The 57,671-nt window shown below is 73.4% G+C and carries 45 protein-coding genes (2 of these 45 cut by a window edge); 21 read left to right on the plus strand and 24 right to left on the minus strand.

The features are described 5' to 3' along the window. On the minus strand, nt 1-1,941 hold the 5' portion of the coding sequence (locus tag ACN27G_RS21300; protein ID WP_421494534.1) for a hypothetical protein. The gene continues 219 nt to the left of window position 1, outside the view; 1,941 of the gene's 2,160 nt are visible here — the first part of the coding sequence; the start codon lies at nt 1,939-1,941; its stop codon lies off the left edge, out of view. Between the two features lie 294 nt (nt 1,942-2,235). Here ACN27G_RS21300 and ACN27G_RS21305 point away from each other — a divergent pair, with 294 nt between their 5' ends. Then, nucleotides 2,236-2,913, plus strand: a complete 678-nt coding sequence (locus ACN27G_RS21305; RefSeq protein ID WP_421494535.1) for a BON domain-containing protein — start codon at nt 2,236-2,238, stop codon at nt 2,911-2,913. A 37-nt stretch (nt 2,914-2,950) separates the two neighbouring features. Here ACN27G_RS21305 and ACN27G_RS21310 read toward each other — a convergent pair whose 3' ends face one another. Together ACN27G_RS21310 and ACN27G_RS21315 are read right to left on the minus strand one after the other, a co-directional pair. After that, complete coding sequence (locus tag ACN27G_RS21310; RefSeq protein ID WP_421494536.1) at nt 2,951-5,812, minus strand: LuxR C-terminal-related transcriptional regulator; 2,862 nt, start codon at nt 5,810-5,812, stop codon at nt 2,951-2,953. A 170-nt stretch (nt 5,813-5,982) separates the two neighbouring features. Continuing rightward, the gene (locus ACN27G_RS21315) at nt 5,983-6,369 is read right to left on the minus strand and encodes a peptidase inhibitor family I36 protein (RefSeq protein ID WP_421494537.1); all 387 of its coding nucleotides are present in this window, start codon (nt 6,367-6,369) and stop codon (nt 5,983-5,985) included. Nucleotides 6,370-6,973: 604 nt separating this feature from the next. Here ACN27G_RS21315 and ACN27G_RS21320 point away from each other — a divergent pair. Continuing rightward, complete coding sequence (locus ACN27G_RS21320) at nt 6,974-8,248, plus strand: MerR family transcriptional regulator (protein WP_421494538.1); 1,275 nt, start codon at nt 6,974-6,976, stop codon at nt 8,246-8,248. A gap of 58 nt (nt 8,249-8,306) precedes the next feature. On the opposite strand, the gene ACN27G_RS21325 is transcribed toward ACN27G_RS21320, so the two are convergent. After that, on the minus strand, nt 8,307-8,738 hold the full coding sequence (locus ACN27G_RS21325) for a VOC family protein (RefSeq protein WP_421494539.1): 432 nt from the start codon (nt 8,736-8,738) through the stop codon (nt 8,307-8,309). A gap of 92 nt (nt 8,739-8,830) precedes the next feature. On the opposite strand from ACN27G_RS21325, the gene ACN27G_RS21330 reads away from it, so the two are divergent. After that, a complete protein-coding gene (locus ACN27G_RS21330; RefSeq protein WP_421494540.1) occupies nt 8,831-9,793 on the plus strand; it encodes a L,D-transpeptidase in 963 nt (320 codons plus the stop codon). A gap of 14 nt (nt 9,794-9,807) precedes the next feature. Here ACN27G_RS21330 and ACN27G_RS21335 read toward each other — a convergent pair whose 3' ends face one another. Together ACN27G_RS21335 and ACN27G_RS21340 are read right to left on the minus strand one after the other, a co-directional pair. Then, a complete protein-coding gene (locus ACN27G_RS21335) occupies nt 9,808-10,314 on the minus strand; it encodes a GNAT family N-acetyltransferase (protein WP_421494541.1) in 507 nt (168 codons plus the stop codon). 4 nt (nt 10,315-10,318) lie between these two features. Next, nucleotides 10,319-10,954, minus strand: coding sequence for a dihydrofolate reductase family protein (locus tag ACN27G_RS21340; RefSeq protein WP_421494542.1), 636 nt, complete (start codon nt 10,952-10,954; stop codon nt 10,319-10,321). Between ACN27G_RS21340 and ACN27G_RS21345 the strand changes: the two genes are divergently transcribed. Then, nucleotides 10,861-11,229, plus strand: a complete 369-nt coding sequence (locus tag ACN27G_RS21345; RefSeq protein ID WP_421494543.1) for a VOC family protein — start codon at nt 10,861-10,863, stop codon at nt 11,227-11,229. The two genes, ACN27G_RS21340 and ACN27G_RS21345, sit on opposite strands and share 94 nt — an antisense overlap. A 78-nt stretch (nt 11,230-11,307) precedes the next feature. Here the strand turns inward: ACN27G_RS21345 and ACN27G_RS21350 are convergent, their stop codons facing one another. Both ACN27G_RS21350 and ACN27G_RS21355 read right to left on the minus strand, forming a co-directional pair. Beyond that, nucleotides 11,308-12,021 (minus strand): G5 domain-containing protein, encoded by a 714-nt coding sequence (locus ACN27G_RS21350; RefSeq protein ID WP_421494544.1) that lies wholly within the window; start codon nt 12,019-12,021, stop codon nt 11,308-11,310. A 280-nt stretch (nt 12,022-12,301) separates the two neighbouring features. Next, complete coding sequence (locus ACN27G_RS21355) at nt 12,302-13,039, minus strand: DUF998 domain-containing protein (protein WP_421494545.1); 738 nt, start codon at nt 13,037-13,039, stop codon at nt 12,302-12,304. Nucleotides 13,040-13,284: 245 nt separating this feature from the next. Here ACN27G_RS21355 and ACN27G_RS21360 point away from each other — a divergent pair, with 245 nt between their 5' ends. After that, on the plus strand, nt 13,285-14,382 hold the full coding sequence (locus ACN27G_RS21360) for a BTAD domain-containing putative transcriptional regulator (protein ID WP_421494546.1): 1,098 nt from the start codon (nt 13,285-13,287) through the stop codon (nt 14,380-14,382). On the opposite strand, the gene ACN27G_RS21365 is transcribed toward ACN27G_RS21360, so the two are convergent. Beyond that, a complete protein-coding gene (locus ACN27G_RS21365; protein WP_421494547.1) occupies nt 14,301-14,648 on the minus strand; it encodes a hypothetical protein in 348 nt (115 codons plus the stop codon). The two genes, ACN27G_RS21360 and ACN27G_RS21365, sit on opposite strands and share 82 nt — an antisense overlap. A 377-nt stretch (nt 14,649-15,025) precedes the next feature. On the opposite strand from ACN27G_RS21365, the gene ACN27G_RS21370 reads away from it, so the two are divergent. The 3 genes from ACN27G_RS21370 (at nt 15,026) to ACN27G_RS21380 (ending at nt 16,825) form a co-directional block, all read left to right on the plus strand. Beyond that, a complete protein-coding gene (locus tag ACN27G_RS21370) occupies nt 15,026-15,568 on the plus strand; it encodes a hypothetical protein (protein ID WP_421494548.1) in 543 nt (180 codons plus the stop codon). A gap of 131 nt (nt 15,569-15,699) precedes the next feature. Continuing rightward, on the plus strand, nt 15,700-16,683 hold the full coding sequence (locus tag ACN27G_RS21375) for a TIGR04222 domain-containing membrane protein (protein WP_421494549.1): 984 nt from the start codon (nt 15,700-15,702) through the stop codon (nt 16,681-16,683). Further along, on the plus strand, nt 16,646-16,825 hold the full coding sequence (locus tag ACN27G_RS21380) for a hypothetical protein (RefSeq protein WP_421494550.1): 180 nt from the start codon (nt 16,646-16,648) through the stop codon (nt 16,823-16,825). Before ACN27G_RS21375 ends, ACN27G_RS21380 begins: the two co-directional genes overlap by 38 nt. A 42-nt stretch (nt 16,826-16,867) precedes the next feature. Here ACN27G_RS21380 and ACN27G_RS21385 read toward each other — a convergent pair whose 3' ends face one another. Continuing rightward, a complete protein-coding gene (locus ACN27G_RS21385; protein WP_421494551.1) occupies nt 16,868-18,895 on the minus strand; it encodes a prolyl oligopeptidase family serine peptidase in 2,028 nt (675 codons plus the stop codon). Between the two features lie 90 nt (nt 18,896-18,985). On the opposite strand from ACN27G_RS21385, the gene ACN27G_RS21390 reads away from it, so the two are divergent. Then, entirely contained in the window at nt 18,986-20,812 is a 1,827-nt protein-coding gene (locus ACN27G_RS21390) for a copper resistance CopC/CopD family protein (RefSeq protein WP_421494552.1), read from the plus strand. 60 nt (nt 20,813-20,872) lie between these two features. On the opposite strand, the gene ACN27G_RS21395 is transcribed toward ACN27G_RS21390, so the two are convergent. Together ACN27G_RS21395 and ACN27G_RS21400 are read right to left on the minus strand one after the other, a co-directional pair. Then, nucleotides 20,873-21,502: an MBL fold metallo-hydrolase gene (locus tag ACN27G_RS21395; RefSeq protein WP_421494553.1), complete on the minus strand. Its 630-nt coding sequence runs from the start codon at nt 21,500-21,502 to the stop codon at nt 20,873-20,875. After that, entirely contained in the window at nt 21,502-22,590 is a 1,089-nt protein-coding gene (locus ACN27G_RS21400) for an S-(hydroxymethyl)mycothiol dehydrogenase (protein ID WP_421494554.1), read from the minus strand. The genes ACN27G_RS21395 and ACN27G_RS21400 overlap by 1 nt, the downstream gene beginning before the upstream one ends. Nucleotides 22,591-23,026: 436 nt before the next feature. Here ACN27G_RS21400 and ACN27G_RS21405 point away from each other — a divergent pair, with 436 nt between their 5' ends. Next, complete coding sequence (locus tag ACN27G_RS21405; RefSeq protein ID WP_421494555.1) at nt 23,027-23,740, plus strand: C39 family peptidase; 714 nt, start codon at nt 23,027-23,029, stop codon at nt 23,738-23,740. Nucleotides 23,741-23,931: 191 nt separating this feature from the next. Here the strand turns inward: ACN27G_RS21405 and ACN27G_RS21410 are convergent, their stop codons facing one another. Then, complete coding sequence (locus ACN27G_RS21410; RefSeq protein WP_421494556.1) at nt 23,932-24,405, minus strand: hypothetical protein; 474 nt, start codon at nt 24,403-24,405, stop codon at nt 23,932-23,934. A gap of 170 nt (nt 24,406-24,575) precedes the next feature. On the opposite strand from ACN27G_RS21410, the gene ACN27G_RS21415 reads away from it, so the two are divergent. Next, the gene (locus ACN27G_RS21415; RefSeq protein WP_421494557.1) at nt 24,576-24,935 is read left to right on the plus strand and encodes a hypothetical protein; all 360 of its coding nucleotides are present in this window, start codon (nt 24,576-24,578) and stop codon (nt 24,933-24,935) included. On the opposite strand, the gene ACN27G_RS21420 is transcribed toward ACN27G_RS21415, so the two are convergent. The 7 genes from ACN27G_RS21420 to ACN27G_RS21450 form a co-directional block, all read right to left on the minus strand. After that, the gene (locus ACN27G_RS21420) at nt 24,821-26,101 is read right to left on the minus strand and encodes a glycosyltransferase 87 family protein (protein WP_421494558.1); all 1,281 of its coding nucleotides are present in this window, start codon (nt 26,099-26,101) and stop codon (nt 24,821-24,823) included. The two genes, ACN27G_RS21415 and ACN27G_RS21420, sit on opposite strands and share 115 nt — an antisense overlap. After that, complete coding sequence (gene mptB / locus ACN27G_RS21425) at nt 26,098-27,546, minus strand: polyprenol phosphomannose-dependent alpha 1,6 mannosyltransferase MptB (protein WP_421494559.1); 1,449 nt, start codon at nt 27,544-27,546, stop codon at nt 26,098-26,100. Before mptB ends, ACN27G_RS21420 begins: the two co-directional genes overlap by 4 nt. Before the next feature lie 264 nt (nt 27,547-27,810). Continuing rightward, the gene (locus ACN27G_RS21430; protein WP_421494560.1) at nt 27,811-30,432 is read right to left on the minus strand and encodes a hypothetical protein; all 2,622 of its coding nucleotides are present in this window, start codon (nt 30,430-30,432) and stop codon (nt 27,811-27,813) included. Nucleotides 30,433-30,649: 217 nt separating this feature from the next. Then, nucleotides 30,650-32,938 carry a hypothetical protein gene (locus tag ACN27G_RS21435; protein ID WP_421494561.1) on the minus strand — a complete coding sequence of 763 codons (2,289 nt, stop codon included), beginning with the start codon at nt 32,936-32,938 and terminating at the stop codon, nt 30,650-30,652. Nucleotides 32,939-33,067: 129 nt separating this feature from the next. After that, nucleotides 33,068-33,574 carry a hypothetical protein gene (locus ACN27G_RS21440; RefSeq protein ID WP_421494562.1) on the minus strand — a complete coding sequence of 169 codons (507 nt, stop codon included), beginning with the start codon at nt 33,572-33,574 and terminating at the stop codon, nt 33,068-33,070. Next, a complete protein-coding gene (locus tag ACN27G_RS21445) occupies nt 33,574-43,398 on the minus strand; it encodes a LamG-like jellyroll fold domain-containing protein (RefSeq protein WP_421494563.1) in 9,825 nt (3,274 codons plus the stop codon). The genes ACN27G_RS21440 and ACN27G_RS21445 overlap by 1 nt, the downstream gene beginning before the upstream one ends. Nucleotides 43,399-43,741: 343 nt before the next feature. Next, complete coding sequence (locus tag ACN27G_RS21450) at nt 43,742-44,509, minus strand: MBL fold metallo-hydrolase (RefSeq protein WP_421494564.1); 768 nt, start codon at nt 44,507-44,509, stop codon at nt 43,742-43,744. 67 nt (nt 44,510-44,576) lie between these two features. On the opposite strand from ACN27G_RS21450, the gene ACN27G_RS21455 reads away from it, so the two are divergent. Then, nucleotides 44,577-45,518 (plus strand): threonine/serine dehydratase, encoded by a 942-nt coding sequence (locus ACN27G_RS21455; protein WP_421494565.1) that lies wholly within the window; start codon nt 44,577-44,579, stop codon nt 45,516-45,518. Nucleotides 45,519-45,583: 65 nt separating this feature from the next. Here the strand turns inward: ACN27G_RS21455 and ACN27G_RS21460 are convergent, their stop codons facing one another. Further along, complete coding sequence (locus tag ACN27G_RS21460) at nt 45,584-46,513, minus strand: DUF72 domain-containing protein (RefSeq protein WP_421494566.1); 930 nt, start codon at nt 46,511-46,513, stop codon at nt 45,584-45,586. 134 nt (nt 46,514-46,647) lie between these two features. Here ACN27G_RS21460 and ACN27G_RS21465 point away from each other — a divergent pair, with 134 nt between their 5' ends. After that, complete coding sequence (locus ACN27G_RS21465) at nt 46,648-47,247, plus strand: TetR/AcrR family transcriptional regulator (protein WP_421494567.1); 600 nt, start codon at nt 46,648-46,650, stop codon at nt 47,245-47,247. Nucleotides 47,248-47,408: 161 nt separating this feature from the next. Next, nucleotides 47,409-48,866 (plus strand): YibE/F family protein, encoded by a 1,458-nt coding sequence (locus ACN27G_RS21470; RefSeq protein WP_421494568.1) that lies wholly within the window; start codon nt 47,409-47,411, stop codon nt 48,864-48,866. Nucleotides 48,867-48,896: 30 nt separating this feature from the next. Here ACN27G_RS21470 and ACN27G_RS21475 read toward each other — a convergent pair whose 3' ends face one another. The 3 genes from ACN27G_RS21475 to ACN27G_RS21485 form a co-directional block, all read right to left on the minus strand. After that, nucleotides 48,897-49,448: a hypothetical protein gene (locus ACN27G_RS21475; protein ID WP_421494569.1), complete on the minus strand. Its 552-nt coding sequence runs from the start codon at nt 49,446-49,448 to the stop codon at nt 48,897-48,899. Next, the gene (locus ACN27G_RS21480) at nt 49,445-49,627 is read right to left on the minus strand and encodes a hypothetical protein (RefSeq protein ID WP_421494570.1); all 183 of its coding nucleotides are present in this window, start codon (nt 49,625-49,627) and stop codon (nt 49,445-49,447) included. Before ACN27G_RS21480 ends, ACN27G_RS21475 begins: the two co-directional genes overlap by 4 nt. 193 nt (nt 49,628-49,820) lie before the next feature. Then, nucleotides 49,821-51,008, minus strand: a complete 1,188-nt coding sequence (locus ACN27G_RS21485; protein ID WP_421494571.1) for a helix-turn-helix domain-containing protein — start codon at nt 51,006-51,008, stop codon at nt 49,821-49,823. A 225-nt stretch (nt 51,009-51,233) separates the two neighbouring features. Between ACN27G_RS21485 and ACN27G_RS21490 the strand changes: the two genes are divergently transcribed. From ACN27G_RS21490 to ACN27G_RS21520, 7 genes are all read left to right on the plus strand, one after another. Then, complete coding sequence (locus tag ACN27G_RS21490) at nt 51,234-53,189, plus strand: family 43 glycosylhydrolase (protein WP_421494572.1); 1,956 nt, start codon at nt 51,234-51,236, stop codon at nt 53,187-53,189. 94 nt (nt 53,190-53,283) lie between these two features. Then, a complete protein-coding gene (locus ACN27G_RS21495; protein WP_421494573.1) occupies nt 53,284-53,694 on the plus strand; it encodes a VOC family protein in 411 nt (136 codons plus the stop codon). A gap of 99 nt (nt 53,695-53,793) precedes the next feature. Next, entirely contained in the window at nt 53,794-54,711 is a 918-nt protein-coding gene (locus ACN27G_RS21500; protein ID WP_421494574.1) for a hypothetical protein, read from the plus strand. A 300-nt stretch (nt 54,712-55,011) separates the two neighbouring features. Beyond that, nucleotides 55,012-56,445: a hypothetical protein gene (locus ACN27G_RS21505; protein ID WP_421494575.1), complete on the plus strand. Its 1,434-nt coding sequence runs from the start codon at nt 55,012-55,014 to the stop codon at nt 56,443-56,445. A gap of 329 nt (nt 56,446-56,774) precedes the next feature. Continuing rightward, nucleotides 56,775-56,924, plus strand: a complete 150-nt coding sequence (locus ACN27G_RS21510; protein WP_421494576.1) for a hypothetical protein — start codon at nt 56,775-56,777, stop codon at nt 56,922-56,924. Between the two features lie 75 nt (nt 56,925-56,999). Then, nucleotides 57,000-57,608, plus strand: a complete 609-nt coding sequence (locus tag ACN27G_RS21515) for a rhodanese-like domain-containing protein (RefSeq protein WP_421494577.1) — start codon at nt 57,000-57,002, stop codon at nt 57,606-57,608. Then, nucleotides 57,605-57,671: the beginning of a sulfite exporter TauE/SafE family protein gene (locus ACN27G_RS21520; protein WP_421494578.1), read on the plus strand. It continues 824 nt past the right edge of the window; the window shows 67 of its 891 coding nt (coding positions 1-67); it begins with the start codon at nt 57,605-57,607; its stop codon lies off the right edge, out of view. The genes ACN27G_RS21515 and ACN27G_RS21520 overlap by 4 nt, the downstream gene beginning before the upstream one ends.

A 57,671-nucleotide genomic window follows, 5' to 3' on the forward strand; every position in this document is an offset into this window, starting at 1 on the left:
GGAGGCCAGCCCGTTCACGATCTTGGGAAAGCCGTCGGTGGACCAGAGCATCACGCTGAACTCCAGCGTGCCGCTGCTCGGCAGCACGAGCAGCGGACCCTCGGCCCCGCGCAACGCGGCCGGCTGGGGCAGCACCGGGGCGTGCGGGGTGGTGTTGACCCCCTCCAGCACGACCAGCGCGAGCGGGATCAGCGCGACCAGCCGGACGAGCAGCTTCCGGGGTCGGGCGTCCCGCCGCCGCCCGGCCGCCCGCCCCTGCGCCTCCTCGACGCCCTGCGGTGCCCGGTACGCGGCCGGCCGCAGGACGACCGGCCCGCCACCGGCACCCCCCGGCCCACTCACCTGGACACCAGAGGCGTCATCCGCGACCGTTGACGCCTCTGGTGTCCAGGTCGACACCGACCCTGCCGGCTCTTGCCCGGCAGGCGGCGCGGCTCCCTGCCCGACCGGCCGCGCGGGGTCGTCGACGTCCGGCCGTCCGGCGTCCTCGGCGTCCGGCCGCGCGCCGCCGTCCGGCGGGGCGGCGTCGGGCGCCTCCTCGGGCAGTCGGGTCAGCGCCGTGAGCAGACCGGCGGCCAGGATGCCGAGCAGCAGCGTCGTCCAGAGAACCAGCCGGCCGGAGGTGCGGATCGCGTCGAAGCCGGGCGCGTAGGTCACCAGGGTGGCGTATCCCGGGCTGCCGTCGCCGAAGAGCGTGGTGCCGCTGGCCAGCCCGACGCTGACCAGCACACCGGCCGCGAGCAGCACCCGGTGCCGGACCCGCCACACCGAGAAGAAGAGCCCGGCGAAGGCGAGTCCGATCAGCACCACCCCGGGCAGCAGGGTCATCTCTCCGGCGAAGCTGAGGCTCTCCCGGGCGACGGCGTGCCGCTCGCCCCAGAGCCAGTTCTCCGGCGGGGCGGTGAGGAAGCCCCGCCACGGCGGCGAGAACATCTGCACGTGCTCCAGGGTCCGCCGACCCGCCGGATGCCGGGCCACCACCTCCAGGTACGGCAACGCCATGAAGATGCTGACCCCGCCGAAGACGGCTCCGCCGGCCAGGTCGGCGACGAACAGCCGGCGCCCGAACGGCGGTCGGGACCGCCGACGCCACCACGCCCAGCCGTAGCCGGCGGCGGCCACCAGGCAGACCAGCGCCAGCACGTACCCGAACGGCAGGCCGATACCGAAACCGAGGGTCATCTGCCAGGCCGCCACCGCCCAGCCGGCGAACGCCCAGCCGGGACGGCACCGGTCCGGTCGGTAACCGTGCCGCAGCGACCAGCCGTGTCCGCGCGCGAGCATCGCCAGGGCCAACGCGATGCCGCCGATGGAGAGCACGTGCAGGTGCCCGGCCTGGGCCAGCTTCCACGGGGCGTATCCGAAGGCCACCCCGGCCGCCGCGGCGCCGATCCGGCCCGCGCCGAGCTGCCGGACCAGGGCGTACGCCCCGACGAAGGCGAGCGCGTGCACCAGCACGTAGAGGATGTTGTACCGCACCACGGCGGCCACCGGCCCCTCGCCGAGCATCCCCGCCGGAGCGTAGCCGAGCAGGGTGTCGGAGTAGGCGTAGGTGTAGGGCTCCGGATAGAAGGCGTTGGAGTGCCACAACTGGGTGGGATCGTGCAGCACCGCGTGCCCGCCCCAGGCGATCTGCCACGCCTGCAGGGTCGGGTCGCCGATGTCCTGCGGGATCGTGGTGGTGATGTCGCGCAGGGTCGGCCAGGTCAGCACGACGGCCAGCAGCAGCCCGCCGAGCACCGCGACCGTCCACTCGTGCCTGAGCAGGCGTACGACGGCGCGGGCACCCGCTCCCCCGCCGGCCCGTCCCTCCGGCTCGCCCCCGGCCCGTTCGTCCGGTCGCGTGCCGGCGTCCCGTTCGTCCGGTCGCCTGCCGTCGTCCCGTTCGTCGCCGGCCTGCCCGTCCCCACCGGCCGGTACCGCCTGCCGCTCGATCCTCATCTGCCAAATCCTTCCGGCCCCGGCCCTGCTTCCCGCACCACGGCGGCCTCCCGCAGCACGTCGGCATCGATGATCCATGATGCTTATCGGACTGTCACGTCCCCGCGCTCCCCTCACCCGCGCCGGGTGAGGGGCACTCACCCGACGGCGAGCCAGAGTCGAGGAGCGGAGCCGACCGGTGCGCCAGCGGAGCCGACCGGCGGGCCGCAGCCTACCGGTCGCCGGTACGCCCATGGGGTCGGCGACCGGCGGCGGTGAGCGTGCCGAGGCAGAACCCGACCGTCGGAGGAGAGCATGGCCGGCCGTGCGACGAGCCGCAGCGACGACGAGATCCAACGGGACGTACTGGCGGAGTTGGCCCGGGAGCCCCGGGTCCAGCCGAACGAGATCGGCGTCGCGGTGCAGGACGGCGTCGTGACGTTGCGCGGCTGGGTGGAGAACTACGCGAGGAAGTGGGCGGCGGAGCGGGCCGCGCAGCGGGTGCGGCCGGTCCGGGCCGTCGCCAACGATCTCGAGGTACGGCTCCCGTCCTCGGCCGAACGCGACGACCCGGAGATCGCGGCGGCGGTCACCCGGACCCTGGAGTGGGACGCCTTCGTCCCTGCCTCGCAGGTCGACGTGACGGTCTCCACCGGCTGGGTCGTGCTCCGTGGCGAGGTCGAGTGGGAGTACCAGCGACGCGCCGCCGAGCAGGCGGTACGCCGGCTGGCCGGGGTCCGTGGCCTCACCAACGGGATATCGGTGCGGCCGCACGAGGTGCCCGAGCCGGACGAGATCTCCGAACGGATCCGGAGTGCGCTCGTCCGCAGCGTCGAGACCGACGCGGCCGGGATCGAGCTGCGGATCGAGGGCGACTCGGTGGTGCTGACCGGCGACGTCCGGTCCTGGCTCGAACGCGAGGAGGCCGAACGCGTGGCCTGGTCGGCGCCGGGTGTCGCCAACGTCGACAACCACATCACCGTACGGCGGTGAGGCCGGCCCCGGCCGGACAGCTCCTGCGTGGCCCCGCCTACAGGAGGTGCAGCTCGCGGGCGCGGCGTACCGCGTCCCGGCGGCGGGTGGCGTCGAGCTTGCGATAGATGTTCCGGACGTGCGTCTTGACGGTGTTGACCGAGAGGGAGAGTTCGGCGGCGATCTCGACGTTGGAGAGGATGCTCTGCAGGTAGCGGAGCACGGTCATCTCCCGCTCGGTCAGCGGCTCGCTCGGCGGCGCACCCGCCGGGGTCGTCGGTCCGCCGCCCGCGCCGTCGGCGGCGCCGAGCAGGTCGTCCACCATCGGCCAGAACGCCGTACCCGAGTCGAGGTGGGCGGCGAGCAGGTCCCGTACCGGCGGGTCGGCCCGGGTGAAGACCTGCCGGAAGCCCTCCGGTTCCGCCAGCCGCAGCACCCGTTCGAGAATCCGGGCGGCACGGCGGTGGTCCCCGGCGAGCCGGGACGCGCTCGCGTCGAGTATGCCGGCCGCCAGCCGCAACGGCAATGGCAACGGAAGCGGTGGTGGTGAAGGAGGAGGAGGCAGCGGAGGTGACGGCGGCGGTTTCCCACCGGCCGGCCCGTCCCAGTCGGGCAGCGCGCGCACCGCCGCCTGCGGATCCCTGGCCCGCAGGTGTGCCCGGGCCAGCGCGATCGCCACCGGCTCGGCCGGGACCACCTCCCGGTCGAGTGCGGAGGTCAGCATCTCCCGGGCCAGCTCGACATCGCCGTGCGCCATCCACACCTCGGCCTCGGCCGCCAGCAGCCAGTGCGCCAGCGGCTGCGCCTCCGCCCGGTCGCCGAGCCGCCTGCGGCGGGCCGCCAGTGCCTGGTGCGCGCCGGTCAGGTCTCCCCGGTCGCGCAGCAACTGCGCCTCGATCACACCGAGCACGCCGTGCACCAGTGGCTCGTCGACGTGCCCGGCGGCCCGGACGGCGAGCGCCAGGTGGGACTCGGCGTCGTCCTGCCGGTCCCGGTACAGCGCGACGAGCGCCTGCGCCAGATGGGCGTGTACGCCGTCCGCGGGCCGGACCAGGCCGCCCAGCGGCGCCGTCCCCAGCACCGAGCGGGCGGCCTCGTCGGCGGCGGTCAACTCGCCCCGGATCGCCCGGGCCAGCGCCAACCGCCCCAGACAGAGCCGCCCGGTCCGGGGCAGCCCCGCCCGTACCGCCGCTGCCAACCCGTCGGCGAGCTGCGGCTCGGCGGCGGCCACCTCACCCGTCCCGAAGCGCATCGTGGCCGGCACGATCCTGGCCACCGCTCCCGCCCGAAGTCCAGAATCGTCCGCATCGGCAGCGCCGTCGGCGATCGGGCCGGGGTTCGTGTCGAGGTTCGTGCCGGGCGCGTCGGGGTGGAGCAGTTCACCGGCGGTGGCCCGGACCGCCGCTTCGTCTCCCTCCAGGTGGGCCACGGCGAGCCGCAGTGCGGCGCCGATCCGCCGGACCCGCTGCCGGGCTGCGGTGTCGAGCGGGTGGCTGTGCTCGTCGGCCAGCCCGAGGTACCCGGCGGCGGCAACCGGCTCGCCGCCGTCCAGCCTGTCGGCGGCGTAGGCCAGGCCGAGTTCGGGGTCGGCCCGGACCACCTCGGGCGCCGGCGCCGGCGGCGCCGGCCGCGCCGGACCGCGCTGACCGTACGGGACGAGGTCCGGCCAGTGCCGCCGCAGCACGTCGGTCGCGTACGCCCGGTCGGCGGCCGCGAGCGCGTGCCGGAGCGCCTCCGCCGGCAGTCCGTTCGCGGTGAACCAGGAGGCGGCCCGGCGGTGCAGCTCGGCAACCTGCTCGAGCGGGCGACGGGCCAGATCGGCGCGGAGAAGGTCACCGAGCATCGGATGGCAGCGGTACCCGGCCGGCCGGCCGCCGAGCGGGATCACGAACCCGCCGAGACGGCCCACTTCGGAGAGGATCCGGGCCCCGTCGGTCCGGCCGGTCAGCGCGCCGAGCAGCTCCGCCGAGAAGCCCGCGACCAGCGACGCCCGGCACAGCGCCTCGCGGGCGTCCCCGGAGAGTCCGGTGAGCAGTTCCTCGGTCAGATAGTCGGCGACGTCCGGGTGTTCGCCGGTGAACTCGTCGACGAAGCGCGCCGGGTCCGGGTGACCGGGCAGGGCGAGCGCGGCAAAGCGCAGGCCGGCGGGCCAGCCCTCGGTGCGACTCACCAACCCGTGGGTCTGCTCGGGCGGCAACGGCTCCCCGTACGCGGAGAAGAGGTCGGCGACCTCGTCGGGCCGGAACGCCAGGTCGGCGGCGCGGATCTCGGTCAACTCGCCGCTGAGCCGCCAGCGGTGCAGGGCCAGCCCGGGATCGGCACGGCAGCCGATCACCAGCCGCAACCGTCCCGCCGTGTGCCGGAGCAGGAACTCCAGCCCGCTGGAGACCTCCGGGTCGTCGACCTGGTGCAGGTCGTCGAGGATGAGCGTCGCCGGCCGGGGACGGCGGGCCAGTTGGTCGGCGAAGGACTCCAGTCCGTACCCCGGATCCGGTTCGGCGCGGGCGTCCGGTTCCGGACCGTCGACGGCCGGACGCAGCGCGGCGTACAGATATGACCAGAGCCGCGCTCCGCCGTCGCCCGGCTCCAGCGAGAGCCAGGCCACCGGTCCCGGACCCGAGCCGTTCCCGGCCCGGCCGTCCGACGCGTTGCGGGCCCGGCACCACGAACTGAGCAGCACGGTCTTGCCCCAGCCGGCCGAGGCCGAGACCAGGGTGAGCGGGCCGGCGGTTCCGCGGTCGAGCAGGTCGAACAACCGGGGCCGGGGCAGCAGCACCGCCCCGGATCGCGGTGTGGCGGTCAGCTTCGCCGTGAGCAACGGAGGCTCCGGACGCCCGCCGTCGGGGCCCGGCCGGGCGAGCACCGTGCCACCGGCCGGGGCGACCGTCCCGGCCAACTCCTCGATCCGCTCGATCGACAACGCCCACCTCCTCCGGTCCGTCCGAATCGACGGCCCGAGGCGGATACCCGGCCCGCCGCGGTTCACCCCTTGCGGAGGAGAGGGGTTCACCCGATGCGGCCGGCCGGGGCGCGCCGCCGCGCCCGGCCGGCCGCCGTGCTGGTGGAGGCGTGGTCGTCAGCGACCGGTCATCAGTAGACGAACACGCTCCTGCTCGGGAAGGTGAAGGCCGGGTTGCTGCCGCTGAGCAGCATCGGCCGCCCGGTGCAGTCGTCGTTGACATAGAGCAGGGCGGCCCGGCTGTTGGTGTTGATCCACGAGTGGGCCCGCTCGCCCCACCCGTGCTCGACCAGGTCGACACAGGCGCCGACGACCGGATCCAGCGCCGAGACGGTGAACCGCGCACCCGTGTACGAGGTCCCCTCGAACAGGCACAACGCCCGGGAGAACTCGCAGGTGCCGGTCGTCGTCGGAGCGGCGGCGGCCGGTCCGGCGTACGCGGCGCCGAGAACGGCCACGGCGGTCAGCGACACCAGTACCCGAGATATTCTCCGGATGTCGATGCGCAATCCAGGCATGATTTCCCCTTTTCCTGACCGATTGGAAATGCGGTGACGTTAGGCCGGAAACGGCCCTGTCCACAGAACGGATACGGGGGCTACGGGTATCGCGTCGACATCGACAGGCGCCCGGTCGGCATGCACGGTGGAAAGGTGCCGTTCCCCCACGCGCTGGTGGCGACGCAGGACGGAACGGCAGCCGGACAACCCGGTCGCCAGCAGCATGACCGGGAGCGGCGACGCGGGCGGAGCGGCGACGCGGGCGGAACAGCGGTGGCCACGGCCCGCGTGATGTCAGCGAATCATCGATCGAGTTCTTCGGCGGCACCTCGTCGTGCGGCTTCGAACGGCGACATTCTCACACTCACGCTACGCCCCCGTACGCGGTCTTCAATGGAGAAACAGGAAACGCTCCCGAGCCAAGCCATCCAATGACGTCGATACCATAACACGCCACCATGACCGTCACAACGACCCGTAAACGCATTTGCTGTTTACCGCAACCGTTCGAAACCGCCCAAGGCCGGCGTACGGACACGGCAATACCTTTCCGGCCCGTTACGTCACTTCTCGGTGCATCGGGTTGACCCTCGACCTGGTCGAGGGGGCAGAATGCCTGGACGTGGATGGGGCTGGCCGGCTTATCGGCATCGGCGAGATGGCCCGGGCGAGCGGCCTGAGCATCAGTGCGCTGCGCTTCTACGACGGTGCCGGCGTGCTGACGCCCGCACTGGTGGACCCGGCCACCGGTTACCGCCGCTACGCGCAGCGGCAGCTACCCGCCGCCCGCCTGGTGGCCGGGCTGCGCCGGACCGGCATGCCACTGGCCGAGATCACCCGGGTGGTGGAACTGCACGGCTCGGATCCGGCCGCCGTGCCGGGGCTGCTCGATGCGCACCTGCGCCGGCTCGAGGACGGCCTCGCCGACGCCCGTCGGGAGGTGGTCCGGCTGCGCGCGCTCTGCGGCCCGTCAGGTTCGGTCGCCGGATCGGTCGCCGGAGTGGCGATCCGGCTGACCGTACCCGGGCCGGAGCTGGCCGCGGCGGTCGACGCCGTCCGGTTCGCCGTCGGCGCCGACCCCGGCATGCCGATGCTCGGCGGCGTCCGCTTCGAGGTCGACCGGGGCCTGCTCCGGCTGGTCGCCACCGACCGCTACCGGATGGCCGTCTCCGAGGTCGACACCACCGAGCGGTGTGGGACGGCCGTCGCCGAGATCTGTGCCGCGCGGGCCGGCACGGATCCGGACACCGGCACCGCCCGGGAGACCGGCACAGACCCGGAGACCGGCACAGACCCGGAGACCGGCACAGACCCGGAGACCGGCACAGACCCGGAGACCGGCACGGACTTGGAGACCGGCGCCTCCGGGGCGACCGCGCCGGTCGCGTTCGTGGACGCGGCCCGTGCGCTGTTGACCGGCGGCTGGCCGGCGACGCTGACCCTCGGACCGTCCACGATCGCCCTGCGTGTCCGGGACCGACAGGTGAGCGGCACTCCGCTGACGTACGAGTTCCCGGACTACCGCCGGCTGCTGCGGACCGCGATGGGCGGGCCGGACCGCCGCCGGGTGACCGCCGACGCGGCCGGCCTGCGCGAGCGGCTCGCGACCGGCGAGACCCGGACCGTGGTACGCCCGGACGACGGCGCCCGCTGCACGGTCAGCGTGCTCGCGGTCGACACCGCGAACCGGCTCAGCGTCTCCACCGCCGGCACGCCGGCCGGCTCGACCGATTCGGCGGTACGGGTCGGGGTGAACCGGGAATTCCTGCTCGACGCCCTGGACGCCGTCGGGCCGGGCCAACTCCTCCTCGAACTGGACGGGCCGATCCGCCCCCTGGCGGTACGCCGGCTCGACGACGACCGCGCCTACTCGATCCTGATGCCGGTCCAGCTCTGACGGAGACCGACCGCCGGCCGTGACCGGAGACCGGCCGCCGACACCGCGCCCGGTCGAGTCAGGCGTCGCCACCCGCCTCGCGCCGGCGCTCGTCCAACTCGGTGAAGAGGGTCAGCTGCAGGTGACCGGGCGCCCGCAACCGCGAGTTCAGCGAGTTCCACGGAGTACGGGTCGGCTCGGCGATCACCGTCGCTCCCGCCTCGGCCAGGGCGGCGGTGACCGTCGGCGAGTCGTCGACCTCGAAGGCGACCCGGATGTGTCCGGCGACCCGGCGACCGACCTCGACCTCGTCGATGTACTCGGCGTGCCCCGGGTCGGTGATCTCCAGCGTGGCGCGGCCGGCGTCGAGGATCGCGACCCGGCCGTCCGGCGAGGAGAACGCCGCCCGCTCCGGCAGCCCGAGCACGTCCCGATAGAAGCGGAGCGCCTGCTCGTAGTCGTCGGCGGTGACCACCAGTCGAAGTTGCCGGACCGGAGACGGCTGCGTCATCGGCCCAGTCTGGCACCGTCAGCGGCCCAGTCTGACACGCGGGCCGACCCGAATGGGGCTGCCGGAGGCGACCGACCACTTACAGTAGTCTGATGGCTTTTGTCCGCTTCAACCCGTTCACCCCGGGACGGGCGCGACGGCGGGCCGGTGCCGCGCTCGGCGTACTCTGTGCCGCGCTGGTGCTCACCATGGTGGTGGTCGACGACGCGCCCGGCCCACGACGGAGCGCCGACCCGTCGGCGGCCGAGCCCGCGCCGGCCCCGGTCGCCCCACCCACGACGCCGACCGCCGAGCCGACCCTGCCGGCGGCGCCGCCTCCGGCGGACCTGCCGGTGGTCGACTACGGGCCGGCTCCCCGCGGCTTCCCGCGGGATCCGGCTCCGATGTCGACGGTCCGGCTCGGCGAGGGCCTCCGGCCGATCCGCCGGATCGCCGCGTACGACGCGCCCGGCGGCCGACCGCGAGCCTTCCTCGCGCCCACCATCTCCGGCGTGCCGGTGACCATGCCGATCGTGACCCGCCGGGCGGGCTGGACCGCCGTGCTCCTGCCGTCGGCGAACCGGACCATCGCCTGGGTGCCACCCGGGCCATGGAGCAGCTCGGAGCTGCGCGACCTGCTCGTCGTGGCCCGGCGGAGCCACCGGCTGCACTGGTACCGGGACGACCGACTGGTCCGGTCCTGGCCGGTCGGCCTCGGCATGCCGGCCCAGCCCACCCCACTGGGCCGGACGTTCATCCTCGGCCGCTCCACCCTGCCCGGCCGGGTGTACGCGGACACCGAGGTCTTCGCGCTGGGCGCCGTACCCGACGATCCGGCGGCGGTGCCGGCGGGGTTGCGTGGCGCGCACATCGGGTTGCACGCCTGGTACAACCCGCGGGACATCGGCCGGAACACCAGCAACGGCTGCATCCAGCTCAGCCGGAAGGCTCAGGAACTGCTGCTCTCCGAGCTCGCACCCGGCACCGAGCTGGTGGTGGTCGACCAGTTCTCCGCGCCCGACATGCTTCCCTCGCCCGGGCCGCCTCCCGCTCCCGGGCCGCTGTCCGCGCCGTAGCGGGACGACCGCACTCAGAGGTCTCGACGCATAGAGACCCGCCGCCACCGGTCCAGGCCGTGCGCCGCCTCACGGGCCCGGATCACCCCCAGTCCCGGAGTGAGGTCACTCTCGTCGAGGACGACGAACCCGCACCGGGTGTAGTACGGGGCGTTCCACGGCACGTCGGCGAAGGTGGTCAGGGTCAGTGCCGGTACGCCGGTCGCCGCCGCGTGTCCGGCGAGGTGGTCGAGCAGTCGCCGGCCCACGCCCCGACGCGCGGCCCGGGGATGCACCGAGACCTGTTCGACGTGGAGGTTGCCGTCGACGGGCTGGGCGACCAGATAGCCGAGCGGCACGTCGTCGGGGCCGGCCGCCACCCAGGCCAGGTTGGCGCGCTGGTAGCGGCTCAACTCCTCGATCGACGGCGGCTCGTCGTCGGCGACCTCCGGCATGCCGACGTCCCGGAAGGACCGCCCGGCGGCCCGCTCGATCTCCCGCAGCCCCGGCAGGTCCGGCTGTCGGGCCGGTCGGATCCGCATGGGGTCATCCTGGCCGCCGAGCCACCGGCCCGGCCACCGATATTCCGGTCCCGGCCCACGCCGGGGTGTAGGTGACGACGGCCGCGCCCGAGTCGAAGGTCCGGCTGCCCGTGAGCGCGAGCGGGACCGGCCGGAAGACCCCGGCGAAGAGCGGGATGCCCGCGCCGATCGCCACCGGACAACGCTTGACGATCAGTTCGTCGATCTCCGGCAGCAGCGCCCCGGCCAGGCGACCGCCGCCGCAGAGCCAGATGTCCTGGCCCTCGGCCCGCTTCAGGGTACGGACGAACTCCACCGGGTCGGTGTCGACGATCTCGACCTCGGGGTCGGTGCCGGTCAGGGTGCCGGAGAAGACGATCTGCCGGAGGTGGGCGTACGGGCTGGTGACGCCCTCCCGCAGGGCCGGCCGCTCGAACTGCGTCTGGAGGCCACCCGGCGCCCCGAACTCCAGGCCGCGCTCACCGGGTCGAGCGGCTCCTGCCGCAACAGCAGCGTGGGTAGGAAATCCGATCGCGTGGCGCCGGCCGGGAGGATTAGCGTGAGCCGGTGCGTGTGAACCACCTCGGCCTGCCGGTGTGCGACCCGCGGCGCAGCCTCCGCTTCTACCACGCCTACTTCGGCTTCGATCCGACCAGCGCACAGCGATATCCCGACGGCACGGTCATCGTCCGCGACGCGGACGGCTTCGACCTCGCCCTGCACGCCGTGGAGGCCGTCGAGGAGCCGCCGCCGTTCCTGCACTTCGGTTTCCGGCTGCCGGACCCCGATGCCGTCCGCGCGCTGCTGCGCCGGCTGGAGACCGACGGCGTCCCGATCGTCGAAAGCTACGACCAGCCTTCGTACACCGCCTTCAAGTGCCTCGACCCCGACGGGCACCGGGTGGAGGCATACTGGGAGCCGTCCGCGTCCGGGTGACGGCGACCGTCCCAACGTGGTCCAGGTCCCACCGTCGCGACGGCCACCGCCTCTCCGACGGTGATCAACCCGCCGACCTCAGTCCTCGCATCCGTAACCGTCGCCGTCACGGTCCAGGTCGTAGATGTCGCTGCCGATGACCTTGACCGGGCCGCTGACGTACGCTGGGCCGTTGCCGCCGCCACCCGCACAGTCGACGTCACTGGCGATCGGCACACAGCCGCTGTAGTTCGGATCGCACTTCCGGGTCTCCTTGGTGCCGACCGCGACAACCCGGGTCACCGGCCTTTTCGTCACCACCTCGTCGACGAGCTTCTTGCTGGTCGGCACACCGTTCACGTACGTCACCTCGTAGGTGAGCGTCTTCGAGCCCTCGACTCCCGCGGTCCGGACCTTGCGCTTGCCCTTCGCCAGGGACGAGTCCTGCACGGTCCGCTCGCCAAACGGAATGCTCCGAGTTTCGGTGACCCGCCGCTTCTCGACCGTCGGGCTCGCCGAGGGCGGTGCCGGAACCGCGGCCTCCGGGACTTCGCCTGCCGGCGCGCTCGGCGACGACGTGGGCGCCGCGGCAGCGGGCGGCGACCCTGCCGCCGAGGAGTTGGTCGCCGATGTGCCCTCGGGATCGGCGACGTTCCCGATCGCCGTCAGACCTCCGCAGCAGAGCAGGAGCGACAGCACCGGCCCACCGACAAACAGCGCCGCCTTCTGCCCCGGTCCGAGTCCGCCGAGCAGCCCGGTTCGCGATCGATTCGCGACCGCCGGCTGTGGCACTCCAATCGCCGAATGACGCATCGGCCGCTGCGCTCCCAGCGGATACCCGGATGGTTCCTGCGCTCGATAGGTCACCGCAGCAGTCTCGACTCAGCACGAGATCATCCACAGCGGTCGGGTGGCGACACTTCGTGACACCGGTCAGCCGGCATCGCCCCACCAATGGGTCCCGCAGACAGCCTCGCGGTCGGCCGGCGTCGACTTCCGGCAGGCGTACGAACGCTGATCATTGGATTTGGCCGGTGAGACGGACCTTCACGGCAACCCGTCAGGACGGCCCTGGAGAGACCCCACGGCAGGGTCATCGGCCTTGTCGCGGCATATGACGCAGGCCGATCGCCGCCGTGCCGAGCCAGAGGGCGTACGACCAGAGCAGCACCCGCTCGGCGAGCCCGGCCACCGACTCGTATCCTCCGACGGTCAGCGACGGTCCGCCGGCCATCACGTCGCCGCCGATCACCACGAAGCCGAGGAACGCGAGGACGGTCAGCGCCGCCGCACCGGTCAGGACGGCGGCGAACGGGCGCCGGCGGATGTCCCGCCGCCACACCCGGGTGAGCAGCACCGCCGCCACCGGCAGCACGGCGAAGGCGGTCAGCGCAGCCACCCCGTGCACCGCCCCGGCGACCGACGGCGGCCGGTCCCACTGGCCGTACGGGTCGGTCGGGAAGAGCCCGCCGGCCAGCAATCCGGCGCACCAGACGCCGAGCAGCCAGAGCCCGGTCCGGCCGCCCCGGGTGCGGGGCGCGGCCAGCCGCAGCAGCCCGGTCGACGCGGCGGCGAGCACCAGTGCGCCGGCAGGGATCAGCCAGCCGGCCCGGGGCGCATGCACGTAGTAGCTCACCATCCGCTCGACCGGGCTCCATCCCGGATTGACGAGGTCGGCCACGCCGAAGCCGGCGAGCGGCAGGGCGAGCCCGGCGAGTACCGCGGCGGCGGCAACCCGTCGCCGCGCCCGGCCGATGGTCGAAGTGGCCGGGGCGGTCGCGCGGGCCGGCCGGGCCGAGCGGGTCGGGTCGTTGGTGTCGGTGCGGGACATCGGAGCCTCCTCGCTGGTGTCGCGTCGCCACGTTATGACCGCCCGCGACGACACCGCGTCGTTCGGGCGGGGACACCTGGCTCGACACCACCGGACTACCGCCTACACCGGTCGGAGTAGCCGGCCGGCGCTGGCCGGCATCCGGGGCGCGACGTGGATCCGGTCCAGGTCACGGATTCCGTCCGGGTCGTGGATCCAGTCCGGTTCCAGTGGCGGTTCAGTCCCTTCTGGAACTCTCGGTGCCGGTGAGCGAGGAATCGGGCACGTTCGGCGAGCTGCTGTCTGCGTACCGGGCGGAGGCCGGGTTGACCCAGGCAGCCCTGGCCGGCCGCGCCGGGATCGGCGTGCGGACCGTGCGCGACCTGGAGCACGACCGGGTGGCGGCGCCGCAGCACCGGGTGATGAGTCGGCTCAGCGCCGCCCTCGGCCTCTCGCCGCTGGAGCGTGCCCGGCTCCGCTCCACCGTTGCGGGCCGGCAGTCCGGCCGGAGGCGAGGGCTCCGGGTCGACGTGCTGGGACCGTTGCGGATCCGTCGTGGCGACCAGCCGGTCGACGTGGGGCCGCCGAAGCAGCGGTTGCTGCTCGGCCTGCTCGCCATCCAGCCGGACCAGGCGGTCCCGGTCTCCGAGATCGTCGACGTGCTGTGGCAGGACCGGCCGCCGCGCAGCGCCTCCGGACTGGTCCACACCTATCTGACCAGGCTCCGACGTCACCTCGGCGGTGGCCGTCCGGAGGCGGGACCGGAAGCCGGCCCGCCGGTCGTCGTGCGGGACTCTTCCGGCTACCGGCTGGCGTTACCGGCCGACCAGGTCGATGCGGCCCGTTTCCGGATGTTCGCCGAGCGCGCCGCCGGGGCGCGCGACCGGGGCGACCCGCATCGGGCGGTCGATCTGCTCGCCGCCGGGCTGACCTGCTGGCGGGGGCCGCTGCTGGCCGGTCTTCCCGGGCTGCTCCGGCATCCGGTGGCGACGGCGCTGGCCCGGCAGCGGCTGGACTGCGTCCTGACCCTGGCCGGCCTCGCCTTCGCCACCGGTACGACCGCCCGGGTCACCACGCTGCTCGCGCAGGTCGCCGAGGCGGAGCCGCTGCACGAGCGGCTGCACGCCCGGTTGATGCTCGCCCTGGCGAGCGCCGGGCAGCAGGCCACCGCGCTGCGACTCTTCGCCGAGATCCGTGACCGGCTCGCCGAGGAGCTGGGCGTGGTGCCCGGGCCCGAACTCCGGGCGGCACACCTGCGGGTGCTCCGCCAGCAGATACCCGGTCAGGAGTTGGAGATGATGTACGCGTTCGGCGACGAACTGCCCCAGTTGACGACGCAGCTGCCCACGTGCACGGGGCCGTAGACGACCCGCCACCCCGCCGGGATGGACGAGAACTGGCACACGGTGAGCGAGGAGCCGGCGGGCATCCCCTCGGCCTGCTGGATGAAGAGGTAACTGGCCCGGGTCGTCGGATTGCAGATGCCGGCGTACGCCAGCACCACCCAGCCGGACGGCACGCTGCCGCAGGACCACTGTTGGTCGCCCGGCGCGGCCTGGGCCGGAGCCGGTGACCCGAGCAACGCGACCGATGTGACGACTGCGGCCAGCAGGGCGGATATCCGACGCATTCTCCAGCTCCCATCATTCGGCTCTTCGATATCTGTCGATGTTATGGCCGGCGGCGGGCGTCTCTCGGGTAGCGTTCCGCGACCGGGTTCCGGCCGGCGCACCCGTGCTGGGCTGCGCCGAATTCGACCGACCGGCCGAGGCACCGGCAGAACCGGCAGGACACGCGGCGGCGCCGGAACTGCCGGCACCGGGGCTCCACTCCCGGCAGCGGGAAGCCGGTGGCACCGACGGCGCGGCCCGGCCACCCGGCAGGGGCCCGCGCCCGGCCACCCGGCAGGGGCCCGCGCCCGGCCACCCGAACGATTCCTGAATCCGTCCCGAACCGGGCCGACGACGATGAGGGGGTTTGCACGACCACGGACCCTGGGAGGGGCGGATGCGCGGGTGGATCGGTGGGCGCCGGGTGCTGCTGGGCACGGTGCTGGGGCTGGCGATGCTCTCGGGGGTGACGGCCTGTGGCGACGACCCGTCCCCGACGGGCGGCTCCAGCGGTACGGACGGGGGCGCCGCGCCGAGCGGTGGCGCACCGGAGTCCGGCGAACCGGAGCCGGGAGCGCCGGCCGGGGGCACCGGCACCGTCACGGTGACCGCCGACGGCAGGAAGTACGAGTTCACCACCGACGACTGCTCCACCATCGAGGTGCCGGCGAAGCTCTTCTCGCTGAGCACCGCCGACGCCACGATCGAGTTGTCCCTGCCGCACGACCCCGGGCCGTTCGACCAGGACTCCGACGGGGCGACCGTGCCGTTGACGCTCGGCGGCGCCGACGAGACGTACCAGACGGTGGCGTTCACCGGGCAGCGCAGCGAGGACGGCGACCGCACCTCGGGCTCGCTGAGTGGCACGGCCAGGCGGGCCACCACCGGGCAGGAGGTCGAGTTCAGCATCGACTTCAGCTGTCCACTCACCCGCGGCTGAACGTCGGGGCCGAGCGTCGACCGTCCCGCCAAACGCAAGCTTCGAGCAAGAAAGGCTGATCAACGGCGCCCTCCGGCCATCCCGCCCCGACAATCGAGGAACGTCGGGCCCAGGTGGACGGGGGAAGCATCATGACTCTTGATCCGGGCACCGTGACGTGGGGGATGACGGCGTCGACCTTCCTGGCGGGCTATCTCCTGCTGGCGGTGGTCGCCGTCGGGCTCGCGGCCGTACGGCGCCGGCAGGTCCTCGCCGGGCCGGAGAGCGTACCGGCGTCGACGCTGACCGCCGCGCAGGTCGCGCACCTCGACGGCGGCGACCGGCTGGCGATCTGCGCCGCCCTGGCCTCGCTGCGCAACGCCGGAGCGATCGCCGTCGGCCCCGCTCCGGACCGGCACCTGATCGTCGCCGGTGACCGTCCGGCCGGGGCCGGCGGCCTGGAGGCGGCGATCCACCGCTTCGCCGGGCAGCGCCGGACACCCCGGAATCTGTTCTTCGACTCGGGCGTCGGGATGGAGCTGTCCCGGCTCCGTACCGACCTGGAGCAGGCCGGGCTGCTCTCCGGCGCCGAGACCCGGCGGGCGTTGCGCGGCCGGACCCGGATGCTGGCCGGCGTGCTGCTGCTCGGCGTGCTCCGGCTGCTCGCCGAGGTCTCGACCGGCCAGCCCTGGCTGCCGCTGGTCCTGACCGTGGTCGGGTTGGGTGTGGCCACCGTACTGCTGGGCCGCCGCCCGGCCCGCCGTACCCGGGCCGGCGACCGGGCACTGGCCGCCCTGCGTACCGAACACGCCCACCTGGCTCCGTCCCAGCATCCGGCGTGGAGCACGTACGGCCCGGCGGGCGCCGGGATGGCGGTCGCGCTCTTCGGCCCGGCCGCGCTCTGGGCGGCGGACCCCGAGTTCGCCGCCGGGGCCGGGATGTTGCGGCAGCGGGTCGGGGTCGCCGGTGGCAGCGGCGGCGACTCCGGAGGGCACTCCGGCGGCTTCGCCTGCGGGGCGGGCAGTTACGGCTCGGACTCGGGCGGGACCAGTTGCGGAGGCGGCGGGGCCAGTTGCGGAGGCGGCGGGAGCAGTTGCGGTGGCGGCGGCGGTTGCGGCGGGGGCGGCGGTAGCTGACCGCCCGCCGCCCCGGTGGCGCCGCGTCGGGGGGCGGTCGGGCCGGCGCAGCGGCATCCACCTCAGCGACGTGGTGGCGGCGGTCAACGACCTCGCCGACCGGCACCTTGTCGAGCGCTCCCCCGACCCGACCGACCGGTGAGCGGAGACGCCACGGTGAGCGGACGATCCGGGTGAGGCTCTGTCAGGCGCCCAGCCGCTGCCAGAGGAAGCGCAGCATCAGCGCCCACTTGAAGGCCAGTTGTGCGTTGTCGGCGGCGGCACCGTGGCCGCCCTCGATGTTCTCGTAGTAGGAGACGTCGTAGCCGTACCCACGCATCCGGGCGGCCATCTTGCGGGCGTGCCCGGGATGCACCCGGTCGTCCCGGGACGAGGTGACGAAGAGGACCGGCGGGTACGACCGGCCGGGCCGGACGTTGTGGTACGGCGAGTATTCGCGCAGGAACGCCCAGTCGGCCTCGTCGTCCGGGTTGCCGTACTCGGCCATCCAGGAGGCACCGGCGAGCAGCAGGTGGTAGCGGCGCATGTCGAAGAGCGGCACCCGGGCCACCACCGCGCCGAACAGCTCCGGAAACCGGGTCAGCATCGCCCCCATCAGCAGCCCGCCGTTGCTGCCGCCCTCGATGCCGAGCCGCGCCGGCACGGTGATGCCCCGGTCGACCAGGTCGGTCGCCACGGCGGCGAAGTCCTCGTACGCCCGGGGACGGTTCTCCCGCAGCGCGGCCCGGTGCCAGCGCGGTCCGTACTCGCCACCACCCCGGATGTTGGCGACCACGTACGTCCCGCCCCGGGCCAGCCAACCCCGCCCGATGATCCCGCTGTAGGCCGGTGTCCAGGCCATCTCGAAGCCGCCGTAGCCGGTCAGCAGGGTCGGCCCGGTCGGCTCGCCCGCCGGGCTCACCAGGAAGTACGGCACCCGGGTGCCGTCGGCCGAGCGGGCGAAGAGCTGCCGTACCGTCATCCCGGCCGGGTCGAAGAACGCCGGGTCCCGCTTCAGCGTCTCGACCGGCCCGCCCACGGTGCCGTGGTGCAGCGCGGTCGGTGCCAGGAAGCCGGTGCTGGCGAGCAGGTACTCGTCGCTGTGCTCCGGGTTCGTGTCGACGATCACGACGTGCCGCTCCTCCCCCGGTCCGTCGAGCGCGAGCGGCCGACGCCGCCAGCCCTCATCACCCGGGGTGAGCACCTCGGTCCGGCTCCGCACGTCGACCAGGCTGCTGAGGATCAGGTGCTCCCGGGTCCAGGCGTGCTGGCCGAGTGCGCTGTCCGGGCCCGGCGCGAAGACCACCGTCAGGTCGCGCTCCCCGGCGAGAAACCGGTCCAGCCTGGTGACCAGGACCGCTCCGGCCGGGTACGTCCGGCCGGCGACCGTCCACTCCGAACGGAGCTCGACCAGCAGCCACTCCCGGTGTACGTCGGTCTCGGCGTCCTCCGGCACGTCGATCCGGACCAGGTCGCCGTCGTCGGTGCGCAGGAACTCCTCCCGGCGGAAGAAGTCCACCCGGCGGCCGAGGAAGTCGCGGACGAAGCCCGGAGTGGGATCGTGCACCGCGTACACGGCGACGTCGTCGTCCCGGCCCTGGTAGACGGTGGTCGCCTCGGCCAGTGGCGTACCGCGCCGCCAGCGCTTGACGATCCGGGGATAGCCGGAGGCGGTCAGCGACCCGGGACCGAAGTCGGTGCCGACATAGATGTGGTCGGCGTCGATCCAGCCGACGTCGCTCTTCGCCTCCGGCAGGGTGAAGCCGTCCGGGACGAAGTCCCGCCGGGTCAGGTCGAACTCGCGCACCACGCTCGCGTCGGAGCCGCCCCGGGCGAGCCGGATCAGGCAGCGCCGGTGCCCTGGGCGCTGCACGACCGCGCCCTGCCAGGTCCACGGCTCGCCCTCGGCGGCGGCGAGCGCGTCGACGTCGAGCAGGATCTCCCAGCCCGGCTCCGGCCGGCGGTACTCGTCGAGCGTGGTACGCCGCCAGAGCCCCCGGGGGTGGGCCTCGTCCTTCCAGAGGTTGTAGAGGTATGTTCCGTCCCAATGCACGAATGGCACCCGGTCCGCGGCATCCAGCACCTGACGCAGCTCGGCGGTGAGCGTGGCGAAGGAGGGGTCGTCGGCGAGCGCGTCACGGGTCTCCGCGTTGCGGGCCCGCACCCAGGCCGTCACCTCGGGATCGGAGAGCGCTTCGAGCCAGCGGAATTCGTCGTCGAGATCCGGGGACACCCAGGGTTCCTACCACATGAGATGAACACAGTTGCCGCTGCGTCGGATGGTGGATTGAACCGCCCGGCGCCGATAAACGATTTAACAAGGGTGGAACGTTCCCGACTCCGACCCACGTCGGCGGCACCGGTCCGGGCCGTACTGGCGGTCCTGCTGCTCCTCGCCGGCCTGGCCGTGCTGCTCGCCGCCCCGGCACGACCGGCGGCCGCGCACGCCGCGATCGTCGCCACCGTGCCGCAGCAGCGGTCCGTACTCGGCTCCTCGCCCACCGAGGTGACGATCACCTTCAGCGAACCGGTGGCGCTGGTGCCCGGTCGTGCGCAGGTGCTCGCCCCGGACGGCAAGCGGATCAACAACGGGGACCCCACCGTGCGGGACGCCACGCTCCGGATCCCGATCCGGGTCGCCGACCGGCCGCTCGGCACCTACCTGGTCAGCTACCGGGTGATCTCCGCCGACAGTCACCCGGTGGCCGGGAGCTACACCTTCTCCGTCGGCGCCGCCTCGGCCAGCCCGCCCGAGCCGGCCGACCAGACGGTACGCCCGGACGTCCAGGTCGCGGTGCCGGCGACCAGATACCTCGGGTACGCCGGACTGGTCCTGGTGATCGGCCCGACGCTGCTGCTCGGGCTGCTCTGGCCACCCCGGCTCCCCCGCACGGGCGCGGTCCGGCTGGTCCGGGTCGGCCTGGGGCTGGTCGCGACCGGCACCCTGGCCGGGCTCTGGGCGCAGGCGCCGTACACCAGCGGCGCCGGGCTCCTCGACGTCTCCGGCACCGAGCTACGCCAGGTGCTCGGCTCGGACCTCGGGCTGGCCCTCGCCGCCAGGCTCGGCATCCTGCTGCTGGTCGCCGCCGTGCTGCCACCGGTGCTGGCGGGTCGGGCCGGCCGGCTCCGGGCCGGGCTGCTGGTCGCGCTCGCGGCGGCCGGCCTCGCCACCTGGCCGCTCGCCGGGCACGCCGCCGCCTCCCCGGTCCCGCCGGCCAGCGGTATCGCCAGCGTGGTGCACCTGGCCGCGATGTCGGTCTGGCTCGGCGGGCTGGTGACGCTGCTCTGCTTCCCCCTCCGGGCCGCCCATCCCCGGGCGCTCACCGTCATCCTGCCGGTCTGGTCCCGCTGGGCCGGGCTCGCCGTGCTCTGGCTGGTCGCCGGCGGGGCGGTACAGGCGGTGATCGAGATCGGCACACCGGCCGCACTCGTCGGCACCGGCTACGGGCGGCTCGTACTGGCCAAGGTGGGCCTGCTCGCGGTGCTGCTCGGCACCGCCGCGTACGCCCGACGCCTGGTCCGCCGCCGGGCGGTCACGGCACCCGCCACCGACGCGGCACCCGCCTCCGCGCGGGCCGGCGTGCTGGTGCCGGCCGGCGCCACGGCACCCCCCTCGTCCACCCTGCCCTCGTCCGGCCCGCCCGCGTCCGCGACTCCCGGGAACGGCGGCGGCGGTCCGGCAGCGGCGGCGGTCGGGCGGCGCCGGTTACGCCGAGCGGTCGGCATCGAAGTGCTGGTCGGCCTGGTGGTGCTCGGCATCAGCGCCGTGCTGGTGCAGACCACCCCGGGCCGCAACGCCGGGATCGAGGCCGAGATCGCCGCCTCGGACACCTTCGCCCAGACACTCAACTCGCCGCTCTACACCCTCCAGTTCGACATCTACCCGGTGCAGCTCGGGCCGAACAACACCGTGCACGCCTACGTCTACACCCCGGAGGGCAGGCCGCTGCCGGCGGTGGAGTGGACGCTTACCGCCTCGCTGCCGGCGAAGGGCGTCGAACCGACCTCCACCCCGATGCTCGGCATCGAGCCGCACCACGCGGTCGGCGCGATCAACTTTCCCATCCCCGGCGAGTGGCAGCTGCGCTTCACCATCCGCACCTCCGAGATCGACCAGGCCACCGTGCGCACCACCGTCCAGGTGCGCTGACGTGTAAGGAAGGGCCCCCGCTTATCGTTTTCTGTTGTAGCGGGGGCCCTTCCTTACACCTCAGTGGCCGCGGGCGAGCCAGTCGTCGAGGTGGGGGGCCTCGGCGCCGATCGTGGTGTCCGCGCCGTGGCCGGTATGTACCACCGTCGCGGGCGGCAGGCTCAGCAGCCGCCGGCGGATCGAGTCGACGATGGTGCCGAAGTCGCTGAACGATCGCCCGGTCGCCCCCGGCCCGCCCTGGAACAGGGTGTCGCCGGTGAAGACCGCGCCGAGGTCGGGGGCGTGGAACGAGCAGGCTCCCGGGCTGTGCCCCGGGGTGTGCAGCACACGCAACGCGGTACCGGCCACCTCGATCGACTGCCCGTCCCGCAGCTCACCGTCCGGCGGCAGGTCCGGATGCACCATGTCCCAGAGCACCCGGTCGGCCGGATGCAGCAGTACCCGGGAGCCGGTCGCCCCGGCCAGCGCCGGTGCGACCCGTACGTGGTCGTCGTGCGCGTGCGTGGCCAGGATGGCCAGTACGCGCCGGCCGCCGACCGCCGCCAGGATCGCGTCGATGTCGTGCGGCGCGTCGATCACCACGCACTCGGCGTCGTCGCCGACGACCCAGACGTTGTTGTCGACGTCGAAGGTCTGGCCGTCCAGTGAGAAGGTGCCCGAGGTGACGGTCTGGTCGATCCGGGCCGCCATCAGAGGATCACCACCGACCGCAGCACGTCGCCGTGGTGCATCTTGCCGAACGCCTCCTCGACCTGGTCGAGGGCGATCTCCTCGGTGACGAAGGCGTCCAGGTCGAGCCGGCCCTGGAGGTAGAGGGAGGTCAGCATCGGGAAGTCCCGGTCGGGCAGGCAGTCGCCGTACCAGCTCGACTTGAGCGCCCCGCCCCGGCCGAAGACGTCGATCAGCGGCAGGTCGGGCACCTTCATCTCCGGCGTCGGCACCCCGACCAGTACGACGGTGCCGGCCAGGTCCCGGGCGTAGAAGGCCTGCTTCCAGGTCTCCGGCCGGCCGACCGCCTCGATCACCACGTCCGCCCCGAAACCGCCGGTCGCCTCCCGGATCGCCTCCACCGGGTCGGTCTCCCGGGCGTTGACGGTGTGCGTCGCGCCGAAGCCGCGGGCCCACTCCAGTTTCCGGGGGTCGGTGTCGACCGCGATGATCGTGGTCGCGCCGGCCAGCGCCGCGCCGGCCACCGCACCGTCGCCGACGCCGCCGCAGCCGATGACCGCGACCGAGTCGCCCCGGGTGACGCCGCCGGTGTTCATCGCCGCGCCGAGGCCGGCCATCACCCCGCAGCCGAGCAGCCCGACGGCGGCCGGTCGGGCCGCCGGGTCGATCCTGGTGCACTGTCCCGCGTGTACGAGGGTCTTCTCCACGAACGCGCCGATACCGAGCGCCGGGGAGAGTTCGGTGCCGTCGGTGAGGGTCATCTTCTGCGCCGCGTTGTGGGTGGCGAAGCAGTACCACGGCCGGCCGCGCCGGCAGGCCCGGCAGGTGCCGCAGACGGCCCGCCAGTTGAGTACGACGAAGTCGCCCGGCTCGACGTCGGTCACCCCGGCACCGACCTGCTCCACGATCCCGGCGGCCTCGTGGCCGAGCAGGAACGGGAAGTCGTCGTTGATGCCGCCCTCCCGGTAGTGCAGGTCGGTGTGGCAGACCCCGCAGGCCTGCACCCGCACCACCGCCTCACCGGGGCCGGGATCCGGTACGACGACGGTGGCCAGTTCGACCGGCGCACCCTTGACCCTGGCGATGACCCCACGCACTTCCTGGCTCACGCCGCCTCCTTCAAGATCTCGATACCGATCCGCCGTAGCATGTCACGGCCCTCCGCTGTGCTGACCTGGCTCACCCGCCATCCGGAACGGCACGGTCGGTGGTGGCTCGCGACGGCCGGGGCGTCGGTGACGAATGTGCCACAGAGTGACCCCGTAAGGCGATGGCCGACCCGCTGGTTCGAGGACCCGCCGCCGACCCCGGAGACGGCGTCCCGGTCTGTGGTCGGGTGTCGGGTTTTCGGTCATGATCGGCTGGTGGGTGGGGTCGGGTCGGCGGAACATCCGGGGGCCGGGGGTCGTTGTAACCGGCGTACGACCGCAGCAGCAGGCCCCGTCGCTGCGGTCTCTGTGTTTCGTTCGGCACACCGTCACCGGTCCCCACCTTTGGTGGGTGTGTGGTGGTGTGTCTCATCCCCGGAATGGAAGGCAGACCATCATGACGTTCGTCAGCCGATGGCTTCCGGCCATCACCGAGACCCCGATCCGCAGGACCGCGCTGGGTATCGCCGGCCTCGCCGTGGCCGGTGGCGCGCTCGCCGCTCCGGCGATCGCCGTGGACACCCCGACACCGGCGATGTCGCCGACCTCGGCCGCGGTCACCACCGACGGGCGGGGCGTGGACATGCGGGACATCGACAAGGGCAGCCCGTCGAAGGTCCTGGACTACCAGTACAAGGCGCAGGAGAACGGCTACTACTGCGCTCCGGCGGCGACCCGGATCGCGCTGACCGCGCAGGGCCACACCCCGACCCAGGACGAGGTCGCCGGCAGGCTCGGCACGACCGAGGCCGGCACGAACTCGGCCGAGGACACCACCCGGGTCCTCAACACCACCGGTGGTAAGGGCTACCGGACCGTGGCGATCCCGGACCCGACGGTCACGCCGGAGCAGATGGACCGGCTCCAGGTCGACATCGTGCACGCCATCGACGGTAAGCGTCCGGTCGTGATGAACATCAAGGGCACCGGCACCGACCTCGACGGGATGTCGCACTCGTACGCCGGTGGGCACTACCTGACCGTTGTCGGGTACGACGACCACGGCCGCAAGGTCAAGATCGCCGACCCGGCCAACCCGGACCAGGCCGAGTACTGGATGAGCACCATCGCCCTGGCCAACTGGGCCGCCGAACGCGGCTACTCCGCATAACCCGACCCGACACCGCAGCACACCACACACAGGGCACACCGCACACCCGACAAGGGCCGGCCCCCGGAACGCCATCCGGGGACCGGCCCTTTCGCCATGCCCGGACCCGCCATGCCCGGACCCGCCATGCCCGAACCCGCCATGCCCGGACCCGTCGGACCCCGGCCACGGGCAGGCGGTGGCACCCCGGCTCAGCTCGCCGGGTCGGTCGCCGCCAGCGTGGCGCCGAGGCGCTCGACCGCGTCCCGGATCATCCGCCCGTACGGGTCGTCGGAGAGCACCGGCAGGCTCTCCCGGGCGAGGGCCAGATGCCGGCGCGCCTGGTCCGGCCGGCCGAGCTTGCGGTAGTCCTCGGCGAGGTTGAGCTGCAACGACGGACGGAACGCCGCGACCGCGAGGCCGGCGTGGTGCCGCTGTGCCCGCTCGTCGGTCAGCGCCTCCGCCGCCTCCAGCGCCCGCAGGTCCCAGCGGAGTTCCTCGGCCGGATCGTCCTGGAGGTCGGCGAGGTAGTGCGCGAGCGTGCAGCGGTGGAAGGGATCACCGGTCGGGCCGATCACAGCCCAGAGCTCGGTGAGCCGCTCCCTGGCCGGCCCGGTGCGCCCGGCCCGACCCCACTCGACCGCCTCTGCGATGCTCCCCATCGTCTCGTCGGTTTCCTGCACCATCGTCCACTCCCCCTGCCGCCGGCCGGTACGCCGACGATGCTCGGGCCTCGAGGATGTCGAGGGTCAACCCCGGAACCCGGCCGGCGCGGTCTCCCCGCGCGGCGCGGCGGGCCGGCGGACTACCGCCTTCGTGGTACGTGCCAGGGCACCCGGCTCAATACAGTGGCGGCATGAGTCGCTGGGCGGTGGCCGGGACGGGGCGCCGGGCGGTGGACGTCGGGATAGTGGCGCTCACCGGGGCAGTCACCGCGTACCGGATGGCGGTGGCGCTGCCGCTGACCGTCTTCGCGACCGTCGGCGGGGTGGCGGTCGGCGTACTGCTCTGTCTGGGTGCGCTGGCGTTTCCGTTGAGCCGGATCAGCCGGGAGGCGGCGGTCGCGCACGTGGCCGACCTGCTCCTCCTGCTCCCGTTCCTCTACCTCGGCGTGCGGGCGCTGCGCGGCCGCTCCGGCTCCCGGCCCGCCGGGGCGGTGCCGCCGGAGGTGGTCAGCGGCAGGAACAGCAGCATGGCGAGCGAGAGCAGGACGTAGCTGTTCGACCCGAGGAAGCCGACGACGGCGGAGAACCCGACGCCGCCGTGGTCCCCGGACCAGAGCCAGACGACGCTGCCACAGAGCAGGAGGTACGCGGCGGCCGGCGCGCGCCACTGCCACAGCCACAGCCGGAGCCGGAGCCACCGCCAGGGTGGGCGCGGATCCTCGGGGCACTCGGCGCGTTCGGCGCGCCGGGCGAGGGTGGAGTCGGCGAGGACCACCAGCGCGGGCACCAGCCAGACCAGATGGTGCACCCAGGTGACCGGGCTGACCAGGCACGCGACGATCCCGGTCAGGGCGAATCCGGCGCGCTCGTCACCCCGCCGGACCGCCTGCCGGGTCCGGTGCGCCCAGACCACCAGGACCACCGCGACCAGCACCAGCCAGGCGAGCCGGTTCGGATGCTCCGGATTCCAGCGCGCCGCCAGCCCCAGCAGGGACTGGTTGGAGACGTACTCCAACGATCCGACCCGGCCGGTGTCCCAGACGGCCCGGCCGAAGTAGGTCCGGGTGGCCTCCGGCGCCACCAGCCAGGCCAGCAGGGTGGCGACGGCCGCCGTGGCCGCCGCCGTGCCCGCCGCCCGCCAGCGGCGGGTCACCACGAGATAGCCGATGAAGATCGCCGGGGTCAGCTTGACGGCCGCGGCGACGCCGCTGCCGACACCGGCGAGCCGGTGACCCCGCTCCAGCAGCCAGAGATCGGCGTAGACCAGGGCGAGCAGCACCAGGTTGACCTGGCCGAAGCTGACCGTGTCGCGCACCGGCCCGAGCATCGCGAAGAGGCACACCGCGAACGCGAAACCGAACCCCCGGTGCCAGCCCTCCCGCCGGGCGATCGGATCGACCAGGAGCCACAGCACGAACGCGGCGGCCGCTCCGGTGACCGCGGCGTTGACGGCGATCGCCGGATGCCAGTCCAGCACCGCCAGCGGCAGCATGCAGAGCGCGGCGAAGGGTGGATAGGTGAACCCGTAGCCGGTGCCGGGCCGGACGTAGTCGTAGAGCCGGCCACCGTCGTGGACCCAGTGGTTGACCGCCCCGTGGTAGACGCCGATGTCGAACCAGCCCCGGTGCCCGGGGAGCAGCGCGATGGCGACCGCGATCGCCCCGGCCAGGCCGAGGAGAAGGAACATCCGGGCGTACGGCCGGGGAGGTCCGGTCATCGGGTGGTCCCCTCCAGCGCCCTGCCGTTCCAGGCCGGGCCGGCCAGCACCGTCGAGAGCGCGTGCACACCGAGCCCGAAGCAGCCGACCGCGACGATCCCGAGCGCCACCCCGGTCGTGGCGAGGGCGAGCTGTGCCGGATCCGGCCCGAAGCCGCTGGGCAGGGTGAGGAAGGCGACGCCGGCGGCGGTCAGGGAGGCCAGCAGGCGTACCGGCCGCTGGGGTGCGGCGGCGGCGATCAGGACCAGGCCCCAGAGCACGTACCAGGGCCGGGTGGCCGGCCCGAGCACCGCCACCGCCGCCAGGGCCAGCCCGAGCACGTACGTCGGGCCGAGCCGGCGCCGGTGCCACCAGGCGAGGGCCATGCCGCCGAGGGCGGCGAGCAGCCCGGCCCAGAGCCAGAACCGCATCGGCGCGGTGCCGAGATCCAGCCCGGCCGCCTCGGTCAGCCGGTGCGACGCGCGCCCGAGCGCGCTCGAGATCGACCAGCTGTGCTTGTAGAACGGTGTGCCGAGGGCGGTGATCCAGCCGTAGCCGAGGCCGGTGGCGGCGGTGGCGGCCACCGCCGTCAGGCCGGCGAGCCCGGCGGTACGCAGCGTGGCGGACCAGATTCCCCAGTACGGCCGGGCCAGCGCCACGACCACCAGCAGCCCCGCCGCCGCGGGCGCCTTGACCAGGGCGGCCAGCGTCACCAGGACGGTGGCCAGCGCGAACCGCTGCTCGAAGGCGAGGCAGAGGCCGGCCACCAGCAGCCCGAGCATCACCGCCTCGTTGTGCGCCCCGGCGACCAGGTGCAGCGGCACCAGCGGGTTCAGCACGCCGAGCCAGGTCGCGGCGCCCGGCTCGACCCCGCTGTGCCGGGCCAACCGGGGCAGGAAGATCGCCAGCAGGACGACGCCGAGCAGGGCCACCACGCGCATCCCGATCACCCCGGCCGCCGCCGTCGTGCCGGCCACGGCGGCGACCACGGCGGCCAGGCCGAGGAAGACCGGCCCGTACGGCGCCGGTGTCTGCTGCCACATCTGCGGCACCTCGGCGGCGAAGGGCCCGCCGAACCGCGACACCCCGTGCTCGTAGACGTCGGCACCGGCCAGCACCATCGTGCCCTGCGCGAGATAGCTGTAGACGTCCCGGCTGAACAGGGGCGGGCCGAGCAGCAGCGGGCAGGTCCAGAGGGCGAGGGTGGTCAGCAGGCCACGCACGTCGGCGCCGCCGGGCCGCCGGAGATCGCGCCCCGCCCACCACCAGGCCGCCACCAGCATGGTGAGACCGACGTATCCGCAGATCAGTGCCGGTCCCGGATAGTGTCGCCAGTCGGTCAGCCAGAGCGCCGCTCCGGTCTGGTCGACCGGCAACGCACCGGCGGCCAGCCCGGCGCACCCCAGGATCATCGTCCCGGCGGTGCCCAGGATGCGGTACGCGAGCACCGCGGGCAGTCTCAGCACCCAGGAAGGATTCCTGTACCACGTTGCCGCAGGACGTCCGTCCGGTGATGCGCCGGTGGCGCGGGGGTGCCGCGCGAACGCCGGTACCGCGGCGGGTGTCGTTGGCGGTGCCGCTGGCGGTGCGGGGGCCCGGCCGCCGGAAGCACCGGATTCCCGCCAGCCATCGGCGTGCGGCGCGCGGCACCGGGTCTCCCCGCGTGCCGCGCGCCGCAACCGGTCGGCGCTGTTGGCCGCCGGTCAGCGGTCGGCGGCGTTGGCCGCCGGTCAGGCCGGCGGTGCCGGCAGGCTACGGCCGGTGAAGGCCGGTCCGCCGGTGGAACCGGTGGCCCGCCCGCCCCGCGCCCCCGCCGAGCTCGGCTGGTAGACCCGGGTCTGGTTGTCTCCGTTACGGAACACGAAGGCCCAGGTCGGCCCGCTGAAACCGGTGAAGGTGAAGACGGTCGGGTCGGTGGCTGCCACCTCGTCGACAAAGGTCAACCGGGTCCAGTCGGTCCACGTCCCGGAGCCCTGGGTCAGCTCGCCGGTACCGTAGACGCCACCATCGCTCCCCCGGGCGACCACCTGGATCTTGCCGCTCACCGGGTCGATCAGCGCCCCCGGCGGGCCGTCCGCCGAGAAGTCGCCGACCGGGGTCCAGGTGGCCGGGAAGTTGCCCCCGCTGTCCTGCATCATCGTGACCACGGTGCCGTCGACCGCGCGGGCGACGACCCGCAGCCGGTTGCCGGGATAGGTCACCACCGCCGGGATGCCGGTGATCGTCGAGTCACCGATCGCCGCGCACCCGGTGACGGCGCCGGCCGCGTACCGCATGGTGCGGAGCTGCCCGGCGGTGTCCCGGGCGAAGATCTGCACCCCGCCGCTGACCGGGGCCGCGGCGACCGGTCCGGTCAGGCCACCGACGCCGAGACCGAGCCACGCCGAGTATGCGCCGTTGGCGCCCTGCTGGGCCAGGGCCCAGAGCGCACCCGCGGCGTCGACCGCGAACATGACCAGCGCCCCGTCAGCCTGGCGTGCCAGCACCGGCGGTGACCCGACCGGCCCGTCCAGGTCCGTCCAGGAGCCCCAGGCGGGCGGGTTCCTGGTGGCCTGGGTCCGCACCCACAGGTCACCGCTGGCGTTGAGAGCGGCGATCTGCAACCGCCCGTCGGCCTGCTCGGCGAGGGCCGGCCGGCCGGTGAACGCCGCCTGGCCATGGATCGCGGTCCACTGCACCGACAGGGCGCTGTCCGGGTCGGCCTGGTGCCCGTGCAGCAGCCGACCGATGTTGTCGGCGTACGCGTAGTCCACCGGGCCGAGCGTGGCCGGCGGCACCGGCGTGGCCTGCCCGGCGGTGGTCGCCGAGAACTGGGCTATCGGCAGCCCGGACGCGGCCGTCGGCACCAGGGTGCCGAGGACCACGGTGGCCCCGGACGCCGGCTGCCCGACCCCGGCCTCCCCGGGCGCGCCGATCACGCCGTCGGCCCGGCCGTCACCGGTGACGTCTCCGAGGGCGACCGCCGTGCCGAGGCCGTCGTTCGTCTCGTTGGCCGCGTTGAGGTCCGACTGGACGATTCGTCGGGCCGGGCGCAACGCCCGCGTCGCGTCACCCACCCGGGCGCGGCCGGTGAACAGCACCGCCGCCCCGGCCCGGGAGACTCCCGGGTACGACTTGTTGCCGACCCCGACCAGCAGGTCGTCGTGACCGTCCTGGTTGGTGTCGCCGGTGGCCAGGGCCCCGCCGAAGCGGTCACCGGCAACCAGTGTCTCGCCGCCCTCGCCGAGCTGGAGCCAGTAGCCGGTGCCGAGGTTGGCCGAGGCACCCGGATAGACCAGGACCGACCCGGCGGCCGGGGCGTCCCCCGGTGCCTCGCCGGGTAGGCCGGCGGCGATGTCGGCGAAGCCGTCGGCGTCGAAGTCGCCGACGGCGAGGGCGGCGCCGAGATTGTCGCCGGCCTCGTTGCTCCCACCGTTGTTGTTCTGGTTGCGCCCGAAGCCGGTACCGGTACCGTCGGCGGCGCCCGGCATCACATAGATCGCGCCGCTGTTGGCCGGTGAGGTGTCCGGCCCCTCCCCCGGCGCCCCGATCACCAGGTCGGTGTGGGCCGAGCCGGTGACGTTGCCGGCCGCCAGCGCCGCGCCGAACCGATCGCCGGCCTCGTTGGCGCCGCCGACGTCCGACTGGTGCACCCACCAGCCGGAGGCGATGCCGCCGGCAGCGCCCTTGAACACGGCGACGTCCCCGCCGCGCACGCTGCTGCCGTCGGGGCCCTCGTTGGGCAGGCCCACGGCCAGGTCGGCGAAGCCGTCCCGGTTGAAGTCGCCGGCCGCCAGCGCCGTGCCGAACTGGTCCCCGGCCTCGTTGCTTCCACCGTTGTCCTCCTGGTCGTACCAGGTGCCGGTGGTCAGCCCCGCGGCCTTGCCGTAGAAGACGCCGAGCGCGCCCGCCTTGATCGTGCCGATCGCCTCGCCCGGGATGCCGACGGCCAGGTCGGGGTAGCCGTCCTTGTTGAAGTCCCCGGCGGCCAGTGTCGCGCCGAACTGGTCGCCGGCCTCGTTGGCGGCGTTGTTGAGGTTGGTCTGGGTCAACCGGACGCCGGCCCCCGGCCCGGAGGCGGAGCCGGGGAAGACGCTGACGGTGCCGGAGGCGACGCCGCCGATGGTGTCGCCAGGGGCGCCGACGGCCACGTCGGCGTAGCCGTCCTTGTTGAAGTCCGCGGTCACCACGGCGGCGCCGAACCTCGCCCCGGCGACGTTCGCGCCGCCGCTGGCGTTCGCCGGGGTCACCACCCGGCGGGTGTACGGGTCGGTGCCCGCACAGCCGGTCGCGGCGCTCGCCGGCGCGGCGGAGGTGACCACCGTGGCGACCGCCGCCACCAGCGTCATCGCCGCGCAGGCCGCCGCGGGCATCCGGCCCTGATCGGACCGCCGTGGCGGGACTGTCGTCGTTGTCGGGCGAGGCCGCGTACGCGGCGATCGGGTGTCTCCCATTCGGTACAACTCCTCGACGTGTCGGCGGGACGTGCTGCCGGTGGATCGATCCGGGCGCCGGGCGCTCCGGGCCGGGCGACCGGATCGATCAGACGTACGTTGCCGGGTGGCCCGATCGAGCCCCCGTCCGGCGTGATCAGGCTGGCGGGGAGGTCAGCCGCAGCCCGCCGTACCTGGGCTCGGCCGTCTCGTCACGTAGCGCGGATTCGCCGGGCGGGTACCAGACGCGGAACACGTTGTCGGCGTCCCGCGCCACGAAGATGTAGGTCGGGCCGCCGGAGTTGAGGTAGCTCAGCACGGTCGGGTCGGTGGTGGCGGTGAATCCGCCCTGGGCGGCCTGGATCCAGCTCCCCCACTCGCCGGAGCCCTGCGCGGTTTCCCGGATCGCGTGCATGGTGCCGTCGGCGCGGCGGGCGATGACCTCGGTCCGGCCGTTGCCGGGATGCAGCAACGCCGCCGGCGAGCCGGCCGCGACCAGGTCACCCACGGGCGCCCAGGTGGCGGCGAAGGTGCCGCTGCCGTCCTGGGCCTTGCTGACGAGGGTGCCGTCGGCGGAACGGACGACGACCCGCATCCGGAAGCCGGGGTAGACCACGACCGCCGGTGTGCCGGTGAGGCCGGCACCGCCCAGGTCGGTCCAGGCCGACAGGGTGCCACCCGGGTAGTAGGTCGCGGTACGCAGCGCACCGGCGGCGTCCGGGACGAACAGTTGCAGCGCGTTCTCCAGCACGGCAACGGCCGGGGTGCCGACCAGCCCGCTCGCGCCGAGGCTGCGCCAGGACGTGTACGCCCCGTTGGCGGCGTCCTGCGGCAGATGCCAGAGCCGGCCGTCGACGTCGACAGCGAACTGTACGAGCGTGCCGTCGGGCAGCCGCTGCACGGTCGGGGGCCCGGCCATCGAGCCGCCGAGGTGGGACCATGCGGCCCAGCCGGACAGTCCGGGTTCGGACTGGTTACGGGACCACACGTTGCTGTCGGTGTGCTGGGCCACGACCTGGATCCGGCCGTCGGGCTGCTGGGCCAGCGCCGGCGGGCCGGTGAACGCCTGGCCGTCGGAGAGCGCGGTCCACTGCACGTTGTGCAGGGAGTCCGGGTCGGGCATCCGGCCGTGGAACAACCGCCCGATGTTGTCCACGTAGGCGAACTCCGGCGTGCCGAGCAGCGCGGCGCCGCCGGGGGCGGCCTGCATGGCCACGGTGCGGGAGAACTGGGCGATCGGCACGGTCGGCAGCGGGTCGGCGAACCAGCCCTGCAGGTCCACGATCAGCCGCAACGGGCTGGACGACTGGTTGCGGACGGTCACCTTTCCCTCGGCTCCGGGCCGGAGCACCACGGCGCTGGAACGGCTCTCCCCGGCGTTGAAGTTGTTGAGGCTGGTCGTCGGCACCGGCTGCCCGGTCGGCCAGGCGACGAGGTGGCCGCCGCCCGCCGGGTTCGCCACCGTCAGGTTCAACACGGCGCCGGCGATGTCGCGGGTGGGCAGGCCGTTGGTGCCTCCGACGGCGACATCGACGCTGCCGCCGGCCGGGACCGGGGTGTCGGCCGTGTCGAGTAGCCGGCTCACCGCCGGGCGGTAACCGGCGCCCTGGGTCGGCTCGGCGGTGAAGTAGCCGTGCGCGTCGACCAGCAGGTTGATGGCCGCCCCGCCGGTGTTGCGGACGACGATCCCGCCGTCCGTGCCCAGCTTGACGGCCATGGTCTGGGCGGTGGTGCCGACCGGGTAGTCGAAGGTGCTGCCGGCGGCCGTGCCGCCGGCCGGGTAGGCGGTCAGGTAGCTGCTCCGGGTCGCCCCGACCACGGTGAGGTTGACGAACGCCGCCGACGCGCCGGCCGGGATCGGCGCCCCGTTGCCGACCGTCACCGTGACGCTCCCGCCCGCCGCGACGGTCGCCTTCGGCGCGCCGAGTCCGCTGCGGGTGTCCACCAGCCGGGTGTGCGGGACCGGCACGAACCCGCCCCGCCCCGTGGCCGTGGTCGGGTTGGTCAGGAAGTAGCCGTGCACCTCGGAGACGATGTGGGTGCTGCCGTTGTGGTTGTAGTAGTTGATCTTGCCGTTGGCGCCGACCGGCACCACGGCGCTGTTGGACTGCACCACACCGGCCTTCACGTTGAGCGCCGAGACGGCGGGCCGGGCGACCCCGTCGGGCCAGAGCGTGAAATAGGTCGCCACGGTCGGATTGACCGCGGTGACGTCGACCAGCAGCGCACTGACTCCGGACGCCGGCACCCCGGCCCGGCCGAGCACCTGCACCGTGGTGGTGCTCCCCGGACCGCGCGCGCCGGCCGTGGCACCGACGCCGCTGCGGGTGTCGAGCAGTTGTGCGGTGGTCACCGGGACGAAGTCCCCACCCCTGCCCGCCGCATCGGCGAGGACCGGCGCCGCCGGTACGACGGCGACACCCGCGGCGGCGAGCACCGAGGCCACGAATGCGCCAAGGACCTTCCGGTTACGGGATGTTCGTCCCGCCTGGTCTCGACCCGACAATCTGGCCGTGTCCAACGTTTCCTCCCCGTGATTTGGTTGGATCTTCTCAACACAGCACGAGCGACCCGATCACCACCGGCACTCATAGCGGAAATCGGCGCCCTCACCCACCTCGACATAGCGCATGGCATGGATCGTGCGTGCTTCCGGTGGCCGAGCGGCAAACGCAGTCAACGGTGCCCCGTACCGTCCGATCTCGCGGGCGACGGCACCGAATTCCGAGCTTGGATCCAGCGTCAACAACTCCGCGCTGCGCCACAGCAGCGCGAGCACCACGACCACGTCGCGAGGGTCCCCGTCGGCCGCCAGCAGGGCCGCCGCCCGCAGCCCCGCCCGCAGGTACCTCGGCGCCGCATGACGGACCGCCAGCGCCGCGGCACGCTGGACGTACGGGCTCAGCACCGTATCTCCCAGCGCTGCCACCGAACCGGCAGCGACGGCGATCGCCCTCTCGTCACGTAGCGCCCCGAGAAGCCTGGTGATCTGTTCGTCCCGATCCGTCGGCATCGGCCTGGTGAGATACTGCTCACGCGGATGGAAGCGAAGGGCATCCTCAAGCTTGACCTGTCTCACCATCACGGTTTCCTTCCCGGAACCATTCTCGTGTCGTCCACGAATTCGTATCCGCGTTTCACGAGCGCGTCGATTTCGAGTCGGAAGACGCGGTGCCGGACGTTCGTCGAGTCCCACAGCGTGTTGAACCGTATCGGTGTCGCCAGGTAGACCTCTCGACCCGCGTCGGCCACGTCCTCTATCCATTGCATGTTACCGGCGGGTGTCCAGTTCGGATCATCGAGCACGAGGTGCCCCGCCCAGGTCTTGGCAACCTTGGTGTCCTCGATGTTGCCGAGCACGACCACGTCGCCCGGTTTGCCGACCGAGGAGAGGCGGCAGACGTCGTTGTGGACCAGGACCGGGGCGCCGCCGGCCACCACGTGGTACGTGTGCAGTCCGTCCACGGTCAGGTTGTGCGCCCGCTGTCCCTGCGCCGTCCACCGCTTGATCCCGGTGATTTGGACGAAGGTGCCGGCGGCGGTACGCAGCATCGCGCCGACGGTCAGCTTCTCCGCCGTCACCCACCGGTCCGGACCCGCCACCCAGAACGGGTGCCCGTCCGTCGCCGTCAGTGTGCCGGTCCGGTCACCGGCCGCGCCGTCGACGTCGACGGTCACCTCGACCATCGACTTCTCACCCTGGCCGGAGATCAGGTCGGTGACCTCGCGCGCCTCGGTCCGTCCGGTGGTCGGGTCGGTGGCGATCACCTTCTCGCCGACCCGCACCTGCTCGATCGGTTTGCTGGAGCCGTCGGCCATCAGCACGGCGGTGCCGGGGGCGAAGCTGTTGCAGGCACCACGCGCCCGGCCGACGAGCCCACCCACCCGGCCGCTGGCGATGTTGGCGACCTCGCCACGAGCCGCCGAGCCGGCCGACTGCAGTGCCGAGCGGGCACCGCCGGACAGGGCGCGTACCCCGGAGCCGATCGCGGCGCCGGCGACCGAGCCGAGGCCACCGGTCAGCCCGCCGATCACGCCGCCGAAGAGGGCGTTGCCGGCCATCTCCTTCCAGGAGTGCCCGCCCTCGACCAGGTCGTGCACGATCGAGCCGACCGCGCCGGCCAGCGCGCCGCAGGCGACCGCGCCGACCCCGGTCCAGCCGATCGCCACCCCACAGCCGATGCCGACGACGGCACCGGCGGCGATCCCGGCGATGGTGGCGGCGTGCTCCTGCACGAACTCGGAGACCGCGGCGGCGGCGGTGGAGACCGCCTGCACCACCGTGCCGGCGGCCTCGACCGCCTTCTGGTAGACCACCTGCACCGACTTCGCCACGTCGTGCACCACGTTGCGGACCGTGGAGACGACCTTGGCCGGCAGGCTGGCCACCGTGGAGACCACCGACTTCAGGCCCGAGTAGACCGGCTTGAGGGCGGCGGCGATCGCCGGCAGCGGGTTGTGCTTGATCGCGTACCGCACCGCGGCCTTGGCGGCGTTGGTCACCCGGTGCGCGGCGGCGACCGCCGCGCGTTTCATGGCCGCCGCCCGTTCCCTGGCCCACGACACGGCGGCGGACGCCTTGCTCGCCACCCAGCGGGCAGCCGAGACGACCTTTTTCGCCACCCACGTCACGGCGGTCCTGGCCTTGTTGTAGACCCACTTCGCGGCCGAGGTGACCTTGCTGGCGACGTACTTGACCGCGGAAACGGTGTAGTTCCAGGCGGTCCGAGCCGCCGAGTACGCGTACGAGGCCGCGTAGGAGACCGCCGACTTGGTGGCCCGCCAGGCGCTGGAGACGGCGCCCGAGACCTTGCTGACGGCCTTCTTGCACCAGCCGCAGGAGGGCCAGTGGCCGTCCGGGTCACTGTTGGCCAGCGGGTCGCCCGCGCCGTACGTGTACCGGTTGGCCAGGATCGACTCACCGGCGCCGTAGGTCACCGAGTCCCGGGAGTCGAAGGTGCCGGTCGCCGGGTCGTACCAGCGGGCGCCCATGTTGACCTGGTCGGTGGCCGGGTCCGTCCAGTCGCCCTGGAAGCCGAGGTTGCTCTCCTCGCCGGCGGTGGCGATCCGCTGCCCGAACGGGTCGTAGGCGGTGGAGTCGGCAAGGGCGGGCAGCGCCGGGTCGGCCGGATCGAAGCCGCCGACCACGTCGCCGTGCTCGTCGGCGAGGGCGATCCGTTCCCGGGTCCCGTCGGCGACGGCGAGCAGTTCGCCACCCGGCCCGCGGGCGTAGGTCTCGGTGCCGTCGCTGACCACCTCGTCGCCGAGGCCGGCGTAGCGGAACGCGGCGCCGTCGCGCTGGGCGAGCCGGTCCAGGCTGTCGTAGGTGTAGTGCTGCCCGTCGGCCTCCGTCAGCCGGTCGAAGGCGTCGAAGGAGTACGTCTCGGTGTGTCCGGAACTGGTCCTGCCGGCCAGGGTGCCGCGCGCGGTCCAGGCGTAGGTGTGGTCGCCGTCGGTCAGCAGCCGGTTCCGGGCGTCGTAGCTGGCGGTCCTGCCGCCGGCCCGGATCCGGTTGCCGGAGTCGTCCCAGGCGTACTCCGTGGTCTCGTCCCCGGCGGTCCAGGAGGTGATCCGGCCGGCCCAGTCGTAGCCGTACCGGTTGTCGGCCGCGCCGGCCGTGCCGGCGGTGGTCTTGCGGGTCAGCCGGTCGTCCACGTCGTACTCGTAGCGGATCGAGGCCACCTCGGCGCCGCCGCTGTTGCGCAGCACGTCCGAGGAGACCCGACCGAAGTCGTCGTAGCCGTAGCCACGGACCCGCCCGGAACCGTAGTCGACGGTCTTCACCGCGCCCGCGGCGTCGTAGCCGAGCGTCTGGGTCGTGCCGGTGACCGCGTCGGTGAGGGTGTGCAGCCGAGCGTTCCGGTAGGCGTAGTGGGCGGTGCCGGCCGGGTCGGTGCGGGTGGTGACCCGGCCGTCGTCGTCGTAACCGAAACTCGCCGCGCCGGCCGGACCGGCCGAGCTGAGCACCCCGCCCCGGTCGTTGTAGGTGAAGGTGTCGGTGCCGGTCGGCGCCTGCGCGGAGACGAGCCGGCCCGTCAGGTCGTAGCCGAGACGCCGCTCGGGCTGCCCGGCCCCGGAACCGGCCTCCCGGGTCAGCCGCCCGGCCGCGTCGTATTCGCGGGTCCGGACGACGTCGCCGGGCGACCGCAGGTGCTCCGGGTTGCCGGCCAGGTCGTACGACATGCTCCAGGTCCGGTCGGCGGCTGCCGGATGGGCCGCGGTGGCCGGCTCGACCACCGTCGCCGGCAGGCCGAGGCTGTTCACCGTGTAGATGGTGGCGTTGCCCCGCCCGTCGGTGTAACGGGTGCGGTTGCCGGCGGCGTCGTAGCCGAAGCTGGTGGTGAGCTGCCTGCCGTCGGCGACCGGTTCGACCTGCCGGACCAGCAGGCTGCGCGCGTCGTACGCGTAGCTGGTGACCCGCTGCTGGGCGTCGGTGGCGGAGGTCAGGTTGCCGGCGGCGTCGTAGCCGTAGCTCTGGGTCCGCAGGGTGTTGCCGGCCGGGGAGAGGTCGGACTCGGCGGCCACCCGACCCAGCACGTCGAAGTCCACCCGGGAGGTGCGGCCGAGCCCGTCGGTCATCCGCACCTGCCGGCCGTGCAGGTCGTAGCCGTACTCGGTGACCACCCCGGCCGGGGTGGTGCTGCGCAGCAGTTCGCCGACCTTGTTGTAGGCCAGCCTGCTGACGGACCCGCCCGGCGAGACGGACTCGACCAGGTTGCCGGCGTCGTCGTAGGTGTGCCGGGTGGTGAAGGTGTCGGCGACCGGCCGCCGCTCCACCTCGGTCACCGTGACCGGCCGGTCCAGGTCGTCGTAGGTGGTCTCGGTCCGCGCCCCGGACGGGTCGGTGACCGAGAGCATCTCACCGGTACGGGTGTACGTGTAGCGCCACAGCGCCCGCTCGTCGTTGGTGCTCCCCGGCGCGTCCCGGACGGTGACCCGGTTGAGCTGGTCGTGACCGTAACGGGTGGCGTTGCCCCGCGGATCGACGACCTCGGTGACGTTGCCGACGGCGTCGTAGCGGGTCAGCGTGGTCGGGTTCGCGGCCACCCCACCGACCGGCGTGTAGCTCGGCGCGCTCGCGCTCACCACCCGGCCGAGCCGGTCGTGGGCCTGCCGGCTGACGTTCCCGAGCCGGTCCCTGACCGCCACCACCTCGCCGAAGGCGTTGTAGCCGACGGTCTCGGTCGGGTTGACCGTCTGCGGGGCGCCGCCGTCACTCTCGGCGGCCACCGCCGGCCCGGTCGAGCTGACCTGCCGCTCCAGCTCGTCGTGGCGGACGGTGCTGGTGTGGTCGGCCGGGTTCGCGCCGCTCACGTTGCCCCGCGGATCGGTGACGGCGGTGACCAGACCCCGCTGGTCGTGGCGGTAGCTGGTGACGAGGTTCGTGCCGTTGCCGACGACCGTCTCGCGGTCCCGGTTGCCGGCCGCGTCGTAGCGGTATTCGACGGTCTGCCCGCTGGTCGGCATCGCCCACGGCACGTTCGCCGCCTGCCCCGACCAGGTGGTACGGGTGACGTTGCCGGCCGCGTCGTAGACGTAGCTGGTACGCCGGGACACCCCGGTCGGGTCCAGCGTCGTGCTCTCCACCCGGCCCGCCCGGTTGACCACGTGCTGGGTGACCAGCTGCCCGTTGGCGCTCTCCTGCCGGATCACGTTGCCCGCGCCGTCGTAGGTGTTGGCCTCGATCACGTAGTCGCGGGTGCTGCCGCCGGGGTTACGGAACCCCTTGAGGATGACCTTCTCCGGCAGGTCGTCCCGGTAGTAGGTGTACTCCAGCCGCTGCCCCATCGCGTCGGTCTGCCGCACCATCCGACCGGCGTGGTCGTAGGCGTACGAGTTGAGCACCAGGTAGTCGCCGGTGGCCGGGGCGGGGCTGCCCTCGGGATCGCCGCGCCAGTCCCGCAGCCGCACCTCGGCGATCGTGTTGCGGGAGGTGAAGGCGTATTCGTAGTGGTTGCCGTTGGCGTCCACCATGGAGGTCCGGTTACCGAACCGGTCGTAGCCGAACGAGGTCTCGGCCCCCTCGGCGTCGACGCTGCGGGCCAGCCGGTTGTGCTCGTCGTACTCGTAGCCGCTGACCCGGGGCGGGTCCTCGGTGAGCACGTCGCGCAGCTCGGTGCGGATCACGTTGCCGTCGGCGTCGTAGTCGTTGGTGGTCCGGCTCTGGTGCCGCACCCCGCTGACCGCGTCGGTGGTGACCGGGCCGGTGACCGTCCTCAGCCGGGACAGCGCGTCGTAGCTGAAGCTGGTGGTGACGCCCTCCGGGAAGGTGTCGGAGACCTCGGTTTCCGAGATGCGCCGGCCGAGCGCGTCGTAGCCGAACGAGGTGACCAGCCCGGACGGCTCGGTGACCCGGGCGAGGTCACCGTTGGCGTGGTAGTCGTAGCGGGTCACCGCGCCACGCGGGTCGGTGGTGGTGCGCACCAGGGCGGGCGGCGTGGCCCCGCCGCCGACCGCCGCCTCACCGCCGGTGGTGTAGGTGTGCCGCACCGTCGCACCGTCCGGGCCGGTCTGGGTGGACAGCTGCCCGGTCGGGTGGTAGCTCATCGACGTGCGGTAGTTGGGGTCGGTGGCGCCCGCCGAGCGGCCGTCGCGGACCTCGGTGGGCAGGTCGTTGCGCGGGTCCAGCGGGTTGGTCACCGTGGGGTACGTGGAGTAGGTGGTGAAGCACTGGGTCGACGTCCGGCACGTCCTGCGCGAGATCACGTTGCCCCGGTCGTCGTAGCCGAGGGTGACGGCGTCGCCGTTCTCGTTGGTGACGACGTTCTGGAAACCGCGGTCGTCGTAGGAGAACGACCGGATCGCCATGCCGTCGAGGGTGTGGCCGACGAACACCGGCCCGCCGGAGCTGCCCGGGATGACCGTGCAGAACCGCGGGTCACCCGGGTCGGGGCTGTTGCACAGCTCGGTCGGGGTCGGCGACGGGGTCGGCGACGGGGTCCGGTAGCCGGGCTGGTCCTCCTCGCGTACGCCGATGCCGAGCGGCGAGCCGGACCGCAGCATCCGGCCGGCGAGTGCGTCGTACTCGTAGAGGTGGGGGCGGCCGGCCGGGTCGAGGACCTGGATGGAGCGGCGCAGGTCGGTGTCACCGCCGTAGACCGCCGGGGCGCCGATGCGCCAGGTGCCGCCGTTGCGGTCGGTGTACTCGCTGATCCGGTTCAGCGTCACGTCGTACGTCGCCTCGGCGGCGATCTTGCCGCTGGGCAGGGTGACCTGGCTGAGCTGGTCGGCGTCGGTGGTGCCGAGCTGGTGGTGGGCGGTCACCGCCGCCGGGCCGAGCGGGTGGGCGTAGACGGCGACCTCGTCGATGGTGCCGGAGAAGTGCCGCTGCGCGGTCGCGCCCCACGCCGGCCAGGACGACGGCGTGCTGGCGTACGCCGCGCCGACCTGGTTGACGGTCTGGTTGGCGTGGTCGATGGGGGCGGTGAGGGTGCCCGCGACCCGGCCGTCGAGGTAGAGCGTCTGGGTGCCGCCCATCGCCGAGAGCACCACGTGGTGCCACCGGTTGTCGTTGACCAGGCCCGTCGACGTGATCGGGGCGATGGTGCCGGTGCGGAACTGCCCGCGCAGCCGCCCGTCGGTGCCGACGTAGAGCAGCGGCACCCCGGCGGACGAGACGCTGCCCAGCGCCGCGTTCTGGTAGCCGACCAGCGGGCCGCCGGTCTGCACGCCGGACATCTTGAACCACACCTCGACGGCGGCGTCGCGGTTCTTCTTCAGGGTGCCCTTGGGCAGTTCCAGCACCGACGTGGTGCCGTTGAAGGTGGCCCCGGTGTTGTCGGTGCCGGGCAGCGCCCCCGCCGCGCCGAGGGTGAGGTTGCGGGCGGTCGCCGCGTCCCTGCCGAGGTTGACGGCGATCTCGCTGCCGGCGGCGCTGCCCTGCGTCTCGCCGAGCCGCCAGTACGACTCGGGCCGGCTGTCCAGCACGGCGGCCCGGTAGTGCGAGCCGGCGGTGTACTGGTAGGCCGTGCAGACGTCGCCGGGTGCGCAGACCCGGGTCAGCAGATCGCCGGTGTAGGTGTAGTTCCAGGTCGGTGCGGTGCCACCGACCAGGTCGGTCCGCACCGACGTGACGTGCCCGCCGGTCCAGGTGAAGTGCAGTGCCCGGCCGGCGGTGTTGGTCTGGCTGTTGGAGACGTGTGCCCTGGCGAGCCGGCCGGTGCCGGGGTCGTAGCTGAGCACGACGGCGCGGGCGGCGGCGTCGGAGATTCTCGTGAGCCGGCCGGTGCCGGAGAACTGGTAGCTCATCCCGGCCCGGTCGGCGAGGGTGTACGTGCTGCCGGAGAGGACCAGCGAGGCGGCCCGCCCCTGCGGGGCCGCGAAGGTGCCGTCCGGGTTACGGCCGAACCGGACCTGCTGCCCGTCGGGGTAGGTGACCACCACGTTGCCGGAGCCGTCGTCGTCGGGCACCAGCCGCATGTCGTACACGGTCACCCAGCCGGCGCCGAAACTGAGGTCGCGGCGCGGGTCCAGGCTGTTGTAGGTGCGGACCACGCGCAGGTCGGGGCCGACGGTGGTGACCGAGGCGTCCAACGCGGCGGTGCTGAAGTTGCCGACCTGCGGGTCGAACTCGCGTTCGGAGCTGCCGTACGGCGCGGCGGCCACCCGTGAGGTGATCTCCGGTTGGGGTACGGCGGTGAGCAGGGTGGACCAGTCGGAGGTGACCTCGTTGCCGGCGTCGGCGACGACGGTCCGCCAGACGTAGGTCCTGGTCCAGGCGAGCCGGCCGGCCGGCACCGTCCACGCCTGACTGGTCAGGAATCCGGAGTTGGCGCAGTTGACGTTGGTTCCGGCGTCGGTGCGCTCGCAGTACTCGAACTTGAAGCGCAGGCTGGAGCCGGGCGGTGCGTCGATGTCGACGGCGCGGGCCCAGAGCTGCGGGGTCAGGGTGGGCGTCTGATAGCCGTTCGGGGGGTGCAGCTCCTGCACCACCGGGGCGATGTCGAAGACCTCCAGCACGATCCGGCCGGGCGGCACCTGCTCGTCGGTGAAGACGATTCCGCCGGTCCGGACCATGGTGAAGTCGAGGAAGTACCGACCCGGCGGCAGCGCCCTGATGGTCGCGTCGAGGGTGACCGTGGCACCGCGGGCCAGCGTGCCGGGCAGGTTCGCCGTGCGCTGCTGGGTCACGGCCGCACCGGTGGCGGCGTTGTACGCCCGGTAGGCGAGGTAGTAGTTGGCGCTGGTCCACGCCTCGGCGCCCCGGTTGGTCACCGTCACCCTGACCTTGCCGGCCTGGTTCTGCAGCACCGGTGGCTCGGGCACCGGATTCGGGATCGTGTAGGAGGCGTTGTACGGACTGTGCGTGACGTAGAGCCGGGGCCGGTTGGCGGTGCCGCTCCCGGCGATCCGCTTCCACGCCGAACTGTCGCCGGCCGGGGCGCGCAGCGACAGGCCGTTGTTGGCCCGGGTGCCGTCGACCCAGCCCTGCACCATCCGCCGGCCGGTGTTGCCGAGGTCGAAGAGTGTCCCCCTGGCCGGGCACCTCGACTGCGACTGGCCGGTCTGGATGTGGCCGTAGGCGAAGGACTGGCTGGCCAGTGCGGACCCGACCGACGGCCCCGGGTAGGAGTGGCCGCCGGGGCCGGTCCACGCCTGGGTCACCTCGTGCACGCTCAGACGCCGGGGCGAGCAGGAGGGCGCGTCGTAGTTGACGATCTGCAGCTGCGCGCCGTAGATCGTGTGGTACCGCAGCCGGCTGTTAAGCCCGTCGAACCGCAGGTACGACGCGGCGTTGCCGCCCAGGTTGCCGGCCAGGAGTTCGGAGGCGCCGGAGCGGGACGAACCGCCCTGCACCACCATCGAGTCGTCCGCGCCGGCCGGCTCCACGGACGGGTCGAGCCGGACCGGGAACACCCGCGCCGGGTCGCGCAACCACGCGTCGTCGGCGACGATCTCCAGGGCCGGGCCGCCGGAGACGGTCACCAACCGGTAGTCGACCCCTGTGGAGAGTGCCGGGGTGGCCGCGGCATCGGTCATGAACCCGGCCGGGATCACCGCGCGGACCGTTCCGGCGCCGTCGACCAGCCGCACCTCGCCGTCGACAAGCCGTGGGGTCAGCCCGGTGAGACGGAGCGGGAAGAGGAAGGCGCGCGGGGCCGACGCCGACCGCAGCACCAGGGTCTCCTTGACCCCGCCCGCCTGGCTGACCAGCTCCAGGTCGGTCTGGGGCAGCACGTTCCGGTAGGTGGCGGTGGCGCCGTCCACGGTGGCGGCCGAGGCGCGGGCGCCGGCCAGCCCGTAGCCGAGCGCGTGCCCCCCGTCGAGGCCGACCCGGACCAGTTCGGCGGCGTCCGCCCGGTCGGCCAGTCGCAGGTCCACCGAGTCGGCCGCATTGCGCCAGCCGGTGCCCGAGCGGACGAGTGTGCTGTCGATCGGCGCCCAGCCTCCGGCGGCACTGCGGTAGTTGATCGGGTCGGTGGAGAACTCCGTCGTCGCGGTCCCGTCCGGGTTGCGGTAGGTGCGGTGGTGGGCGTCCCGCTCGGTGGGGAGTTCCCGGCTGGCCTGCGGGTCGAAGCGCGGCGCCGGCGCCGCCGGCGGGTCGACCACCGCGGCCGGATTGGGCGTCGCCACCGGAGCGGCCCGCTCGGCCCGCAACGGATACCGGTTGCGCAGTGACTGCGGCACGGTGGTGTTGCGCCGACCGTCGACGGTGTGCGCCTGACCGGCCGCCGAGCCCCAGCGCTGCTTCGGCGCGTCCCTCCCCCGGTGGCCGCCGCCACCGGCGGCGGACTCGTACGGCGGGTGGGAGAGTGCCGCCGTGGTGCCGGGCTGCGCGGAATGCGCCCCGAGCAGCACGCAGAGCGCGAGCGCGGTGGCCCGCCACGCCAACTGCCACGGGCCGCGCCGGATGCCGCGGCGATGGTCGAACCGTCGACGGGCGCGCACGCCCCAGCCCCCGTACATGGTGCACTCCCCCGTGCTCAGTCGCGGGTCGGGCGCCCGCGTCCGCCATCACCGGGCCCACGCGGTCACCGGCCGGCCTGCCGGCACTGGGTCCGGACGGCGGGACGGAAGCGGAGTGGACCTGGGCGGTCGCCGGGCCAGCACCGGCGGCGCAGGGGCGCCACCAGCAGCTGCCTCGTCGAGCCGCTGGTTCCGGACTCTAACCAGGCGAATGATGCGGGTCCATACCTCGATCGGCCTGATCTTGAGTCCCCGGTGGGTCCGATGCTGAATTGCCCCGATCAGCCCGATGTGGAATTCCACGGTCCGGCTCCGGAGCGCGGGCCGGGTCACGGGTGGGCGGTCAGGCGGACACGAGCCGGCGGGCCTGGGCCAGGGTGACCGGCTCGTCGTGGCTCTGGACGTACCACTCGTAGTCGTCGTCGAGCAGGTCGCGCACCATCGCCAGGTCGAGGCCGTCGTCGGAGCCGCGCAGGTGTGCCGGCGGCGGATAGAAGCAGTCGCCGAGCAGCGCCACGCCCGCGTCGGGGACGTACACCACTGTCGAGTCGGGAGCGTGTCCGCCGCCGACGTGCCGCAGCCGTACGCCCGACGGCAGGGTCAGTTCGTCGGCGAAGGTGCGACCCGGCGGCAGGATCGCGAAGCCGTCCCAACCCTCCATCGCGAGTGCCCGGGCCCGGAAGCTCGGGCCGAGCCGGGGGTTGGCGCGTACCTGCTCGCGCAGGTAGCGGTGGCTCCACGGCCGGGCCGCCTCCTGCCGGAGCAGTTCCCGGCCGGCGACATGACCGACGATCTCGACGTCGGGCCAGGCGCAGGCGCCCCAGACGTGGTCCCAGTGGTGGTGGGTGTAGACCAGCCACCGGGCCGGGGGAAGGCCGGCGGCCCGCATCGCGGCCTGGATCGCACGGGCGTGCGCGGGGCTGTGCCCGGCGTCCACGACCACGCTGCCGCGCTCGTCGGCGACGACCGCCACGCCGGCCTGGACGTTCGCCGGGTCGGGGTCGCCGGGCGAGATCCAGACCCGTCCGGCGAGCTGCCGGATGGTGATGCCGTCGATGATCGCGCGACCTCCCGTGCGGGGTCCCTGGCCGGACCGGGTGGGCTGGCACACACCATATCCACGCCGCCCACCGGCGCGGGCTACCGTACGGCGGAGCAGGCGGAAGGGACGGACGACGGTGATCACCCGTAGCGATGTGCGGCAGGCGGCGACCCGGATAGCCGGACACGTCCGGACGACCCCGGTGGCCCGGATCGAGCCCGATCTCGCCGGCCCGGCCGGCGCCCTCTGGCTGAAGCTGGAGTTCCTGCAACACTCCGGGTCGTTCAAGGCACGTGGCGTCTTCAACCGGGTGCTGTCCGCCGCCGAGCGCGGCGAGCTGCCGGCCGCCGGTGTGGTCACCGCCTCCGGCGGCAACGCGGGGGCCGCCGTCGCGTACGCGGCGGGCACCCTCGGACTGCCCGCCGAGGTGTACGTGCCGACCACCGCCCCCGCCGTCAAGGTCGGCAGGCTGCGACAGCTCGGCGCCACCGTGGTCCCGCACGGCAGCGAGTACGCCGAGGCGTACGAGGCCGCGGTCAAGCGGGCGGCCGACACCGGGGCACTCTTCTGCCACGCCTACGACCAGCCGGAGATCTGCGCCGGTCAGGGCAGCGTGGCGCTGGAGCTGCTGGACCAGGCCGGTGAGCTGGATACCGTGCTGGTGGCGGTCGGCGGCGGCGGGCTGATGGCCGGGGTGACCGCCGGACTGGACGGCCGGGCCCGGGTGGTCGCGGTCGAACCGGAGGGCGCCTCGGCGCTGCACGCGGCGCTGGCGGCGGGCGGGCCGGTCGACGTACCGGTCGCCGGGGTGGCCGCCGACTCGCTCGGCGCGCGCCGGGTCGGCACCATCGCCTACGAGCTGGCCGTCGGCGCCGGGGTGCGCAGCGTGCTGGTCACCGACGAACAGATCGTCGAGGCGCGCCGGCTGCTCTGGAGCACCTACCGGCTCGCCGTCGAGCACGGCACCGCCGCCGCGCTGGCCGCGCTCACCTCGGGCGCGTACCGGCCGGCCGCCGGGGAGCGACTGGCGGTGCTGCTCTGCGGCGCCAACACCGACCCCGCCGACCTGGCCGGCTGACCCTCGGCACCACCCGCCGACCGACCGCCGACTGCCGACCGGCCGCCGACCGTCGTCCCGGGCCGCTACCGCACCACCCGCAGGGCCGCGCGGCGCCGCGCGTACCGGCCGGGCCAGTCGGCCGCCGGGCCGAGCAGGGCGGCGAGCCTGGCCGCGTCCCGCTGCGCCTGCCCGGCGCAGCAGTTGTTCAGCAGTACGTGCAGCTCGTCGGTCTCGTCGGCGAGGTCATGCAGCCGTCCCGCCCACTCGGCCAGCTCGTCGTCGCGGTAGGCGTACCGGAACCGGCCCTCCTTGTCGCCGGTGGTCCACTCCGGGCTGTGGCCGTGGAAGCGCATCACCGCCGGCTCGGCGGTGGCCAGCAACAGCGGCGGGACCGACGACTCGTGGCCCTGCGGCATGTCGACGCTGACCATCGAGATGTCGTGCCGGGCGAGGAAGCCGACCGTCTCCGGCGCGTTCTCCCCGTCGAACCAGGAGGCGTGCCGGAACTCGACCGCGACCCGCCAGGGACGGCAGCGCTCGGCGGCGTCGAGGACGCGCTGCTCCGCCCGCTCGCCCCGGGTCAGCCAGGGCGGGAACTGGAACAGCAGTACACCGAGCTTGCCGGCACCGGCGATCGGTTCGACCGCCTCGCGGAACCGCCGCCACAGCTCGTCGTAGCTGGACTCCGGCAGGTCGCGGCGGCGTACCCGGCCGGTCTCCCGGCCCGGTGGCCGCAGGTCGGCGGGGAGCGCCGCCGCCTGGATCCCGTGCCCGGTGAAGAGGCCGAGCGCTTTGACGTCGAAGGTGAAGTCCGGCGGCGTGCGGTCCACCCAGGCCGCCGTCGTCTCCGGCGCCGGCACCGCGTAGTAGGTGGTGTCGACCTCGACCAGGCCGAACCGCTCGGCGTAGTAGGCCAGCCGTCCGGCCGGGGTGTTGGCCGACCGGGGATACCAGCCGGACGCGAGCAGGGACCGGTCCGCCCACGAGGAGGTGCCCACCTTCATCTCGCCCATGTCCACAGTTTCTCCCCACCGGGCAGCAGGGTCGAAACCTCCCGGGTCGGGACGAACGACCGGGAGAGGGACAGCGCCCTACACTCCGTCTCGTTACCGAGACCGGCAGTTCCGACAAATCGTATGCTGGCCCGGTGACTCCGACCGGCTCCGACGGCTCCGACGGGCATCGCCGGGCGCACACCGGCCGGCGCCGCAACGAGGAGGCCCGGCAGGCGATCCTCGACGCGGCGCTCCGCCTGCTCACCGCCCCGCACGACGGCGGGTTGACCGTCGACGTCCTTGCCCACGAGGCCGGCGTCGGCAAGCAGACCATCTACCGCTGGTGGCAGTCGAAGTGGGCGGTGCTGCTGGAGGCGCTGACCGACTGGGGAGAGTCGCTGGTGCCCGTCCCGGACACCGGGTCACTCCGGGGCGACCTCTGCACCTTTCTCGCGCACACGTTCGCCCGGGCGAACGAGCCGGCGACGGCGGCGGTGCTGCGTACCCTGGCCGCCGAGGCGGCCCGCGATCCCGGCACCGCCGAGCTCTTCCGGCAGTTCACCCGGACCCGCCGGGACGCGCTGCACGCCATCGTCCGGCGCGGCCGGGAACGGGAGGAACTGGACCCGGAGCTGGATCTCGAACTTCTCGTCGACCAGGCGTACGGGCTGTTCTGGTACCGCTTCCTCCTCGGGCACGAGGCGCTCAACCAGGAGACTGCCGAGCGGCTCACCGACACCCTCATCCGCTGACCTGCACCCGAGCTCTCCATGATCGCCTGCGTGCATACGGTTTCCGGCTGCTCGCCCGGCCGGGCGGCGGCGTGTCATGCTGGCCCGTCGGGAGGTTCCGGCTGCGATGCTCGGGCCGGTGCCCGCCGATCGACCGACGAGGAAGGCCAGCAGTCGAGCCGATGAGTTCCGAACACGCACACAGCCACCTGCCGCGCTCCGGCCCGCCGCCCGGCCGGGCGGCCCGGCGGCTGAGCCTGGCGCTGCTGATCCCGGCGGCACTCCTGACCCTCGTGGCGATGGTGCTGCTCTGGCCCGACGACACCCCCACCGCGCGCCAGGCCGACGGGCCGACCCGGGTGCTCGGCACGGTCGTCGCGGTCGACCCGGTCCCCTGCCCGCCGCCGGTGGCGGACGAGGAGTTGCCGGCCGGAGTCCCGACCGACTGCGGCACGGTCACCGTCGACCTGACCGAGGGCGTCGGGGCCGGGCAGCGGGTCAGCACCGACGTGCCGTCCGGTCCGGGCGCCATCCGGGTGCAGCCCGGTGACGAGGTGGCACTGCTCTATCTGGAGGAGAGCCCGGAGCGGCAGTACTCGATCATCGACCACCAGCGCTCCACCCAGTTGTGGCTGCTCGGGGTGGTGTTCGCGCTCGCCGTCCTCGCCTTCGGCCGGTGGCGCGGGCTGAGCGCACTGGCCGGGCTCGGCGTCACCTTCGCGATCCTGTTGATGTTCATCGTGCCGGCCATTCTCGACGGGCGCTCGCCGCTGCTCGTCGCCATCGTCGGCGCGGCGGCGATCATGCTCACCGTGCTGTACCTGACGCACGGGTTCAGCATGACCACCACGATCGCGGTGGCCGGCACGCTGGCCAGCCTGACCATCACCGCGGCGCTCTCCGCGATCGCGACCGCCGCCGCCCACCTCTCCGGCATCGCCGACGAGACCTCGAACTACCTCTCCGTCACCCAGGGCGAGGTCAACATGCGCGGCCTGCTGCTGGCCGGCATCGTCATCGGCTCGCTCGGGGTGCTCGACGACGTCACCGTCACCCAGTCGGCCACCGTCACCGAACTGGCCAGGGCAAACCCCGGCTACGGGTTCCGGCGGCTCTACTCCGCCGCCACCCGGGTCGGCCGGGCACACATCGCCTCGGTGATCAACACGATCGTGCTGGCGTACGCCGGTGCCTCCCTGCCGCTGATGCTGCTCTTCGCCGCCGACAGCGCCACCCCGGTCGGCGAGTTGCTGACCAGCGAGCTGATCGCCCAGGAACTGGTCCGCAGCGCGGTCGGCACCATCGGGCTGATCGCCGCCGTGCCGATCACCACCGCCCTGGCGGCACTGCTCGCCGCCCGGCACGGCTCGGGGGCGGACGCCGGCCAGGTGGTGCCGGTCCCGGTCCTCCCCACCCCCGCCGCCGGGCAGGACGACCCGAGCACCGGGCAGGCCACCACGGCCGCCCGGCAGGAGGCCGCCGCGACGTCGACGCCACACGGGCCCGCGTCCTCGTCGACCAACGGCGGCCCACCGGCGACGGCGACCGGACAGCCCTCGACCAGGACGCCGGGCAACAAACCGGAAGCCGACGATCCCTGGATGGCCTTCGTCGACCGCCACCGGCACACCCGGCCGTAACCGACGAGCCGGCGCCCCGTTCCCGTCGCGTCAGCCGTCGCCCCGCATCTCCCGGGCGATCCGCTCCACCTCTGCCAGGGTCTTCGGGCCCTCCGGCCACCTGCTCGCCACGTCCGAGAAGACCACCGGCACCGCGGCGTCCTCGGCCGGACACCCCGCCGGGGTGCACCGCGGACAGCCGTACCCCTGATGCTGCCGCACCACCCGCCGCGCCTCGTCGAGGTCGGGGGTGAGGACGTCGACGGCGGTCCGGCGCCCCGCCGTCCGCTCTCCGGTGACGTGCAGCCACGCGGTCGCGATCTCCAGCGCCTCGCACTCCTCCAGCAGGCACGGTGAGCAGAGCCGGTCGTCGCCGGGTGCGTGCACGTCGGCGATCCGGCGGGCGGCGGCGGTGATCGCGGCGTGCAACCGGGGGTCGATCGGCGAGCCGTCGAAGACCACGACCTTGACCGCCGTCTCCAGCAGCCAGCAGCGCCGCTCCCGGCACTGGGTGCACGGTGCGGGCGGGTCGGCGGCATGGGTCAGGACGATCCGCTGAGCGGTGTCGATCGCGAGTCCCGGCGGGCCGTCGGCGCCGTTCACACCAGCCGCCGGAGGCCCGTCGGGATCCGGGCGGTGGCGGCCCGGTCGAGGCGGCGGTGGACGGCGGCGAGCAGCCGCAGGCAGCCACCCCGGGGCGCACACTCCGGGCAGCGGCGGCCGGCCCGGTGCTGGCGTTCGATCATCTGGTCGACCCGGCGGCGGGCCAGAGTGATATCCACGTCGGAACCTCCTGACGCCACGGCACCCCGGAGACCAGTCGCGGGGCGCCGCTCACTGTGGGCGGATGACGGGACCGACCCGGGTCACCCGGGGGGCGGGGCCCGGGCCGGCCGGGACGCCGGGGCGGGTACGGGCTCCCGACCGGTGTCCCACAGCGAACGCTAGGGAGTCACACGCATGGTGGTGGAACGCTTACGCACCACTACTTTCGGCGATGACGCCCATCCGCTCACAAAGACCCCGAAGCTCCGACCCCGCCGACCCCCGGCGCAAGAGCAATCGCGCGGTTTCCCGGGCCGCCGCCGAAGACCGGGTGTGCTGCGGGCCGACACGCTCGGCCGCAAGCAGCATCCGCACCGCGTCATGGTGCCGGGCGACATCGGCCAGGGCCCGCGCCATGTCCATGTAGAAGTAGACCTGCCGCACCGCCGGTAGGTCCGCCACCCGAATGCCTCGCGCGGTCTCGATCGCCTCGCCGGCCCGGCCGGTGTCGAGTTGCAGCGCCATCTGCCACAGCGCCACGTTTCGGGGCCCCCACGCCATGTCCCAGGCGTCCGTCTCGCCGGTCCGGTCCGCGATTCGGGTCGCCTCGGCCAGGTGCGCCTCGGCTCCGGCGACATCCCGCAGGCCGGCCGAGTGGTGGGCTCGGGCCAGATGCAGAAAGCCCATCAGATCCAGGGCGGCCGGAGCGGACAGGTCACGATCGAGGTCGTCCGCTGCCCGGTCGCACGCTGCCCGCGCGGGACCGTACGCCCCGGTGTAGGACAGAACGCGCGCCTGGTTCGCCGCAGCGACGGCGAGGCCCACCGGATCGTCCTGCCGCTGGGCGGCGGCAACGCACTGCTCGGCGGCGAGCCATGCGTGCGCGGGGAAGCCGACGTTGAGCAGACAGCCCATCACGACCCCGTACACCGGGACCGCCTCGCGCCGGTTCTCGCCGAGACGCAGCGCGGGAATCAGTCCGATCAGCCGGTGCATCGCCCCGGCGTAGTCGCACCGGCCATAGAGGTCCCGTACCAGATTCGATTCGCGTTGGACGGCGGCCGGGTGCTGGTTGGTAACGGACGACGGCTCGGTGGGCGGGTGGCGCATCATCTCCAGCCAGACCCGTTCGGCGTCGATCCGCGCGGCGTCAAGCTGCCGGTCTGCCGGCACGTACGGCTGGCCGGTCAACTCCACCACGGAGCACTCCAGCGCGGCGGCCAGGTCGACGACCATGTACCGGTCGGTGCGCTGCTGGCCGCGTTCGATGCGGGACCAGGACGTGTGTGAGATGCCGGCGCGGCCTGCCGCGTGGCGGACACTCCAGCCGCGTAGCTGACGGCGGGCGCGGATTCGGTCACCGATCGAAGGGTCGGCGGGTACGGCGCGGCGTGGCATCGGGCCTCCCAGGTAGGGCTGGGGTGGCTGGCGGTCCGGGCCCTACCCCGGACCGCCGCCTCCGACGGTACAGGGAGAGCCTTCCTGAAGATGGCCCGCCGACGGGCCGGTCCAGCGTGGCACGGTTGTCTATGCTCGCAGCGCCGGGACAGTGCCGCCGCTCGATGCGCGGCCGTCGTGGTCGGCCGTTCCGCTCCGGCGGCGGCCTGGCGGAGGGAGCGGGAGATGGTTCGCGCGGTCGCGGTAGCACGGGTGCACGATCCGGCGTCCGGCCACCGCTGGACGCCCCGTCGCCGGCCATCCAGCCGGCCGAGGTTCGGCCGGCTGAGGTTCGGCCGGCTGAGGTTCGGGGTGGCGGTCGGGCTGGCCACGGCCCTCGTGGTGACGCTGGGCGGCCCGGCCGCACGGGCCGGACACCATGGGCCCCCGCCGGCACCCGCCCCGGCGGGCCGGGCCGCCGCCGACCCGGTCGCGCACGACCCGACCGTGCTCCGGCAGGGCCGGTACTACTACACGATCATCACCGGCGACGCCGGGACCCGCACCTACCTGCCGATCAAGCGCTCGACCGACCTGCTGCACTGGACAGAGCTCGGCACGGTGTTCCGCACCCCGCCGGCCTGGGTCGTCGAGGAGTTGGGCACCGTCCCGGCCGACTTCTGGGCACCCGACGTCAGTTTCTTCGACGGCGCCTACCACCTCTACTACGCGGCATCGTCGTTCGGCACCAACAACTCGGTGATCGGCCTGGCCACCACGCCGACGCTCGACCCGGAGAGCCCGGCGTACGGCTGGGTCGACCACGGCATGGTGATGCGGTCGCGCGACACCGACACCTTCAACGCCATCGATCCCGACCTGGTCCTCGACGCCGACGGGCAGCCGTGGCTGGCGTTCGGCTCGTTCTGGGACGGGCTCCGGATCCGCCAAATCGACCGGAGCACCGGCCTGCCGGCCGACACGACCCTGCACCACATCGCGTCGCGCGGCGGCGCCTCGATCGAGAATCCGTCGATCGTCCGCCGGGGCGGTCACTACTACCTTTTCGCCAGCCTGGACTTCTGCTGCCGGGGCGTCGACGCCGACTACCGGACGGTGGTCGGCCGCTCCACCAGCATCACCGGACCCTACCTGGACGCCGCCGGGGTGCCACTGCTCGACGGCGGCGGCACCGACCTGCTGCGCGGCTACAACGAGTTCCGGGGCACCGGCGGCGGTGACGTCTTCGCCGGGCCGGGTGGTGACTGGTTCGCCCACCACTACTACGACGCCACCGACGGCGGCCTGCCCAGGCTCTCCGTGCGCCCGATCACCTGGGTCGGCGGCTGGCCCCGGCTCGGTGACCCCCGCTCCGGCAGCGTCCGGGTCGGTCACGGCAGCGCCTGGTTCACCCTGGTCAACCGGGCCAGCGGCGCGGCGGTCAGCGTGCCGACCTGCGGATACGAGGGCGCCGACGTTCGGATCGCCGAGATCGCCGAGCCGGAGGCCAGCACCTGCCAGCAGTGGCGGCCGGAGTACCGGGGCGACGGCCAGGTCAGCCTGCTGCACCGGTCCAGCAACAAGGTCGCCGAGGTCGCCGGCTGCGTCGACGCCGACGGTGCCCGGGTCGCCCTCTGGGGGTGGCTGGCCAACGACTGCCAGCGGTTCCGGGTGGTGCCGACCGCCGACGGCTGGTCCCGGATCGAGAACCGGCTGGCCGGCCGGGTGCTGGAAGCGGCCGGCTGCGGCGGGGTGGGCGCGCCGGTCCAGGTCTGGTCCTGGCTGGACAACGACTGCCAGCAGTTCCGCCTCGAACCGGTCGGAGACGTGCTGATCGTCGACGCCGCCGGGCAGCGGGTGTGGGGTGTGCCGGGCTGCGAGCGCCGGACAGCACGGTCCGGGCCGACCGGCCGGGTCGTCGCGGACCGGCCCCGCGCCGGAAACTGCCAACTCTGGTATTTCACGCCGGCCGGCGAGGGCTACTTCCGGATCGTCAACCGGGGTGCGGAACGGCCGCTGACGGCGGTCACCGGCCGGGACGGCGGCGTACGTCTGACGCTCGGTCCGCGGCACGGCTCCGGCCCGGCCTTCCGGTGGCGGATCGAGGCGGTCGACGGCGAGGGCTACCGGCTGGTCGACTCCGCCGGCACCGTCGCCACCCTGCCCGGTACGCCCGACCGGATCCTCCTGCTCACCCCGTGACAGACGGCGGCCTCACCCGTGACAGGCGGCGGCGCGGCGCACCGTGAGAGGCTCGCCCTCGTCCCCGCCGACCGGTCCGACAGGAGGAGAAGACATGGGCACCACCGATACGACGCGGGTGCGGGTCACGGCCTTCGACCACCTCGTGCTCACGGTGCAGGACGTGGAGCGGTCGCTGGAGTTCTACTGCGGGACCCTCGGCCTGGCACCGGTCCGGGTCGACGAGTGGCGGGCGGGCCGGGTCCCGTTCCCCTCGGTACGGATCGCCCCGGAGACGATCATCGACCTGGTGCACGGTCACCGGGGCGAGTCGAACGTCGACCACATCTGCCTGGTGGTGAAGCCGCTGGACTGGGCGGAGGTGATCGAGTCGGGCATGTTCACCGTGCTGGAAGGGCCCGTCGACCGGTTCGGCGCGCGCGGTCGCGCGATCTCGATCTACGTACGCGACCCGGACGGCAACACCGTCGAGCTGCGCTGGTATCCCGAGGACAGGGAGGCGTAACGTCGCCACGATCGACACATAGAACGATATTCTTGAATGCGTCACCTCGGCGACGGATAGTACTCCGAGCGCGTCCACCAGCATCAAGGCGGCGATGTCATGGCCAACATCCTCGACCGGATCGACCGGGCGATGTCCGGCCTCTGCCCGTGTGGAGCCGCCCCAGCCGACGGCTCGGCGTACTGCTCGGACGACTGCCGACCCAGCTACCTCGGCGACGACACCGACACCCGGGAGGCCGGTCACCTGGCCACCCCGATGCGGTGGCGCCCCGACCTGATCAGCGCGGCCGTCGACGACGACCTGGTCGGCCTCGACGTCCAGACCTGGTACGAGGGGCACTACCGGGCCCAGATCTTCGAGCGGGCCGGCCACCCCGGCACCTGGCACCTCCGGCTCGACGACGGGCACCGGTACGTCGGCTGCGACCTCACCGGCGTGGACCTCCGGCAGCGGCAGGAGCCCGTACCCGAGCACCTGATCGGCCGGGTCCGGGACACCTGGCAGCGGTTGGAACGCGAGCTGACCGACCCGCGCCACACGCTGCCGTACGCCGGCGCGTGGCAGGCCACCCGGTCGCTCCCCGCCGGATCGTCCGCCGCCGAGATGTTCGGGCCGACCATTCCCCACGGAATTCCTCCGCAGACGTGGCAGCGGCTGTGCCGGCGGTGCGACCGGCACGGCGCACCGCTGGACGGCCGGCGGGACGGCGAGTCCCGCCAGCTCTGCACGCACTGCGGCGCACCGTTCCCGGGTCCGGCGCTGACGCCGTCGCTACAGTCCCACGGCCGGCACACGGTGTTGAAGCTGAGCTACGTGCTGGGCGGCGTGCACTTCACCCGGAGCGCGTTCATACCCGGGCGGGACATGATGACCGCCGAGGACCCGGCGGCGCTGCTGCAGAGTTCGTGGGACCGGCTCGAAGCCTTCCTGCTCGATCAGCTCACCCTGACGCACGCCGATCCAGCACACGGCGAACCAGCACGCTCCGACCGCGCGCACCCCGACCCCGCGTAACACGGCAGTGCGTCGCGACCGCCGAACGCCGCCACTCGCCCGGTGGCGGGCGCCGCCGACCGAACCATAAGTTTCCATTATCTTCCCTTCAAGAGAAGCGCATTTCTGCGACGTGAGTTTGATTCGCCGACGACCCGGTCCCTAACGTGAGCTTGCGGCGCGCAGGACGGCCCACGCAGCATCGATGCCGCCGCCACCTGGGTCGTCGGATCAGCCAGAAGCCGGAGACGGTCGTCCCGGCACGGCAATGAATCCGCCGACCCGAGCCGCAGCGCACGATTACTGGGAGGGTTCATACACATGCGACGGTCGCACCGCGGTCGCGCCTCCGCCCGTTTCGGCCCGCGTCGCCGGGTCATTGCCGTGGTCGCCACCCTCACCGTCTTCGGTGGCCTGGTGGGCGTCACACAGATCTCGAACGCGGAGAGCGAGCGGGCGGCCCCCGCCTGCGAGCCCACATCACCTCCGCCGTCGGCCGGCGCATCGCAACCGGCCGATGCCGGCGAGGACGGCGATGCCGCCGGAGGCGACGCGACCGGCGACGCGTCACCGTCCCCGTCGGAGGCGTCACAGTCGACGGTGTCGCCGCCTCCGCCCACCGAAGAGTGCGAGGAGCAGGAGGCGGGCGGTGAGGCGCCGGGGAACTCCGGAGGAGGCGCCCCGGGCGGCGGCGGTCTGGAGTCGCTCGGCGACAACTGCGACGAGAGCAGGCTTTCGCCGCACACCGGCTTCCAGGAGGGCGGCCGGTGTGTGTCGACGGCCTTCGGTGAGGTGGGTGCCGCCGAGCAGAACCCGACGCTGCTGATCAGCGAGGCTCCGCGACGGGTACGCGAGGGCCAGTCGTTCCGGCTCGTCGTGAGCACCCGCAACCTGGTCCGCGACCGGTTCCTGCCGGCGGCGCAGGGTGGCTACTACCGGGAGACCTCCCTGCTCAACGACGAGGGCCTGGTGCGGGGTCACTTCCACACGGCCTGCCGGATGCTCACCAGCACGACGGAGGCGGCCGAGCCGGCCCCGGTGCCCGCGTTCTTCGTCGCGACGGAGGACGGTAAGGGCGGCGACGAGCCGGACCGCGTGATCATCGAGGTGCCGGGCCTGCCCGCCGGGATCGCGCAGTGCGCCTCCTGGGCCGGCGACGGCTCGCACCGCATCCCGATGATGGTTCGTGCCAACCAGATCCCCGCACTCGACTCCGTCCGGATCCAGGTCGAGCCGGCCGCCGAGGAACCGCCTGCGGAGCAGCCCGGCAACGAAGAGCCGCCCGCCGAGCAACCCGGCAACCAGGAGCCACCCGCCGAACAACCCGGCAACCAGGAGCCACCCGCCGAACAGCCCGGCGACGAGGAGCCACCCGCCGAGCAACCCGGCAACCAGGAGCCACCCGCCGAACAGCCGGGCAACGAGCCGGGCAACGACGAGCAGCCCGGCCAGGACGAGCAGGAGTCGGAGGAACAGCAGCCCGGCGGCTCCGGTAAGCCCGCAGACGACGATTCCGACAAGGAGACCCCCGCGGCCACCGAACCGCCGTCCGAGGAGTCGGCCGGCGACGGGACCGACGTCGTCGCCGAGGCACCCCCGGCGGCCGGCACCGGCACCGGCACCCAGGGTACGGGCGGCGGGTTGGCGCTGACCGGTGCGAACACCATCGCCGTCATCGTCGTCGGCGTCGCGTTGTTCATCGCCGGAGCGGTCCTGATCTTCCTGACCCGCCGGCGTCGGACGGTACGCCGCTGACCCTGCACCCCCGCAGCGCCTCGGCAGGCGCGGTCCCTGTGCGGTGGCCATGGCCTTGACCATGGTCCACCCGCGGCGACCGCGCCTGCTGCCGTCTCCCGACTAGCGCATCAGATACCCCCCGGGGTATTGTTCCCGACAGGACCGAGGGCTTCCCGCGCCAGGCGGCGGCCACCAGGTCCGCAGGATCGGCGGGGCAGGGCCCGGGGCCGGGGTGCCATCCGGGCCCCGACAACGGGGCACGGCGACACCTCCGCCGGCCCATCAGGGGAGAAGACTGCCCTGCATATACCCCCCGGGGTATATGCGAGGTACGCGCTGAGAGAGAGGTGACAGATGGCGGGGTGCACTGCGCCTCCGGACACCGGGCCACGACCGCCGCCTCCCTGCTGGCGAACGCCGGGGGCGAGGTCGTGCTCGTCGACGACGAATCCGCGCCGTACGAGCAGTCCGGCGCGCCCGCCTCCCGTACCGCCTGACCACCGCCGGCCGCGCCCGGCCGGCCACCCCACCACCTGGCCATCCCGCATCCGCATGCCGATCCGAGGAGAGACATGGACACGTCCCCGGCACGCCCCACCACGCCCGCGCCCCTGGACGCGACCACCCTGCGCGAGCTGCTCGACACCGGCCGCGCACCCCGGGTGCTCGACGTCCGGACCCCGGCGGAGTTCGAGACCAGCCACATCCCCGGCTCGTACAACGTCCCCCTGGACCTGCTCAGAGAGCATCGCACCGAGCTGCGCAACCACCTCGACGAGGAGGTCGTGCTGGTCTGCCGCTCCGGCGCCCGCGCCGCACAGGCCGAACAGACCCTCGCCGGGACCGGACTGCCGAACCTGAAGGTCCTCACCGGCGGCATCCTCGCCTGGCAGGCCGTCGGCGCGCCGGTCAACCAGGGCAGGCCCCGCTGGGACCTCGAACGGCAGGTACGCCTCGTCGCCGGCACGATCGTCCTGCTCAGCATCCTCGTCTCGGTCGTGCTGCCCGGCGCGAAGTGGCTGGCCGGCCTGATCGGGGCCGGGCTGGCCCTGGCCTCGATCACCAACACCTGCCTGCTGGGCACGCTGCTGGGCAGGCTCCCCTACAACCGGGGCGCGAGCTGCGATCTCGACACCATCGTCGGGCAGCTGCGGGACGGACCCGCCGGGCGCCGGTCGTGACCGCCGGCCTGGCCCTGACCCTCGGCCTGGCCGTCCTGATCGGTGTCAGTCTCGGCCTGCTCG

The organism is Plantactinospora sp. WMMB334 (genome assembly GCF_049179095.1).
GTDB lineage: Bacteria > Actinomycetota > Actinomycetes > Mycobacteriales > Micromonosporaceae > Plantactinospora.

What these genes read in the sequence shown, in the direction of transcription:
- ACN27G_RS21395 (WP_421494553.1), bottom strand. Translation starts at nt 21,502, where the DNA reads ATGGCGGCCCGGATCGACCAGACCGTCACCTCGGGCACCTTCTCACTG.
- ACN27G_RS21350 (WP_421494544.1), bottom strand. Translation starts at nt 12,021, where the DNA reads ATGCGTCATTCGGCGATTGGAGTGCCACAGCCGGCGGTCGCGAATCGA.
- ACN27G_RS21330 (WP_421494540.1), top strand. Translation starts at nt 8,831, where the DNA reads ATGGCTTTTGTCCGCTTCAACCCGTTCACCCCGGGACGGGCGCGACGG.
- ACN27G_RS21365 (WP_421494547.1), bottom strand. Translation starts at nt 14,648, where the DNA reads ATGCGTCGGATATCCGCCCTGCTGGCCGCAGTCGTCACATCGGTCGCG.
- ACN27G_RS21430 (WP_421494560.1), bottom strand. Translation starts at nt 30,432, where the DNA reads ATGCCCGCGGCGGCCTGCGCGGCGATGACGCTGGTGGCGGCGGTCGCC.
- ACN27G_RS21445 (WP_421494563.1), bottom strand. Translation starts at nt 43,398, where the DNA reads ATGTACGGGGGCTGGGGCGTGCGCGCCCGTCGACGGTTCGACCATCGC.
- ACN27G_RS21415 (WP_421494557.1), top strand. Translation starts at nt 24,576, where the DNA reads ATGAGTCGCTGGGCGGTGGCCGGGACGGGGCGCCGGGCGGTGGACGTC.
- ACN27G_RS21440 (WP_421494562.1), bottom strand. Translation starts at nt 33,574, where the DNA reads ATGGTGAGACAGGTCAAGCTTGAGGATGCCCTTCGCTTCCATCCGCGT.
- ACN27G_RS21410 (WP_421494556.1), bottom strand. Translation starts at nt 24,405, where the DNA reads ATGGTGCAGGAAACCGACGAGACGATGGGGAGCATCGCAGAGGCGGTC.
- ACN27G_RS21315 (WP_421494537.1), bottom strand. Translation starts at nt 6,369, where the DNA reads ATGCCTGGATTGCGCATCGACATCCGGAGAATATCTCGGGTACTGGTG.
- ACN27G_RS21500 (WP_421494574.1), top strand. Translation starts at nt 53,794, where the DNA reads ATGGCCAACATCCTCGACCGGATCGACCGGGCGATGTCCGGCCTCTGC.
- ACN27G_RS21505 (WP_421494575.1), top strand. Translation starts at nt 55,012, where the DNA reads ATGCGACGGTCGCACCGCGGTCGCGCCTCCGCCCGTTTCGGCCCGCGT.
- ACN27G_RS21355 (WP_421494545.1), bottom strand. Translation starts at nt 13,039, where the DNA reads ATGTCCCGCACCGACACCAACGACCCGACCCGCTCGGCCCGGCCGGCC.
- ACN27G_RS21305 (WP_421494535.1), top strand. Translation starts at nt 2,236, where the DNA reads ATGGCCGGCCGTGCGACGAGCCGCAGCGACGACGAGATCCAACGGGAC.
- ACN27G_RS21490 (WP_421494572.1), top strand. Translation starts at nt 51,234, where the DNA reads ATGGTTCGCGCGGTCGCGGTAGCACGGGTGCACGATCCGGCGTCCGGC.
- ACN27G_RS21325 (WP_421494539.1), bottom strand. Translation starts at nt 8,738, where the DNA reads ATGACGCAGCCGTCTCCGGTCCGGCAACTTCGACTGGTGGTCACCGCC.
- ACN27G_RS21375 (WP_421494549.1), top strand. Translation starts at nt 15,700, where the DNA reads ATGACTCTTGATCCGGGCACCGTGACGTGGGGGATGACGGCGTCGACC.
- ACN27G_RS21370 (WP_421494548.1), top strand. Translation starts at nt 15,026, where the DNA reads ATGCGCGGGTGGATCGGTGGGCGCCGGGTGCTGCTGGGCACGGTGCTG.
- ACN27G_RS21460 (WP_421494566.1), bottom strand. Translation starts at nt 46,513, where the DNA reads ATGGGCGAGATGAAGGTGGGCACCTCCTCGTGGGCGGACCGGTCCCTG.
- ACN27G_RS21485 (WP_421494571.1), bottom strand. Translation starts at nt 51,008, where the DNA reads ATGCCACGCCGCGCCGTACCCGCCGACCCTTCGATCGGTGACCGAATC.
- ACN27G_RS21420 (WP_421494558.1), bottom strand. Translation starts at nt 26,101, where the DNA reads ATGACCGGACCTCCCCGGCCGTACGCCCGGATGTTCCTTCTCCTCGGC.
- ACN27G_RS21495 (WP_421494573.1), top strand. Translation starts at nt 53,284, where the DNA reads ATGGGCACCACCGATACGACGCGGGTGCGGGTCACGGCCTTCGACCAC.
- ACN27G_RS21515 (WP_421494577.1), top strand. Translation starts at nt 57,000, where the DNA reads ATGGACACGTCCCCGGCACGCCCCACCACGCCCGCGCCCCTGGACGCG.
- ACN27G_RS21470 (WP_421494568.1), top strand. Translation starts at nt 47,409, where the DNA reads ATGAGTTCCGAACACGCACACAGCCACCTGCCGCGCTCCGGCCCGCCG.
- ACN27G_RS21405 (WP_421494555.1), top strand. Translation starts at nt 23,027, where the DNA reads ATGACGTTCGTCAGCCGATGGCTTCCGGCCATCACCGAGACCCCGATC.
- ACN27G_RS21335 (WP_421494541.1), bottom strand. Translation starts at nt 10,314, where the DNA reads ATGCGGATCCGACCGGCCCGACAGCCGGACCTGCCGGGGCTGCGGGAG.